The 55,464-nt window shown below is 70.9% G+C and carries 46 protein-coding genes, 1 tRNA gene and 2 pseudogenes; 22 read left to right on the top strand and 27 right to left on the bottom strand.

Annotated elements, in window-relative coordinates; genetic code table 11:
• The 18 genes and pseudogenes from ABTY98_RS28640 to ABTY98_RS28555 form a co-directional block, all read right to left on the bottom strand.
• Window positions 1-182 (bottom strand): annotated as a pseudogene (locus tag ABTY98_RS28640) (IS1380 family transposase); the annotation flags it as partial.
• Window positions 183-430: 248 nt separating this feature from the next.
• Window positions 431-2,035: an amino acid adenylation domain-containing protein gene (locus ABTY98_RS28635; protein ID WP_352223894.1), complete on the bottom strand. Its 1,605-nt coding sequence runs from the start codon at window positions 2,033-2,035 to the stop codon at window positions 431-433.
• Entirely contained in the window at window positions 2,032-2,835 is an 804-nt protein-coding gene (gene kamE / locus ABTY98_RS28630; RefSeq protein WP_352223893.1) for a lysine 5,6-aminomutase subunit beta, read from the bottom strand. The genes ABTY98_RS28635 and kamE overlap by 4 nt, the downstream gene beginning before the upstream one ends.
• Window positions 2,832-5,909, bottom strand: a complete 3,078-nt coding sequence (gene kamD / locus ABTY98_RS28625; protein ID WP_352223892.1) for a lysine 5,6-aminomutase subunit alpha — start codon at window positions 5,907-5,909, stop codon at window positions 2,832-2,834. The genes kamE and kamD overlap by 4 nt, the downstream gene beginning before the upstream one ends.
• Entirely contained in the window at window positions 5,906-7,309 is a 1,404-nt protein-coding gene (locus ABTY98_RS28620) for a KamA family radical SAM protein (protein ID WP_352223891.1), read from the bottom strand. Before ABTY98_RS28620 ends, kamD begins: the two co-directional genes overlap by 4 nt.
• A gap of 104 nt (window positions 7,310-7,413) precedes the next feature.
• Window positions 7,414-8,037: a GNAT family N-acetyltransferase gene (locus ABTY98_RS28615; protein ID WP_352223890.1), complete on the bottom strand. Its 624-nt coding sequence runs from the start codon at window positions 8,035-8,037 to the stop codon at window positions 7,414-7,416.
• Window positions 8,034-9,086, bottom strand: coding sequence for a pyridoxal phosphate-dependent aminotransferase (locus ABTY98_RS28610; RefSeq protein ID WP_352223889.1), 1,053 nt, complete (start codon window positions 9,084-9,086; stop codon window positions 8,034-8,036). Before ABTY98_RS28610 ends, ABTY98_RS28615 begins: the two co-directional genes overlap by 4 nt.
• Window positions 9,087-9,232: 146 nt before the next feature.
• Complete coding sequence (locus ABTY98_RS28605; protein WP_352223888.1) at window positions 9,233-9,661, bottom strand: cupin domain-containing protein; 429 nt, start codon at window positions 9,659-9,661, stop codon at window positions 9,233-9,235.
• A complete protein-coding gene (locus ABTY98_RS28600; protein ID WP_352223887.1) occupies window positions 9,658-11,031 on the bottom strand; it encodes an ATP-grasp domain-containing protein in 1,374 nt (457 codons plus the stop codon). Before ABTY98_RS28600 ends, ABTY98_RS28605 begins: the two co-directional genes overlap by 4 nt.
• Window positions 11,032-11,042: 11 nt before the next feature.
• Window positions 11,043-11,906, bottom strand: coding sequence for a GNAT family N-acetyltransferase (locus ABTY98_RS28595; RefSeq protein WP_352223886.1), 864 nt, complete (start codon window positions 11,904-11,906; stop codon window positions 11,043-11,045).
• Window positions 11,903-13,249 (bottom strand): MFS transporter, encoded by a 1,347-nt coding sequence (locus ABTY98_RS28590; RefSeq protein WP_352223885.1) that lies wholly within the window; start codon window positions 13,247-13,249, stop codon window positions 11,903-11,905. The genes ABTY98_RS28595 and ABTY98_RS28590 overlap by 4 nt, the downstream gene beginning before the upstream one ends.
• Window positions 13,249-14,313: a methyltransferase gene (locus tag ABTY98_RS28585; RefSeq protein WP_352223884.1), complete on the bottom strand. Its 1,065-nt coding sequence runs from the start codon at window positions 14,311-14,313 to the stop codon at window positions 13,249-13,251. The genes ABTY98_RS28590 and ABTY98_RS28585 overlap by 1 nt, the downstream gene beginning before the upstream one ends.
• 65 nt (window positions 14,314-14,378) lie before the next feature.
• Window positions 14,379-16,097, bottom strand: a complete 1,719-nt coding sequence (locus ABTY98_RS28580) for a CurL C-terminal domain-containing protein (RefSeq protein WP_352223883.1) — start codon at window positions 16,095-16,097, stop codon at window positions 14,379-14,381.
• Window positions 16,098-16,103: 6 nt separating this feature from the next.
• Entirely contained in the window at window positions 16,104-21,005 is a 4,902-nt protein-coding gene (locus ABTY98_RS28575) for a non-ribosomal peptide synthetase (protein ID WP_352223882.1), read from the bottom strand.
• The gene (locus tag ABTY98_RS28570; RefSeq protein ID WP_352223881.1) at window positions 21,002-21,310 is read right to left on the bottom strand and encodes an acyl carrier protein; all 309 of its coding nucleotides are present in this window, start codon (window positions 21,308-21,310) and stop codon (window positions 21,002-21,004) included. Before ABTY98_RS28570 ends, ABTY98_RS28575 begins: the two co-directional genes overlap by 4 nt.
• A 104-nt stretch (window positions 21,311-21,414) precedes the next feature.
• Complete coding sequence (locus tag ABTY98_RS28565; RefSeq protein ID WP_352223879.1) at window positions 21,415-22,266, bottom strand: hypothetical protein; 852 nt, start codon at window positions 22,264-22,266, stop codon at window positions 21,415-21,417.
• Window positions 22,267-22,320: 54 nt separating this feature from the next.
• The gene (locus tag ABTY98_RS28560; protein ID WP_352223878.1) at window positions 22,321-23,637 is read right to left on the bottom strand and encodes a tryptophan 2,3-dioxygenase; all 1,317 of its coding nucleotides are present in this window, start codon (window positions 23,635-23,637) and stop codon (window positions 22,321-22,323) included.
• A gap of 1,055 nt (window positions 23,638-24,692) precedes the next feature.
• The gene (locus ABTY98_RS28555; RefSeq protein ID WP_352223877.1) at window positions 24,693-27,908 is read right to left on the bottom strand and encodes an NACHT domain-containing protein; all 3,216 of its coding nucleotides are present in this window, start codon (window positions 27,906-27,908) and stop codon (window positions 24,693-24,695) included.
• An 815-nt stretch (window positions 27,909-28,723) separates the two neighbouring features.
• Here ABTY98_RS28555 and ABTY98_RS28550 point away from each other — a divergent pair.
• The 4 genes and pseudogenes from ABTY98_RS28550 (at window position 28,724) to ABTY98_RS28535 (ending at window position 30,738) form a co-directional block, all read left to right on the top strand.
• Window positions 28,724-28,930, top strand: coding sequence for a hypothetical protein (locus tag ABTY98_RS28550; protein WP_352223876.1), 207 nt, complete (start codon window positions 28,724-28,726; stop codon window positions 28,928-28,930).
• A 132-nt stretch (window positions 28,931-29,062) separates the two neighbouring features.
• A pseudogene (locus ABTY98_RS28545) lies at window positions 29,063-29,552 on the top strand (IS701 family transposase); the annotation flags it as partial.
• A gap of 156 nt (window positions 29,553-29,708) precedes the next feature.
• A complete protein-coding gene (locus tag ABTY98_RS28540; RefSeq protein WP_352223875.1) occupies window positions 29,709-30,170 on the top strand; it encodes a GntR family transcriptional regulator in 462 nt (153 codons plus the stop codon).
• A 1-nt stretch (window position 30,171) separates the two neighbouring features.
• The gene (locus tag ABTY98_RS28535) at window positions 30,172-30,738 is read left to right on the top strand and encodes an HD domain-containing protein (protein WP_352223874.1); all 567 of its coding nucleotides are present in this window, start codon (window positions 30,172-30,174) and stop codon (window positions 30,736-30,738) included.
• Here ABTY98_RS28535 and ABTY98_RS28530 read toward each other — a convergent pair.
• Together ABTY98_RS28530 and ABTY98_RS28525 are read right to left on the bottom strand one after the other, a co-directional pair.
• Window positions 30,726-31,199, bottom strand: a complete 474-nt coding sequence (locus ABTY98_RS28530; protein ID WP_352223873.1) for an NUDIX domain-containing protein — start codon at window positions 31,197-31,199, stop codon at window positions 30,726-30,728. The genes ABTY98_RS28535 and ABTY98_RS28530 overlap by 13 nt on opposite strands.
• A 2-nt stretch (window positions 31,200-31,201) precedes the next feature.
• Window positions 31,202-31,960: a helix-turn-helix domain-containing protein gene (locus ABTY98_RS28525; protein WP_352223872.1), complete on the bottom strand. Its 759-nt coding sequence runs from the start codon at window positions 31,958-31,960 to the stop codon at window positions 31,202-31,204.
• 631 nt (window positions 31,961-32,591) lie between these two features.
• Between ABTY98_RS28525 and ABTY98_RS28520 the strand changes: the two genes are divergently transcribed.
• From ABTY98_RS28520 to ABTY98_RS28450, 15 genes are all read left to right on the top strand, one after another.
• Window positions 32,592-32,774, top strand: coding sequence for a hypothetical protein (locus tag ABTY98_RS28520; protein WP_352223871.1), 183 nt, complete (start codon window positions 32,592-32,594; stop codon window positions 32,772-32,774).
• A 166-nt stretch (window positions 32,775-32,940) separates the two neighbouring features.
• Window positions 32,941-33,234, top strand: coding sequence for a hypothetical protein (locus ABTY98_RS28515; RefSeq protein WP_502994378.1), 294 nt, complete (start codon window positions 32,941-32,943; stop codon window positions 33,232-33,234).
• A complete protein-coding gene (locus ABTY98_RS28510; RefSeq protein ID WP_352223869.1) occupies window positions 33,231-33,563 on the top strand; it encodes a hypothetical protein in 333 nt (110 codons plus the stop codon). Before ABTY98_RS28515 ends, ABTY98_RS28510 begins: the two co-directional genes overlap by 4 nt.
• Window positions 33,563-33,946: an RRQRL motif-containing zinc-binding protein gene (locus ABTY98_RS28505; protein WP_352223868.1), complete on the top strand. Its 384-nt coding sequence runs from the start codon at window positions 33,563-33,565 to the stop codon at window positions 33,944-33,946. Before ABTY98_RS28510 ends, ABTY98_RS28505 begins: the two co-directional genes overlap by 1 nt.
• 5 nt (window positions 33,947-33,951) lie before the next feature.
• Entirely contained in the window at window positions 33,952-34,962 is a 1,011-nt protein-coding gene (locus ABTY98_RS28500) for a hypothetical protein (protein ID WP_352223867.1), read from the top strand.
• 193 nt (window positions 34,963-35,155) lie between these two features.
• Window positions 35,156-35,398: a hypothetical protein gene (locus ABTY98_RS28495; protein ID WP_352223866.1), complete on the top strand. Its 243-nt coding sequence runs from the start codon at window positions 35,156-35,158 to the stop codon at window positions 35,396-35,398.
• Between the two features lie 95 nt (window positions 35,399-35,493).
• Window positions 35,494-37,086, top strand: coding sequence for a hypothetical protein (locus ABTY98_RS28490; RefSeq protein WP_352223865.1), 1,593 nt, complete (start codon window positions 35,494-35,496; stop codon window positions 37,084-37,086).
• Between the two features lie 2 nt (window positions 37,087-37,088).
• Window positions 37,089-39,203, top strand: coding sequence for a P-loop NTPase family protein (locus ABTY98_RS28485; protein ID WP_352223864.1), 2,115 nt, complete (start codon window positions 37,089-37,091; stop codon window positions 39,201-39,203).
• A 212-nt stretch (window positions 39,204-39,415) separates the two neighbouring features.
• A complete protein-coding gene (locus ABTY98_RS28480) occupies window positions 39,416-39,607 on the top strand; it encodes a hypothetical protein (protein WP_352223863.1) in 192 nt (63 codons plus the stop codon).
• A gap of 19 nt (window positions 39,608-39,626) precedes the next feature.
• The gene (locus ABTY98_RS28475; RefSeq protein WP_352223862.1) at window positions 39,627-40,124 is read left to right on the top strand and encodes a hypothetical protein; all 498 of its coding nucleotides are present in this window, start codon (window positions 39,627-39,629) and stop codon (window positions 40,122-40,124) included.
• Window positions 40,125-40,283: 159 nt separating this feature from the next.
• Entirely contained in the window at window positions 40,284-41,087 is an 804-nt protein-coding gene (locus ABTY98_RS28470; RefSeq protein ID WP_352223861.1) for a deazapurine DNA modification protein DpdA family protein, read from the top strand.
• Entirely contained in the window at window positions 41,084-41,920 is an 837-nt protein-coding gene (locus ABTY98_RS28465) for a bifunctional DNA primase/polymerase (protein ID WP_352223860.1), read from the top strand. Before ABTY98_RS28470 ends, ABTY98_RS28465 begins: the two co-directional genes overlap by 4 nt.
• 2 nt (window positions 41,921-41,922) lie before the next feature.
• Window positions 41,923-43,398: an AICE element replication initiation protein gene (locus ABTY98_RS28460; RefSeq protein WP_352223859.1), complete on the top strand. Its 1,476-nt coding sequence runs from the start codon at window positions 41,923-41,925 to the stop codon at window positions 43,396-43,398.
• A 481-nt stretch (window positions 43,399-43,879) separates the two neighbouring features.
• Window positions 43,880-44,080 carry a helix-turn-helix domain-containing protein gene (locus ABTY98_RS28455; RefSeq protein ID WP_352223858.1) on the top strand — a complete coding sequence of 67 codons (201 nt, stop codon included), beginning with the start codon at window positions 43,880-43,882 and terminating at the stop codon, window positions 44,078-44,080.
• Between the two features lie 70 nt (window positions 44,081-44,150).
• Window positions 44,151-45,536, top strand: coding sequence for a tyrosine-type recombinase/integrase (locus ABTY98_RS28450; protein ID WP_352223857.1), 1,386 nt, complete (start codon window positions 44,151-44,153; stop codon window positions 45,534-45,536).
• Window positions 45,537-45,583: 47 nt separating this feature from the next.
• Here ABTY98_RS28450 and ABTY98_RS28445 read toward each other — a convergent pair.
• Window positions 45,584-45,657, bottom strand: a tRNA-Thr gene (locus ABTY98_RS28445).
• A 219-nt stretch (window positions 45,658-45,876) separates the two neighbouring features.
• On the opposite strand from ABTY98_RS28445, the gene ABTY98_RS28440 reads away from it, so the two are divergent.
• The 3 genes from ABTY98_RS28440 to ABTY98_RS28430 all read left to right on the top strand — a co-directional run bounded on the left by ABTY98_RS28440 (window position 45,877) and on the right by ABTY98_RS28430 (window position 48,518).
• The gene (locus ABTY98_RS28440) at window positions 45,877-47,013 is read left to right on the top strand and encodes an ABC transporter ATP-binding protein (RefSeq protein WP_352223856.1); all 1,137 of its coding nucleotides are present in this window, start codon (window positions 45,877-45,879) and stop codon (window positions 47,011-47,013) included.
• Between the two features lie 224 nt (window positions 47,014-47,237).
• On the top strand, window positions 47,238-47,699 hold the full coding sequence (locus ABTY98_RS28435; protein WP_352223855.1) for a hypothetical protein: 462 nt from the start codon (window positions 47,238-47,240) through the stop codon (window positions 47,697-47,699).
• Window positions 47,700-47,786: 87 nt separating this feature from the next.
• A complete protein-coding gene (locus ABTY98_RS28430; RefSeq protein ID WP_352223854.1) occupies window positions 47,787-48,518 on the top strand; it encodes a nucleotidyltransferase family protein in 732 nt (243 codons plus the stop codon).
• Between the two features lie 325 nt (window positions 48,519-48,843).
• On the opposite strand, the gene ABTY98_RS28425 is transcribed toward ABTY98_RS28430, so the two are convergent.
• The 6 genes from ABTY98_RS28425 to ABTY98_RS28400 all read right to left on the bottom strand — a co-directional run bounded on the left by ABTY98_RS28425 (window position 48,844) and on the right by ABTY98_RS28400 (window position 55,204).
• A complete protein-coding gene (locus ABTY98_RS28425; protein WP_352223853.1) occupies window positions 48,844-50,532 on the bottom strand; it encodes a DoxX family protein in 1,689 nt (562 codons plus the stop codon).
• A 150-nt stretch (window positions 50,533-50,682) separates the two neighbouring features.
• Entirely contained in the window at window positions 50,683-51,624 is a 942-nt protein-coding gene (rlmB, locus tag ABTY98_RS28420) for a 23S rRNA (guanosine(2251)-2'-O)-methyltransferase RlmB (RefSeq protein ID WP_352223852.1), read from the bottom strand.
• Window positions 51,625-51,717: 93 nt separating this feature from the next.
• Window positions 51,718-53,115, bottom strand: a complete 1,398-nt coding sequence (cysS, locus tag ABTY98_RS28415; protein ID WP_352223851.1) for a cysteine--tRNA ligase — start codon at window positions 53,113-53,115, stop codon at window positions 51,718-51,720.
• Window positions 53,116-53,219: 104 nt separating this feature from the next.
• Window positions 53,220-53,714, bottom strand: coding sequence for a 2-C-methyl-D-erythritol 2,4-cyclodiphosphate synthase (ispF, locus tag ABTY98_RS28410; RefSeq protein WP_352223850.1), 495 nt, complete (start codon window positions 53,712-53,714; stop codon window positions 53,220-53,222).
• On the bottom strand, window positions 53,704-54,456 hold the full coding sequence (ispD, locus tag ABTY98_RS28405) for a 2-C-methyl-D-erythritol 4-phosphate cytidylyltransferase (protein WP_352223849.1): 753 nt from the start codon (window positions 54,454-54,456) through the stop codon (window positions 53,704-53,706). The genes ispF and ispD overlap by 11 nt, the downstream gene beginning before the upstream one ends.
• A 265-nt stretch (window positions 54,457-54,721) precedes the next feature.
• Window positions 54,722-55,204: a CarD family transcriptional regulator gene (locus tag ABTY98_RS28400; protein WP_003953493.1), complete on the bottom strand. Its 483-nt coding sequence runs from the start codon at window positions 55,202-55,204 to the stop codon at window positions 54,722-54,724.
• Between the last annotated feature and the right edge of the window lie 260 nt (window positions 55,205-55,464).

The raw sequence follows: 55,464 nt of genomic DNA, 5'->3' as shown, positions 1-55,464 counted from the left end.
TTCGCGTCGGCGGCCGTACCGGCCCCGTTCTTCGCACCGGTCAGGTGGACCTTCTCGGCCACCAGCCGGGGCAGACCGCACCGCTCGGCCAGCCGGATCGTCGGGATGAGCCCGGCGTGCGCAATCAGGTCCGGGTCGTCGAACGCGGCGAAGAGCTCCGCGGGTCTGTGGGAGACTTTCACTTACGAGGTGCCTTGCTTCGTGGGACTGGTGTGGGCGTAGGAACTCCCATCATCCCAGGTCAGCAGGCACCTCTTCTCTTTTCATCGCCCAAAAACCGAGTATCACGCGGTGGATCCAGGTTCAGTACGTCCGGGAAATCGTCGGTACGTGGGTAACGGCCGTCCTTGCCCAAGTATTCGTCAGCGCCCAGGTATTCGTCCTTTCCCTGGTATTCGTCCCTGCCCGGCAGTCGGAGACGACGTGACGGTCACGGGTCTTCGGCGCGCGCCGGGACGGGCCCCTCGCCACGGCCGGCGGCGGGGGCGGCGGCCAGGGCGGCCCGGTCCAGCTTGCCGTGCGGGGTGAGCGGGAGCCGGTCGAGGTAGTGCAGGCGTTGCGGCAGCATATGGGCGGGCAGCCGCCGGGCGAGCGCCGCGCGCACCAGGACCGGCGGTACGGCCTCGCGGTCGGCGACCAGGTACGCGCCGAGCACCGGTGCCGGGCCGTCCTCCTCGACCAGACAGGCCGCCCCGCTCACTCCGTGCAGCGCCCGCAACTCGGCCTCGATCTCACCCAGTTCGATGCGGAAGCCGCGCAGTTTGACCTGGCCGTCCATCCGGCCCGCGTAGTACAGCAGGCCGTCGGCGTCGGCGACGGCCCAGTCACCGCTGCGATAGCGGCGGCCCGCCCCGTCCGGTGCCGCGGGGAAACGGTCGGCGGTGAGGCCGGGTCTGCCCAGGTAGCCGTGGCTGACCCCGGCGCCGCCCACCCATAGTTCACCGAGCTCACCGGGCGGCACCAACTCCCCGTTCCCGTTGCGCAGTTCGACCTCCAGATGGGCCAGTGGGCGGCCGATCGGGGTGCGTCCGGGACGGGCGTCCCGCAGGGTCTCGGGCGTGAGGGGACAGTGGGTGACGTGGACGGTGGTCTCGGTGATGCCGTACATGTTGGTGACCGCGGCGGCGGGTGCCGTGCCGGCGTCCCACCAGCGGCGGATGTCGTCAGGGACCAGCGCCTCGCCGCCGAGGACGACATGCCGCAGGGCGGGCAGCCGCGTCCCGGTCGCCGCCGCCTCGGTCACCAGGTTGCCGAACGCGGAGGGCACCTGGTTGAGCACGGTCACCCGCTCGGCCGCGAGCAGCGCCGTGAAGGCCTCCGGGTCGGCCGCGGTGTCGCGGTCGACCACCACCGCCCGGCCGCCGCACAGCAAGGCGCCCCAGATCTCCCAGACACTGAAGTCGAAGCTCCAGGAGTGGAACAGGGTCCACACGTCGTCGGCACCGGCGCCGAACAGCGGCAGGGCGGCGTCGAGCAGGGCCAGCACCTGTCCGTGTCCGATCACACAGCCCTTCGGGGCGCCGGTGGAGCCGGAGGTGTAGATGGTGTAGGCGGTGTCCGGGGGCAGGACGGGCGGTTGCGGGGCGGGCGGACGGGCGGCGAGGACGAGCGGGCCCGCCTCGGCGACCGGGGTCTCCCCCGGCCCCAACGGGCCCTCGGTCAGGACCAGTCGGGTACCGGAGTCGTCCAGCAGATAGCGCTGCCGCTCCGGCGGGTACCCGGGATCGACCGGCAGGTAGGAGGCCCCCGAGCCCAGGATGCCGAGCAGGCCGGCCAGCGCGTACCAGGACCGTCCGGCGCGCAGCGCGACGGGCTGCCCGGCAGCGACGCGCCCGCGCAGGAGGCCGCTGACGGCGTCGGCCTCCTCGGCGAGCCGGCCGTAGGTGACCGGGCCCCCCGCGTCCGTGACGGCCGTACGTCCGGGCCGCTGTGCGGCGACGGCGCGGAACCGGACGTCGAGCCGGTCCCCGGTGACCGGCGCGCCCGCCGCGGACTCGTTCACGGCCGGCCGGGGTGCTTCCCGCGTGACGCTCATACGGCGCTCCTCTGGGCCGCGGGCGGCTGGGGCGCGTCCGCTCGTCCGGAGCGTTCGGCGGTGAGGGCGTGGACGAGGTAGCTGGCGACGTCGTCGGGGGTGGTGCCGCGCCCGAAGATGCGGTCGGCGCCCAGCTCGGCCGCCATGGCCGGGTCGAAGCGGGGGCCGCCCACCACGAGCAGGGGCCTGGTGCGGCCCGCGAACGTGACGTCCAGCTCCGCGCTCAGCTCTCGTACGTTGGCCAGATGGGCGTCGCGCTGGGTGACGGCCTGGGAGACCAGGACGGCGTCGGCGCCCTCCCGTTCGGCCCGGCCGACCAGGTCGGCGACGGAGACCTGGGCGCCGAGGTTGACCACCCGCAGGGAGTGGTAGTACTCGAGCCCCTTCTGGCCGGCGAAGCCCTTGATGTTGAGGATGGCGTCGATGCCCACCGTGTGCGCGTCCGTTCCGATGCAGGCGCCGACCACGACGAGGTCACGCCCCAGCGCCGCGTGGACGGCCTCGTCCACCTCCTGCGCCGACAGCAGCGGATACTCGCGTTCCACGACATGCACCGAGTCCAGCTCCACCCGGTGCACGACCGAGCCGTAGACCACGAAGAAGCTGAACTCCGTACCGATCGGGCGGGCGTGGACGATCAGGGGGCGGTCCATGCCCATCTGCCGCGCCACCTGGAGGGCCGCGCCCTCGGCGAGCGAGCCGTGCGGCAGGGGGAGGGTGAACGAGACCTGCACCATGCCGTCGTCGGTGGTGTCCCCGTAGGGGCGGACCGCGAACCGTGTTCCGGCGGGGTCGTTCATCGCTGATCTTCTCCTTCGCTGTGGTGGTCCGGGGAGGTTTCCAGCAGTTCGATGGCCGGGTTGCGATAGCCCGCGGCGCGCTCGGCCACGCCCTCCCGGCCGCGGCCGCCGTCGACGGGGCGGCGCATCCCGCCGAAGGTGCCGGCGGCGATGGCGTCCAGCAGGCCGCGCTCGCAGATCCGCTCCAGCAGGTCGAGGGCCTCCCGCAGCACCGTCTCGGCGCGCCGGGCGATCACACCGCCGCGGGCGGGGCGGAAGTCCTCCTCCAGGGACCCGGCCGCGTTCATCACGTACCGGACGTTCTGCAGGGCCAGGTCGCGGTCGGACAGGAAGGGGGTGACGACGGCCTCGGTCATCATGCCGACGAGCAGGATGTTCTGCCGGGTCAGCGCCCCGGCCAGGTTGAAGAACCCGTTGAGCAGATAGCCGCGGAAGACGTCGCCGGTCATGTGCCGGGTCGGCGGCATCCACTTCAGCGGGGCGTCGGGGAAGAGTTCACGGGCGAGCAGCGCGTGGGCGAGCTCCATCCGGAACGAGTCGGGCAGGTCCGGGTCGATCTCGAAGGCGTGCCCGAGGCCGAGTTGGGCGTCGGCGAGGCCCGCCTCCTTGCCGAAGTACTCGTTCAGCAGCTGACTTGCCGTCACCGTGTGCGCCGCCGGCATCGCGTCGGCGGTGGTGAGGTAGTTGTCCTCGCCGGTGTTGATCACGATGCCGGCGCGGGCGTGCAGCTGCCGGGAGAATCTCTGGTCGACGAAGGTGCGTACCGGGTTGATGTCGCGGAAGAGGATGCCGTACATGGAGTCGTTGAGCATCATGTCGAGCCGTTCCAGGCCCGCCAGGACGGCGATCTCCGGCATGCACAGCCCGGACGCGTAGTTGGTGAGCCGTACGTAGCGGCCGAGTTCGGCCGACACCTCGTCGAGGGCGGCGCGCATCAGGCGGAAGTTCTCCTGGGTCGCGTAGGTGCCCGCGTAGCCCTCGCGGGTCGCGCCGTGCGGGACGTAGTCGAGCAGGGACTGGCCGGTCGAGCGGATGACCGCGATGACGTCGGCACCGCCACGGGCCGCGGCCACCGCCTGGCGTACGTCCTCGTGGATGTCGCCGGTGGCCACGATGAGGTAGATCAACGGGCCGGTGGGCTCGCCCCACCGCCGCACGAGGCGCTCGCGCTCCCGGCGCCGTGCGTCGATCACCGCGAGCCCCCCGGCCATGGCGCGCCGGGCGTCGTCCACGGCGTGCCGGGCGGCGGCCCCCTCCGGCAGCCGGAAGGAAACGTTCCGTGCGGTGGCAGCGGCGGCGAGGCCGGTCAGGTCGCGGTACGGCCCGGTGCGCAGCGCATGCCACACGGGGAGGGCGACCCCGTGCTCCAGGCCGACCTGGTCGCGCACCGCGTCCACCAGCCGGTTGGCCCAGGGGATGCCCTCGGGGTCGGCCCCGGACAGCCCCGCCAGCCGCAGCGAGGCCCGCTCCACGGCGACCGTGGTGTGCGACCGCGCCATGTCCACCACGGGCCGTCCGGCACGCACCGCCAACTCCCGAGCACGGCACACCAGTTCTGGATCAAGGCCGAGCTTCGCGGTGGCGGCGGCGGGGACGGCGGCCCCACGAACGACGGAGGGCGGCACAGTCGCGTCCACGTCACCCGCACCGGCGCGCTCCGTTCCGCCCATAGGACGCCGCTGCGTCGCGCCCGTAGAACGCCGCTCGGACTCGCCGGAAGGACGCAGCTCCGTTTCACCCGAAGGACGCCGCTCGGAGTCACCCGAAGGACGCAGCTCCGTATCGCCCGAAGGACGCCGCTCGGACTCGCCCGAAGGACGCAGCTCCGTTTCACCCGAAGGACGCCGCTCGGACTCGCCCGTACGACGCAGCTCCGTATCGCCCGAAGGACGCCGCTCGGAGTCACCCGAAGGACGCAGCTCCGTATCGCCCGAAGGACGCCGCTCGAAGTCACCCGAAGGACGCAGCTCGGACTCGCCCGAAGGGCGCCGCTCGGAGTCGCCCGTGCCGTTTCGCTCCGTGAGCCGGCGCTCGAACAGGTCGCGGACCCCGGGCTCCGTGCGCACCAGGTCGAGGGCCTGCTCGGCGTGGCCCGGCTGGTAGCCGTTGCCGATGAGCATGGTTACGTCGGCGCGCAGCCCCTCGGCGCCGAGGGCGGCCGCCGGGAACGAGGTGGCCATCGAGAAGAAGACCACGGTGCCCCCGTCCCGGGTCGCCAGTACCGCGGCGTGTTCGCAGCCGGGCGCATCGGTGCAGACCACGGTGATGTCGGCCGGCCCGCCGCACGCCGCCAGTCGCTCGCTCAGCGCGACCGCGTCGCGGGCGTCGGCCCGCAGCACCGTGCCGGCCAGTCCCGAGGCGGCGAGCGCGGCCTCCTCCGCCGCGTCCGGGACCACACCGACCAGCCGTCCGGCGCCGGCCCGGCGGGCGGCGGCGAGCGCCAGGCAGCCCGACTTGCCGGCCGCCCCCAGCACGGCCACCGACGGCGCGCCCGCACCCCGCGCGGCGTACTCCGCCACGGTGCGGGCCGTCAGCGCGGGCGCTCCGCACACGTCCAGCACGGCCAGCGCCAGTTCGTCGGGCAGGTCGGGCGGCAGGACCGCGGCCACCGAGCGCCCGAAGAGGATGGCGTGCCCGCGGGCCGGCACGCGTTCCCCCAGTCCGTCCCAGTCGCGCAGTCCGTCGGTCAGGCTCAGCGGCGTGAGCGTGAGCGAGACCAGGCTCGCCACCCGGTCGCCGGGTCCAAGGCCGAGCGGGGTGCGCGGGCCGGCCTCCGCCACCGTGCCGATCAGCATGCCGCCGGATCCGGTGACCGGGTTGTGCATCTTGCCGCGCTCGCGCACGATCCGGCACACCGCCTCGCGGATCGCGTCCCCGTCGCCGCCGTGCTCCTCGCGCAGCTGACGGTAGGAGGCGGCGTCCAGGTTGAGGTACTCCACGTCGATGCGCAGTTCGTCCTCGCGCAGCCGGGGATCGGTGTCGAGCCGGGTGGCCGCCTGCGGCAGTACCCCGGCCGGGTCGAGCACCCGGTGCAGTCCGAGCGGCGAGTGCGGTGCCGCGGCCGGCCCGGTCATCGCTCCTCCCCCGGCCGCCACTGCGCCCAGTGGGCCTGCCCGGCCTCCGGCAGGGTGTGCAGCGGGTCGTAGTAGTGGTAGGTGCGCCGCAGCGCCTGTGGGTCGTCGTGCTCGACCGAGGTGACGTAGTTCTTCGACCAGTCGGATATGCCCAGTTCACGGTCGTAGGCGTCGGCCTGGTGCACCCACCGCTTGCCGACGTAGGGGACGTCGCAGACCAGGCGGGGCGTGGCGAAGCCGGGCAGGTAGCCCATGATGGCGTGCTGGAGCCGCTGGGCCTCGGCGAGCGGCAGCCGCCAGTGCTCGGCGCCCGGCACGATGTCGCAGAGGTAGAAGTAGTACGGCATGATCTGGGCGCTGTCGAGCAGGGCGAAGCAGAGGTCCAGCAGGGCCTCGGGGGTGTGGTTGACGCCGTGCAGCAGCACACCCTGGTTGCGTACGTCGCGCAGTCCCGCGCCGAGCAGCGCCCGCGAGGCCTCGGCGACGAGCGGCGTGATCTGCTGCACGTTGTTGGCGTGGGTGTGCATCGCCAGGCCGACACCCCGCGCCGAGGCCTTCATGGCCAGCTCCGCCATGCCGTCGAGCACCTCGGGGGCCAGCCAGTGCTGGGGCAGCCCGATCAGCCCCTTGCTGGCCAGCCTGATGTCACGGACGTTGTCCAGGTCGAGCAGCCGGTCGACGAAGGAACGCAGCCGCGGCCAGGGCACGTTGGCCACATCGCCCCCGGACACGACGACGTCGCGCACCGTCGGGGTGGCCCGCAGATAGGCGATCATCCGGTCGAGGCGGTCGGCCGGCCTGAGCACGAAGCGGTACTTGTCGACCTGCGGGGTGGACGTGCCGACCAGGTCCATGCGCGTGCAGTGCCCGCAGTACTGCGGGCAGGTGGTGACGAGTTCGGCGAGCACCTTGGTCGGATAGCGGTGAGTGAGCCCCTCGACGGCCCACATCTCGGTCTCGTGCAGGGAGTCACGGGAGGCCAGCGGGTGGCTGGGCCACCTGGGGTGCCGGTCGCTGGCGACCGGCAGCATGTAGCGGCGGACGGGATCGGCGTACCAGGCGGTGGTGCCCGGAGCGGTGGCCGGGGCGATGGTGTTGAGCACCTGCGGGGTGAGCAGGATCGGCATCGTCGCGTGCTGCTGCTGGTCCGCTTCGAGATCGTCGTAGAAGGCGTCATCGAGTCCGGCGCCGGCCACCTCGCGCAGCTGCCGGACCCCCTTGACGCAGTGGGCGCGCTGCCACTGCGGGTCGCGCCACTGCGCGGGGGTGACGTGCCGCCAGGCCGGGAAGCGCCGCCAGTCGGGTTCGACGGCCTCGTGGCGTCGGTAACCGTAGGGCTGGGCGGGCGCCTCGGCCGGCGCCCGGGAGGGCGGCGCGGTCGGCGGGGGTGCGGTTGTCACGGGTGCCTCGGTTTCTCCCGGCCACTGCGGCGGGCGGGTTGCGGGCGGGGCGTCGCACGGGTACGCGGTGCGACGCCGCCGGGTCGGGTCTGGCTGACGTCCCGTCAGCGGGTGAGGGCGTACACGAGCACGCCCTCGCGGTCGGGGCGGCGGGCGAAGCCGGCGCGTTCCATGACGCGTCGGGAGGGGAGGTTGTCCGGTGTGGTCGTGGCGAGGACCGTGTCGACGCCGGGCTGGTGCAGCGCCCAGTGGGCGAGCCCGGCCAGGGCCTCGGTGGCGTAGCCCCGGCCGCGGGCGTCCGGGTGCAGGTCGAAGCCGATCTCGACGCTCCCGTCGTCCGGCGGGCCGTGGAAGCCCATCCCGCCGACGACGAGACCGTCCTCGAGGCGGACGAGGACGTACATGCCCCAGCCGGGGCGGTGGCGGCCGGCCGCGTGGGCACCGGCGAGCAGGCCCGCGGCCTCCTGGGAGCCCTCGCCGGGCGTCCCGCCGAGCCAGTCCAGGCCCGCGGGGCGGCCCTCCCGCAGGTCAGGGGCCTCGGCCGGCAGGACCTCGCGCAGCCGCAGCCGGTCCGTCTCCAGGACCGCCGTCGGGCGTTCGGCGACCTGCCGCCGGCAGGTCGGCTCGTCTCCGGACCAGCCGGTGGCCCGCCAGCCGTCGGGGAGAGCGGCGGAAGCGGGCAGTACGACGAAGCCGTCCTGCGCGTCGAGAGCGATCACATGGGTCACTGGTGCTCCTGAACGGTGCTGCGGGATACGGGTGAAGGGCCGGGGCCCTCGCCGGTGACGGGTGCCACGACGTCGAGGGCGTCGAGGAGGCGGTCGAGCTGTGCGGCGTCGCCGACGGAGATCCGCAGGTGTCCGTGCAGGCCGAAGCGGCCCGCGTCGCGGACGAGGATCCCGTGGTCGTGCTCCAGCAGTCGCTCGGCGCGGGCGGAGTCGGCGACCGGTACGGCGAGGAAGTTGGTCACCGACGGCAGCGCACGGCGGCCGCGCGCGGCGAGGTCGGCACGGAGCTGTTCCCGGGCCGCCTCGTTGCCGCGCTGCACCCGCGCCAGGTGCTCGCGGTCGGCGAGGGCGGCCACGGCCGCGGCCTGCGCGGCCCGGTTGACGCTGAACGGCATGCTGCCCTGGACCTCGCGCAGCCGGGCGACGAGGTCCGCGCTGCCCACCGCGTAGCCGATGCGGAGCCCGGCCAGGCCGTGCGCCTTGGAGAAGGTGCGCAGTGCGAGCAGGGGCGCGTCGGTGTCCAGGTAGTCGAGCACCTGGGGGGTGCCGGGCGGGGCGAAGTCCAGATAGGCCTCGTCCACCACAAGCGGCGTGCCGGTGGCGGCGGCCCGCTCGACGAGCAGGTCGAACATCGCGCGGTCCAGGGCGCCGCCAGTGGGGTTGTGCGGGTTGCACACATACCCGATGCCTGCCTCGCCCAGAGCGTCGGCCAGTGCGGCGACGCCGGGGGCCGTGCCGTCGAGCGGGACCTCCCGGCAGCCGCGGCGTACGTTCTCCAGGCAGATCCGGTAGCCGGGGAAGGTACCGGCGGTGGTCACCCCGGGGCGCTCCCAGGCGCCGAGGGACAGCGCGGTGAGCAGGACGAGTTCGTCGCTGCCGTTGGCGACGGCGACCTGTTCGGGCCGCACGCCGAGCAGGTCGGCGATGGCCCTCATGGGCATGGTGCGCGCGGGGTCGGGATAGGTGCCGGTGCCGTCGACGGCCTCGTGGGCGGCCCGCAGGGCGTGCGGGCTGGGGCCGTAGGGGCTCTCGCTGAGGTGCAGGCGCACGGGCGGGGCGGGCGGGGCTTGCGGGACTGGCGGGGCCTGCGGGACTGGCGGGGCATGTTGGACAGGGGGGGTCTGCGGGACTGGCGGGGTCTGCGCGACAGGCGCGACAGGCGCGACAGGCGGGGCCTGCGGGACAGGCGGGGCGGTCATCGGTCACCGCCGAGCAGGAGGCCGAAGCAGTAGCTGCCGGGCTCCGCCTCCAGGGTGAGGAAGCGGTGTTCGGCTCCGGCGGGGACGCGCAGCAGGGCCGGTGAGGTCAGCTCGTGCCGTTCGCCGTCCACCATGACCTCGATACGGGCGCTGCCGGGGTTGGGTGAGACGAGGAAGTAGACCTCGTCGACCTCGTGGCGGTGCGGGTCGGCGACCGGCCTGCCCACCAGGTGGGCGATGGGTCCGCCGGCCAGCTCGACGGGGACGCCGCCGAACATGTCGGCGGTCAGGTAGAAGGGGGCCGGCTCGTGGTGCCCCGCCACCGGCAGGAACTGCGGGATGTCGGTGCGGATCTCGGCACAGGCCGTACGCGGGGCCTCGGTCGGCGTCTCCGTCGGCGTCTCGGTCGGCGTCTCGGTGGTCATCGGGGGGCCTTTCGTCCGTCGAGGGTGTCGAGGGTGGTGAGGGGGCCGTACGCGGCCAGGTCGCGGGCGGCCACGGTCCGCACGTCCGGTGCGCCGGGGGCGTCGGGGGCGTCGGGGGCGTCGGGGGCGTCGGCGAAGGTGTAGGTGAGGGTTTCGAGGGCCCGGTCCAGAACGGCGACCATGGCGGCGTGGTCGTCCGCCGTGCCCCACAGCACGGCCAACTCGCCGGTGCCGACGCCGGGTTCGAGCCGGGTGCCGGGCAGCACCCGGGTCTCGTAGCCAGCCACGCCGGGCAGGGCGAGCGCCTCGGCGACGCCGTGCACGCCGGTGAGCAGACCGCCCTCGACGGGCGTCGGCACGGCACGGGCGTACACCACCCGGTCCTCGGGCGCGCCGGAGTCCGGGGCGGGGCCGCCCAGGGCCAGCCCGGCGGCCAGGGCAACCGGATCCAGTCCCCCGGCCAGTCGGCCCAGGCCGCTCTGGAAGCCGCCCAGCCTGCCGTTGACCTCGATCAGCCGTGGGCCGGCCGGGGTCAGTTTCACCTCGGTGTGGGTGATCCCGGTGCGCACGCCGAGCGCCTCTACGGCGCGGGCGGCGAGGTCGAGCACGGCCTTCCGCACGTCCGCGGCGAGCGGGGCCGGCCAGAAGTGCCCGACCTCGCGGAAGGGCGGCGCCAGCGGGAACTTGCCGGTGACCGCCCAGTGCGTGACCCGGCCGGCCACGACGGCGCTCTCCACGGAGACGTGGTCGCCGAACGGTCCTTGGCCGGCCCCCGCCAGGTACTCCTCCAGCACCAGGGCGTCCTCGCCGCCTTCGGCCGCCGGGGCCGACAGCAGGCCCTCGGCCAGGGCGGCGCCGGCGGCCGCGTCCCGCACCAGGTGGGTGCTGCGGCTGCCCTCGCCGCGCACCGGCTTGAGGACAGCGGGCAGGCCCACGGCGGCGAGCGCGGGAGCCCAGTCCGCCGGGGTGCGCAGCAGCCGGGAGCGCACCGGGTCCACACCCCGCTCACGCAGCCTGCGCCGCTGCTCGTACTTGTCGGTCAGCAGCCGCACGGTGTCCGCGTCGTGGAAGGTCAGCCCGAGCCGTGCGGCGAGTCCCGCCGTCGCGGCCAGCCTGCGCTCGCTGTAGGTGAGCAGGGCGCTCGGGCGGTGCCCGCGCAGACGGTCGGCCGCGGCGTCCAGGCCGTCCTCGCCGTCGCCGTCGAGGGGGACGACGGGGGCCAGGTCGGCCAGGAGCGGGGCGACCTGCTCGGTGTGCGGGGAGCGGCACACGACGAGGACGACCTCGCCGAGCGGTTCGAGACGGTCCACGATGTCGGCGGGCGCGACGGAGCCGAAGTCGTAGACGACGGCGATGACGGGACGTGGCATGGCCGGTTTCCTCAGAGGTCGGCGTGGTCGGGATCGGGCGCGTGTCCGACCCCGGAGAGCACGGCGGCCAACACGGTCGCCGCCGGGGCAGGCGCCGCCGGGGCAGGCGCCGCCGGACCGGGCACCGCTGGGGCGGTCGTCGACGCAACGGCCGCCGCCGGGGCGGTGCCGGCGGTGTCGGCGCCGCTGGCGGTGTCGGCGCCGAACATGGCCAGCGCCGGTTCCAGGCCGCTGATCTCGGCGGGAATGCGGCGGGCGGCCTCCCAGTCGTCGCGGCCGAGCCGGTACCGGTCGCTGATCACACGCTGCCCGCGCACGGCGTTGACCTGCGTCCCGTCGTGGGAGAAGCCGAACTTGCGGCACACGGCCTGCGAGGCGGCGTTCCCCCGCCGCACCACGGAGAACGCGTCCTGCGCGCCGAGACCGCTGAAGGCGAGCTCCAGGACGGCGGCGCGGGCGTGGCCGCCCAGGCCCAGCCCCTGGTGGCGCAGGCCGAGCCAGGACGTCAGCAGCACCTCGCGGGTCACCGCGAAGTCGCGGGCGCCCAGCGACTGTGAGCCCACGACCTCGCCGTCGTGCACCACGACCAGATACAGAGTCCAGTCCTCAGGACGCCAGTTGGCCATGGCGTTCCAGTGGCGCTGCAGGACACGACGGGCGACGGTGGCGGCGTCGCCGTCGGTCCACTGCGAGAAGAACGGCATGAAGCCGGGCGCGTGCACGCCCTCGGCACCGAGGCCGGCGAGGGCGTCGAGGTCCTGCGGGGTCGGCCAGCGCAGCTCGACGAGCGGGGTGCGCACGGTGATGCCGCTCAGCGGCCAGTTGTCCATCGGGGGTGCCTCCTTGGGCTGCGGCGAGGTGCGGAGGGCGGTCATGCGACGGCGACGGGTGCGGAGTCGGGGCCACCCGCGCCCCCGGATCCGGAGGCGGCTTCGGCGCCCTCCGCGTCGGGCCGGCCCGCGAGATCGGGCAGGTCGGCGCCGGTGGGCAGGGTCCGGCGGAGCGCCGTTCCCACCAGGGCGACGGCCGCGGAGACGGCGACCAGCGAGACGACCAGGGGCAGGCCGTCGGCGAACGGCAGCGTGGCGCCGGCCAGCAGGGGGCCGGCCACCGAGCCGACGGACACGGCGACGGACAGCATGGCGTTGACCCGGCCCCGGGTCCGCTCGTCGGCGAGGTCGTTGAGCAAGGCGGTGACCACCGGAAAGACCAGGGCCTCCCCCACCGACAGCAGCAGGACACCGGCCATCGCGGTGACCGTGGCGGCCGTGCCGTGCTGCCGTCCGGCGAGCAGGACCAGGGCCCAGGCCGCCGCCCACAGGGCGCCGGTGGCGGACAGCACGGTGCTGCGCCGGACGCGCTGGACACGCTCGCCGAGGAGGACCTGGGTGAGTACGGCGACGACGATGTTCACGGCGAAGGTGCCCGACAGCCCCTCCGGCCCGACGGCGCCGTGTGCGGTGAGGTAGCCGGGCAGCCCGGACTTGAGCTGCCCGTACGACACCAGCGAACACAGGGTCAGGGCGGCCAGCAGCACGACGGCCGTCCGCTGTCCGAGCACCTCGCGGTAGCCCACCGGGCCGTGCCCCGACTCGGCGCCGGCGCCGGAAGGCCGGGCCCGGTCCAGCCTCGGCAGCAACAGGAGCAGCGCGGCACCGGCGGCCACGAACGTGCATCCGTCGGCCACGTAGAGGGCCGCGAACCGGGCGGCGCGAGAGCCCGGACCCGAGGCGGCGATCGCTCCGCCCACGAGAACACCGAGTCCGGTCATCGCGTTGAACACGGCGTAGTCGGCGGAGAAGGCGAGCCCGCGTTCCCGGGCCGTCGCGGCACCCGCGTACAGGTACCGCAGGACGGTGCCCACTCCGCTGATGCCGAGCCCGTACACCACCGCGGCGGTCAGCGCGACGGGCGCAGACGTGGCGAAGGCGTACAGGCCGGTGCCGGCGCCCGCCACGCACATCACGAGCGTGACGACGGTACGTGGCGCGAGCCGGTCGAGGACCGCACCCCAGGCCAGCCCACCGACGACCGCGGTGGCCGCCTGAACGGCCAGGGTCGCGGCCGGGATCCAGGAGGCCAGGCCGCGCACCTGGCCCAGGTAGATCCACAGGAAGGGCAGGACCAGGCCGCCGCCGAAGGAGTTGACCGCGTTGACGGCGAGTACGGCCCGGGTGCGCGGGGAGAACTCGCGGACGGCCGCGAAGGGGTTGGCCATCACCGTGCCTCCAGGACGTACAGCCACGAGTGCGGGGTGCCGAAGGGGACCGTGCGCACCGGGTGGAGTCCGGCGCCCGCGAAGAGCTCCTCGTAGGTCTCCCTGGTGTGCAGCGGTACGCCCATCAGCGCGTGGGCGAGTTCGTAGCCGAGGGAGAACACCGGCAGCGTGGCGGAGCCCTCGGCGTCCGGGCGCAGCATGGTGTCGGCGAGCACGAAGGTCCGGGCCGCCGGGAACGCCTCGCGCAGCCGGGTGAACAGGTGCGGCCGGGTCGCGGGGTCGGCGAGCAGGTCGTGCAGCAGGAAGAAGCTCATCACGGTGTCCACCTCGGCGATGGCGTCGCGGTGGGCCTCGCGGTGGCACACGTCGAGGACGTCCGCCTGCACCGCCCGCACCCGGTCGGCCAGGCCGGCCTCGGCGATGGTGCGCCGGCCCAGCTCGGTGGCCGGACCGCTGATGTCCAGGCCCAGGCCGCGGGTGCCGGGACGGGAGCCGACGATCCGGGTGACCCGGGCCGAGATGCCGCTGCCCAGGTCGGCGAGGGTGTGGAAGTCGATGCCGTCGAGGACGTCGTCGAGGGTGCCGGACATGAAGGAGCGGTCGTTCTGGCCCGAGCCGAGTGCGACCATCGCCTCGTCACGCAGCACGTCGGCGCCGAACTCGGCCTCGCCGGTGGCCAGTCGGGCGGCCCGGGAGAAGACGTCGCTGTAGCCGCCGACGGCCCAGGTGAAGTAACCGCGCATACGGATCGTCTCGCGCCCGGCGTCGGTGAGGACGGCGGTGTCGCCGCCGTCCTCCAGCCGCAGCCAGCCGCACACGGCGGCGGCCCGCAGGACCTCGCGGACGATCCGCTCGCGGACCGCGGGCCCGGCGTCGCGGACGAAGTCCGCCACGTCCAGCCGGGGTTGGACGGTCAGGCGGTCCCAGACCCCCAGCCGGTCCAGGGCGTTCACGACGGTGGCGGCGACATAGCCGTTGAACGCCTGGTCGACGCCGATCGGGGCGGGGGCGGCCCCGTACCAGTCGGCGGGCAGGGCGGTGGGCGGGGTGTGCAGGAGTGTCATCGCGATTCCGATCTACGGGAGTTCGGGACGGGTGGGGGCGGGTGCGCGCCGGTTTCCTGGCGCGATCAGACGGACGCGTGCTCGGGCACGGGGCCCGGGCCGGTCACAGACTCGGAAGCCGGTGCGTGCCCGGCCTCGACGGCGGGTGTGCCCTGCGACTCGACGGCCGGCGTCAGCGACGACCCGACGACGGCCGCGCGCCGCGACTCGACGGCCGGTTCGGGTTCGGGCCCGACGACGGGTGCGTCCTGCGGCTCGACTGCCGGTCCGTGCCGCGACTCGACGGCCGATCCGCGTTCGGCTTCGACGGCCGGTTCGGGTTCGGGCCCGACGGCGGGTGTGCCCTGCGGCTCGACTGCCGGTGCCTGCCACGCCTCGACGACCTCCGCGCGCCGCGACTCGACGGCCGGTTCCGGTTCGGGGACCTCGGCTCCGACTAGTCCCACGAGTTCGTCCAGCAACTGCTGGGGGTCGGCCGCGGCGGTCAGTGGTTCGTAGACCGCCAGGGACACGGCCCAGTGGGCCGGGCCGCTCTGGACGCAGCAGCGCACCAGCGGTGCGTCGCGCAGGCGGAGGGGCTGCCTGGCGGCGTCCCGCACCGTCTGCCGCAGTTGGTGCGGGACGCCGTCGGGGGCGGGGACGAGATGGTGGGGACGGGCGGCCGGGGCGGGCAGGGTGCGGGCCTGCCAGCGGCCACCCGGTTCGCTGAAGACGGTGCGCAGGGCCGGGTGCCGGCGCTGCAGTTCGGCGAAGGCGGCGGCCAGCGCGTCGGGGGGCGGCGGCGGGCCGGGCAGAGCCGCCGCGGCGGCCACCGTGTGGTCGCCGGACGAGCCCTGCCGGACCATGTCGTAGAAGAGCCAGCGCTGTTCGTACGGGGTGAGCGGGCGCGTGGCGGTCGAGCCGGCCGGGCCTGCGCCGCCCGGGTCGCGGCGGCGGAAGGGATGGCCGGGGAGCCGGACGCGACGGCCCGGCCGGCCCAGGGTGGTGTCGACGTCGAAGCCGAGGCGCCACAGTTCGGCCAGCAGCCGTGAGCAGGAAGCGCCGTCCGCCGGGTCGAGGACGAGCTCGCCCGGTGTGTCCGGCCGGCCCACCCCGATCCGTACCACTGGCGCGTCAGGGTACGGCACGGCCCGGTCGGCATCGGCGTCGGCGACCGGAAGCGACGCGCCCGCGGCAGCTGGAAGCAACGCGTCCACGGCGGCCGGAAGCGACACGCCCGCGGCGGCGGCCCGCAGCGCCTCGGACAGCGGGACCTCACTACGCATCGCCGCGGCGGCCAGGGCACCCAGCCCCTCACCGCGCACCGCGCGGAACGCCACCCGGCGGGCCCGCAGCCAGGCCGCCACGCCGTACTGCACGGCCACGGTCCGGGCCGCGTCCGTGTCGGCGTCGCCGCCGTCCCGGCACGTGTCCGCGGCCAGGCGCAGGGCGTCGGCCACCTCGGGCAGGTCCACTGCGGCCGTACGACACGGCGATCCGTCGAGGACCAGTACGGGTCCGTCCCCGGCTGTCCGCGCCGGGCAGGTGCCGTCGGCGGACCGCTCGCGCAGCAGCCGGACGAGGTCGTCGGTGCGGTCGGCCACCACGGCGTCCCGGCAGGAGAAGCGTTCCCGGCCGGTCTGCAGGGTGAGGGCGACGTCGTCGGGGCCGGTGCCGGGCGCCTGCTCCAGATGCGCGGCCAGGCGGCGGCGCAGCTCGGCCAGGGACTCGGGGTCGCGGGCGGACAGGGCCAGCACGCGGGGCAGGTCCGCGAGCGTCGTCGGTGGGGTCAGGGGGTCGGCCACGGCCGGTCACACCCTTTCTGGCTGCGGGACGGGGGCTGCCGCCGACGCGGCACGGTGCTGCTGCACCACCACATGGGCGTTGGTGCCGCCGACGCCGAAGGAGCTGACGCCGGCCGTACGCGGCCGGCCCGTCTCCTCGGTCCAGGGGCGGCCCTGGTCCAGCAGGGCCAGCCGGCCGTCCGCGGCGGTCAGTTCGTCGATGGGCTCGCCCACGTTGGGCGTCGCGGGCAGGTGCCCGTGGTGCACGGCGAGTACGGCCTTGATGAGTCCGGCGATGCCGGCGGCGGTGTTGCAGTGCCCCACCGACGCCTTGACCGAGCCCACCGCCACGGGCGGGCCGTCCGGCCCCAGGGCGTCGGCCAGGGCGGTGGCCTCGATGGCGTCGCCGAGGCGGGTTCCGGTGCCGTGGGCCTCGACATAGCCGATGTCGGCGCCGCTGACGCCGGCCGCGGAGAGGGCCTCCCGGATGACCCGGGACTGGCCGTCCACGCCGGGTGCGGAGTAACCGATGCGGGCTCGCCCGTCGTTGTTGACGGCGCTGCCCCGGATCACGGCGTACACCGGGTCGCCGTCGCGTTCGGCGTCGGCGAGGCGGCGCAGCAGCACGGCCCCGGCGCCGAACCCGCCCACGGTTCCGGAGGCGCGCCGGTCGAAGGGCCGGCAGAGGCCGTCGTCTGCGTAGAGGAAGCCGGGGCGGTAGCGGTAGCTGCCGTCGGAGGCCGGGTCGAGTGACACAGCGCCGGCCAGGGCGTAGTCGCTGCTGCCGGTCAGCAGGCTCCGGCAGGCGAGGTGGACCGCGTACAGGCCCGTGGAGCAGGCGGTGTCCAGGAGCAGGGCCTCGCCCCACAGGTCGTGCAGATACGCGAACCGGGAGGCGACGAAGGTGGGGTCGGTGTGGACGACGTCGTCCACCCGGGCCTCGGGGTCGGTGTCGAGAACCTTGGCGCAGCCGGTGTACAGGCTGGTGCGGGAGGCGATCTCGGACAGCCGCACGGAGGCGTCCTCCACGGCCGACCACAGCACCTCGTGCAGCACGCCCTGCTGGGGATCGCCGTCGCGCAGGTCGTCCGCGCCGAAGCCGAGGAAGTCGGCGTCGTAGCGGGCGCCTTCGGCGATCATGCCCCAGCGGGCCACCCGCCGCTGCCCGCCGGGCAGTTCGGTGATCAGCGGGCCGGGCCCCTCGGCGAAGCAGTCCCGCCCGCCGCGCAGGTTGTCCCAGAAGGCGTCCAGGTCCGCGGCGCCGGCGAACCGGGCGGCCATCCCGACGACGGCTATGGCGTCCTCCCTGGCCTCGGGCCGGTGCCGTCCGGCGGGGTGCGCGGCGGCCGCGGACCGTTGCCGTCCGACGGAGGGCGCGGCGGCCGCGGGCGGGGCGGCGCCGTCACCGCCGAGCAGCCGTGTCTGGGCGCGCACCGTGGTGTGGCGCAGCAGGTCGCCGATGGACGGCTTGGTCCCGGTGGCACGGCGCAGCACGGCCTGGAGCCGGACCAGCAGGAGCGAGTGCCCGCCGACGTCGAAGAAATTGTCGTCGGGACCGAAGGCGCGCTCACCCAGCACCTCGCGCCACGCGTCGTGCACCGCGCGGTACAGGTCCGGGCCGCCGGCCGGGTTGTGCTCCCGGGGCGCGGACTCCGATGCGGCCGGAGCAGGCGCGGGGGCGGGAGCGGCCGGAGCGTCGTCCTCCGGACGTGGCAGCCGCCGTCGGTCGATCTTCCCGTTGGCGGTCAGCGGAAGTTCGTCGAGGACGACCAGGTGCGAGGGCACGGCGAAGGCCGGCAGGCAGGCCCGCAGGTGGCGCATGACCTCCGGATGGGCACCGGGGCGGCCGAGCACCGCGTAACCGACGATCTCCTTCTCGTCCCGGTCGTTACGGCGGCTGGTGACGAAGGCGGCGGTCACGTCGGCGTGGGCGCGCAGCGCGGACTCGACCTCGCCCAGTTCGACCCGCTGGCTCCTGATCTTGATCTGGTTGTCGGCCCGCCCGATGAACTCGAGCTGCCCGTCCGCGGTCCGGCGCACCCGGTCCCCGGTGCGGTAGAGCCGGCCGCCCGGCTCGGTGGTGAACGGGTCGGTCACGAACCGCTCGGCCGTACGGACCGGGTCGCCGAGGTACCCGAGCGCCACGCCCGTTCCGCCGAGGACCAGCTCCCCGGGCATGTACGGCGGCGCCGGGACCAGGGTCCCCTCGAAGACGACGTACGCGGTGGTGCCCGGCACCGGTGCGCCGATGGGCAGGGTGCGGGCCGCCTCGGGCACTTCCTCGACGGGGCACCACGTGGAGGTGAAGGAGTTCTCCGTGGGGCCGTAGCTGTGCAGCAGGGTGCCCGGCCGGGCCCAGCGCAGCGCCTTGCGCAGATGCGGTACGGAGACGAGCTCGCCGCCGAAGTACACCCGGCGCAGCGTCTGGAGCAGGTCGGGCGCGTCCTCGATGATGCGGTTGAGCAGTGGTGTGGTGACCAGCAGCGTGGTGACACCGAGGTCGCGGACGGCGGTGCGCAGAGCGGGCGGGTCGAGGACGAGTTCCTTGTCCAGCACGGCCAGGCGGGCTCCGTGCGTCAGGGCGCCCCAGATCTCGTATGTGGCGCCGTCGAAGTTGAGCGGCGACAGGTGCGAGACGGTGTCGTCGGGGCCGAGCGGCAGGAAGTCCGGCCGGTGCATGAGCCGCAGCACACCGCCGTGGTGCAGCAGGACGCCCTTGGGCCGGCCGGTGGAGCCGGAGGTGTACAGCACGTTGAACGCGCTGTCCGGCCGCAGCTCGACGGCGGGCGGCAGCGTCGGCAGCGCGCCGGCGGCACGGTCGATGTCCTGCGGGCTGTGCACGGGCAGGCCGTCCGGTGCCCGGCCGGTCTCGGGCGCCTCGGCGATCAGCAGCCGGGGCCGGGCGTCGTCGAGGACGAGCCGGAGCCGGGCGTCGGGATAGCCGGGGTCGAGCGGCAGATAGGCCGCCCCGGCCATGGCGGCGGCCAGCATCGCCGTGACGGTGTGCGGGCCGGGCCGCAGCAGCAGCGCCACCAGGTCGCCCTCGCGGACGCCGCCTTCACTCCTGAGCCAGTGCGCCTGCCGAGCCGCGGCCTCGACCAGGGCGCGGTAGGTGAGAGTCCGCTCACCGTGCACGACGGCCACGGCACCGGGATCATGCCGGGCGGCCCGCAGTACCAGTTCAGGCACGCTGGAGGCGGCTACGACGCTGTCCTCGGGGGCTGCCACGGGGCCGCTCTCGGGAGCTGCCACCGGGCCGCTCTCGGGGACTGCCACAGGGCCGCTCTCGGGGACTACGTCCGCGCCGCCACCGGCGACCACACCCGGGCCGCTCTCGGGGACCACGCCCGTACCGCCACCGGCGACCACACCCGAGCCGCTCTCGGGCACCACACCCGCGCCACCACCGGCGACCACACCCGAGCCGCTCTCGGGCACCACACCCGCGCCACCACCGGCGACCACACCCGAGCCGCTCTCAGGCACCACACCCGCGCCACCCTCGCGGGCCGCTTCCGCGCCCTCCGCTCCAGGCGCGTCGGCCCCGAGTCCGCAGCCGTCCTGCGCGGAGCCTGTCGCCGTGGCGGGTGCCGGGGCGGCCGCAAGTCCGGCCAGCAGGTCCCGGCAGCGGACGCCGGGGCGTTCGACGGCGGCGAGCAGCCCTTCCAGCTGATGGACCATCAGATCGGCCGAGGCCTCCGCGTACAGGGCCGTGTCGTAGTCGATCCGCAGGACCAGCCGGTCCGGGTACTCCAGCGCGGCCACGGCGAGGTCGTACTTGGCCGACGCGGTGTCGAGATGCAGCATGCGGACCGTGGCACCGGGCACCTCCTGGGCGGCCTCGGTACGGGGCTGGTGCAGGAACACCGACGTGTACGCCGGTGCCGTGCCCGGGGCCGGGGGCCCGACGGCGGCCAGTGCCTCCATCGAGTCCAGCACCTGCTCGCCGAGGCGCCCCGCGTGGTCACCGAACTCCTCGTCGGCAAGGGCACGGCTACGGATCGGCAGGACCCGGGTGAACAGGCCCACGGCGTCCTCGGTGCCCGGCTCGTCCCGCCCGGCGAACGGCATGCCGAGGACACCGTCCCACTCGCCGGACCACCCGTGCAGCAGCAGGCTCCAGGCGGCCAGTAGCACGGTCGCGGGTGTGACGCCGTGCCGGACGGCGATGCTCCGCACGGCGTCGAGCCGTTCGGCGGGAAGGGTGCGCTCCACCGCTCCCGCGGCCCCCCGCAGCCGGTCGTCCGCGCGCACCAGGTCGGGCAGCGGCCCGAGCGTGACGGGCTCGTCCGCGAGCAGGTCCTGCCAGTACGCGGCCGGCGCGGACCCGGACTCTCCGTCGGCCGACGGCGGCGCCGGCGTGACGCGTGCCTGTACCTGTGCCTGTGCCTGTACCTGTGCCTGTGCCTGCGCCACGGGGGCGGGGACAGTGCACGGCGCACCGGAGGTACGGGCGCGGTAGGCGGCGAGCACATCCGCCGCGACGACCTCCATGGTCCGGCCGTCGGCCACCATGTGATGCACCGTCAGCACCACCAGGGCGCCGTCGTCGTACTCCAGCACCTCGGCACGCAGCAGGGGCGCCGTGCCCGGGTCCAGGGGACGCTGTGCCGCCCGGACGGCTTCCTGCCGCGCACCGTCCGCACGGCAGGACCCGGCCCGCCGGGGCGACATGCCCAGCGGGGGCGGCTCCGCCGGTTCCGGGAGGAACCGCAGCTCCCCGTCCTCGCTGTCGAACCGGCCGGCCAGCGCGGGCCGCCGGGCCAGCAGGTCGCCGAGCGCCAGGCGCAGCACCGCCGTGTCCAGGGCACCGACGAACTCCAGGGCCACCGGCACGTTGTAGCGGCCGGACTCCGGCTCGCAGCGGTCGGCGAGCCAGATCTCCGTCTGGGCGGCCGACACCGGCAGCCCGGGGATCCGGGCGGTCACGGGCGCTTCTCCCCGGCCACGCCGGACGCTCCCACCACGACGGCCTCTTCAGGGACCGGGTCGGCCGCGAGGGCCTCGGCCAGCCCGCGGACCGTGGGGTTGCGGAACAGCAGCCGCACCGGTATCCGTCGGCCCAGCGCGGCGCCGAGGTCCCTGACGGCCTGCAGAGCGCTCAGGGAATGGCCGCCGACCTGGAAGAAGTGGTCCTCGTCGGTGAATTCGTCGTGGCCGAGCGCCTCGGCCCAGGCCTGGTGCACCAGTGCGCCGAGTTCACCGGCGCCGCGTGCTGCGGATTCGGTCGCCATAACGGCAGTCGTGTCCTTCCGTCGTTGGTCCTGGCCGCGTCGGCGGGGCCCGGGCGGGGGCCGCCGTCCGTCCATCAGGCGGATGCGGTTCGGGCGGATACTGCTCAGGCGGATGTCTGCTCGTCGGGTACGAACGCCCGGTAGGTTTCATCCACGGAGTCCCAGAGCCTGGGGAAGAGGCTGCGCTCGGCCATCGCGCGGACGCCCGCGGTCGACTCGCCGCGCAGACTCTTGGGCAGGCCCTCCCGGTTCTTCCTGCTGCTCGGCGGCGGCGCGGTCTCGGGGTGACCGCCGAGCTGGGACCACACCATGCGCAGGTGATGGTGCTTCCACGCGGCGACGGCGGCGTCCAGCCGGAGCAATGCCTGCCGCACCAGGGCCAGGTCGGGGGCCCGGTCCTCACGGGACGGCGAGGTCCCGCGGGCCTGCGCGGCGATGAGCCGCCGCATGTCGAGGCCCTCACGGCTGACGGCGGCCGCCGTCTCCTCCCACAGCGCCACGGCCGCGCGGCGCAGGTTACGGGCCCCGGGCGAGTCGAGTCCGGTGGTGTTCTCCGGGAACGTCTCCCGCATCAGCAGCAGGTTCTGCTGCGGCAGGAAGTCCTGGAGCACCTGGACCGCACGGACGGGTACGTCGCCCATGGCGGCCGCGCGTTCCAGGAGCCCGGCGGCGAGGAGGTAGTCGCGCTCGCGCAGCGCGGCGGCGGCGCGGCGCATCTCGTAGTGCATCTCGCACCAGGCGTACTCGGTGATCAGATGCACCGTCTGGAAAAGCCGTTGGTCCGGGTGGACGAGGGCGTCCTCCGGCAGCAGCGCCGAGAGAGCGGCGGTGAGCCGGGTGTCCTGCTCGTAGTTGCTGCCGCGGTCGTACTCGTAGACGAAGAGGCGGTTGCTCTCCTCGGGGTTCATCACCCGGCGGGGTGCTCCCGGCCTCCCGGTCTGGGCTCGCTTGCTCATCGTGGTGGTGCCTCCTGGCGGGGTGTTCCGGCGGGCTCGGGGCGGCTCGCCGGGTCAGCTCACGAGGGCGCCGTGCCGGTCCGCGGCGGGGAACAGCCGGTTGCCCAGGACCTCCGCCAGGTAGGGCACGCCCTCGGTGTATCCGGTGCCGGTGCGCTCGCCGATCATCCGTACGGCCAGGCGGTAGTGGGTCTGCTTCCAGCGCTGGTGCGTCGACTCCAGCCGGTCGGCCGCCGCCCTGAGCGCGGCGTCGCCGGCGGCGTCCAGACGGTGCTCGGCGATCAGGTCGTGCCAGGTCCCCTGGACGGTGGGCTGTCCGCCGACGACTCGCTCACGTACCTCGGGCACGGAGGTGTAGGCGGGCGAGGCGAGCCGGGCCAGGTGCGGGGTGGAGCACAGCGACTCGAAGGTCTTGTAGCCGGCGGACTGGATGGCGCTCGCCCCTTCGGTGAACTCCCTGAAGGTACGGAAGGCTTCGGGCCGCATGGTCGCCAGCAGGGAGAAGAGGGGCAGGGATTCCTTGAGGGTGTCGGCCACCGTGCCGACGTGGTCGGCGGCCTCCTGCGGCCGGTCGTCGGCGAGCCGCCGCACCGCCGTGGCCAGGGCGGCCGACATGAAGGTGAACGTCGTCTCGAAGGACTGCAGGGTGCGCAGGAACAGGTACTCGTCGTGCAGGACACACACCGGCTGGATGCTCGCCGAGAGCACCAGCGCCTGGTGCGGCGTGGCCGCCCGCAGGACGTCCGCGGCCAGCGGTCCGCCGGGGGTGCGTCCCGGTACGGCGGCCACCGCCGCGGCGTCCACGGTTCCGGGGGGCAGCACCCGCAGGGCGGCGGGCTCCATCACCCGTACCGCCAACCGCGTCCGCTTCCCCACCAGTTCGGGCTGCGGAGGCATGCCGTGCGGGTCGGCCGGGGTGTCGCTCAGCGCCTGCTGCTCGAAGCGGATCAGGTCGGCGAGCAGAAGCAGCAGCATCTCGTCGCGTGCGCGGCGTGCCTCGTGCCAGTCGGCAGGAGCGGGCGGGGCCAGCAGTGAAAGGGCGGTGTAACTGGGGTAGTCGTAGCGGCTGTCGTGTTTGTCGAGGACGACGTCGAGGAATTCACGCAGAGTGGCAGGGCTGTCGTCTGGCCTGGCCGGGAACGGCTGTTTCGACCGGGCGGTGAGGACATCGCGGATCTCGGCGAGCCGGTCCAGCAGTTCGGCGGACAGGAAGTGCTTGCCCACCGACCGCAGGTGGCCGAGAACGGCGGCGTAGGGGAATTCGGCCGCCTCGCCGGCGACCGCCCAGGTGTCCAACTGCTCGAGGACTGCGGCGACGGCCGGGGGTGTGACCGGCGGAAGGACCTGCAGAGCGGTTTCCGTGGAACTCATTGGGAAATCCAGGACGTCAATATGCGGCGTGCTTTCATCACCTGTTGCCAGAGGATGCGAGCGGGCATGGATGAGCCTTCTCTCGGTGACGACCGGCAGGGATCGGAGCCGTATGACGACGGCCGTTCGGGCTTCCGCGGCATTTCGCCTTTCGTCACGGAACCGACCGCATCACGCTTCCGACGGAAATACTCCGCCGCTCGACCGAAACTCCCAAGTCACCGGTATCCGGTCACTCCCACCCGGTCACGAGACCACGTGACTTGACCACACCACACAAAGAAAAAGGAACTGACCCCACCCGAGGAACCACAACCGCCTGCGACCTGCCGCTGCTGGAGGTGTCTCCACATGACCGGCTCGGCGTGTGGCTCGGCCTCGGATCGTGCGGCAGTCGGGGACGGAGAACCACGGGGTCACACCGTCGCCGCCGGCGAGCGTGCCTCGCCGGCGGTCACCAGGCTTGTCCAGTTCGGCTTCCGCCCCGGCCCGCGGCGCCGGGGCTCGCGGTGCGCTCTCGCCCGGCTCTCGGCTCTGAAGGGCGAAAGACCTCTGGTGGAGGAAGCGCCGGCGGACTCCTCGGCACCCTCGCCGGGATTCACCGCCCTTGCGGCGACCAGCCCGCGGAGTTTCGACCGCAGTCGAAACTACGAGCTCACGGGGCCCGCGGACTGGTCACCCATGGCCATCGAGCCCCCTGTCGGATTCGAACCGACGGCCTACGCATTACAAGTTGTCCGATCTTGGTCCGGGGGTGTCCACAGTCGTCCGCCGGAGGTGGATGACCCCTGGTCAGCCGCACGCTCCGATCACGACAGACGGCAGCAGACGTCACCGGACTCCGGGCAGATTGAGACCATGACTGAGACCGCCACAGGCGTAGATCCGCTGACGCAACCAAGGCCGACGAGTCTTCAGCGGCTCCGGCCAGCCGATCGAGTGGGCAGATTTACAGACCGCACGTTGCAGCCTATCGATCTGAGGTTTCTACCCACCGAGGTCTTTCTGCCGCTCGGGTAGCCCACAGGTGCAGGAGAGGTTGAATGCGACTGCGCTCAACTTAGGCCTCGCCGAACTTGTTCAGCAAACCGCCGGAAATTGGCATCTTGATCGCCAAGGGCAAGATCGAGTGCCGTGTGCGTCTCGGAGGTCTCGGGCTCTGAAAGTGCCAGGATGCGTAGCGCAGCACGTCTAACTTCTTGACGCCCCGTGCCTGTGGAACTACCGCTGTCGCCGCGAGCGAGTTCCACCAACAGGACGTGATAGTCGGTGTCCTCCAACAACCGCTCGGCCAAGCCCTTCAAGGCCTCGAGGCGTACTTCCTCATACCGGTCACCACGAGCAAGGCCGAACAGCAGGGTGCCGACTTCACCATCCTCCGGCCACCGCTCGACCAACACCCTCAACGCATCAAGACGCACGTCCACATCCCGGTCACCACGAGCAAGGCCGAACAGCAGGGTGCGGACTTCACCATCCTCCGGCCACCGCTCGACCAACACCCTCAACGCATCAAGACGCACCTCCACATCCCGGTCACCACGAGCAAGGCCGAACAGCAGGATGCGGACTTCACCATCCTCCGGCCACCGCTCGACCAACACCTCCAGCGCATCAAGACGCACCTCCACATTCCGGTCACCACGAGCAAGGCCGAACAGCAGGATGCGGACTTCACCATCCTCCGGCCACCGCTCGACCAACACCCTCAACGCATCAAGACGCACTCCGCCGTCCCCGTCACCACGAGCAAGGCCGAACAGCAGGGTGCCGACTTCACCATCCTCCGGCCACCGCTCGACCAACACCCTCAACGCATCAAGACGCACCTCCTCATCCCGGTCACCACGAGCAAGGCCGAACAGCAGGGTGCCGACTTCACCATCCTCCGGCCACCGCTCGACCAACACCCTCAACGCGCCACGACGCTCGTACCTCGCTGAGTCGCTGCTCCGGGCAATATCGAGCAGTAGCCGGCGGGCTTCACCGTCGTCCGGCCACCGCTCGACCAACACCCTCAATGCATCAAGACGCACTCCGCCGTCCCCGTCACCACGAACAAGACCGAGCAGCAAAACGCGGACTTCCTCATCTGCTGGCCACCGCTCGACCAACATCTGAAGCGCTATAGAAGGCGGGAAACCATCTGAGTCGCTGCTCCGGGCAACGTTGAACAACAGAGCACGGACATCTTCATGATCCGGCCAATGCTCGACCAACGCCGCAAGGGCTGTACGACGCAAGAATGTTGGCACACCATGACTCCAGAAGATATCCACCAGCAAAGTGCGAATCTCGCCAGTATCCGACCATTGCTCGGCCGCCAACTTCAATACATCTATGCGAAGGGCGTAGTCGTCGCCGCTCCGAGCAGTATCAAATACTAGAGAACGAAGTGCGTCGTCCTCCGGCCATTTCTCGATCAACACCTTCACTGCACCGCGGCGGAGGGTCCTTTCCGAATCGCCGTTCCGAGCGGTATCAAATAGTAGAGAATGGACTTCGTCGTCCTCTGGCCACCGTTCGGCCAGCAACTCAAGGAAACGAAGCTGCGCGTGCGGTTCTTCGTCGTTGCAAGCCAAATCAAACAACAAAGCACGGATCTCATCATCTGCCGGCCACCGTTCGGCGAGCGCAGAAGCGAAAACTCCTCGATCGTAAGGGTGGTGCGAGATGGAAGCGAGACGCCGAAGTTCATCGCGGTCTGGATGCAATCTGCACACTATGTGAGGGGTGTCGACGCTCGGAGAGAACTGCCCACGAGTTCGGAACCAGGCCAAAAACGGTTCGCGCCCAGCCCAGTATGAACTGAATGACTCAATGGCGGGATATGCGGCCACCAGGACATTTTCCGCCAGGGAGTTCAGAAATATCGTAGCGGCCCGGATGGCTCGCACACTCTGATTCTTCAGCAACCCGATTTTAGGAACTTCGGCAAGGGCGCGAATGGCGAGGACCAGCAGAGAAGCATCTGCACGGATACGCCGAACATCGTGAGCAGAAATCAAGCGATCGATAGCATCCGCAGCGTCGACGGGTTCAAGCTGACTAATGAGAAGCAGGAGCACTTCATGCCAAGCCGGGTCGCTTGCATGAGGAACGATGACATCATCTAGAAGCTCCTGAGGGGTCCATGCTCTCGCCCGGGTGTACCGGGTGTGTATATCCGCAGCGGCGAGGTGCTCAAGGAAAGCTCGATGGACGAACCCATATACCTCACCGCCATAACGAGCAAGAATGAAGTTTCTTTCGCGTAGCTGTGAAAGTAGGGCACGTGCACCATTCCTAGCCGGAGCGGGCGGAAGGCCGTAGTCCTGCAGATGGCTGCACAACAACTTCTCAAGGTCTTGCCCGTGGATATGGTTACCAGCTATGCCAGCCGCACCATCCTGCATCGCGCGGGCCAGCATCATCAGCACCTCGCCCCGGTCCAGGCCATCAAGGACGTCCTTAATGGCCTGGGGCAGGTCCGCTTGCAAGTGCTTAGCTTGCTGATCCCATTGGGCGGTAAGGACCGTGACGGCTTGGCGGTATACACCGAGACGATCTTTGGGTAGGGGCTGGCGGCGCCCTACAATGGCCAGGATAGTCAAGAGCAGCGGATTTCCTGATAGCTCTCTGACTGGACGCGAATCGCGCACGGCGTTCTGCAACCGCTCAGCCAGTTGAGAAGCCAGTTCGGCGTCCCCAGGGCTAGAGAGGCTGTACCAGCGCCTAGTGAAAGTCGCGATTTGGTCTCGATTGAGATCTTGCAACATGTAATGGGCGAAACCGGCCCCGTCGAGAACGTGGCGCTTGTAACCAATGAGTCGAGAAGTCACCACAACGCGGGCCGAAGGCCATCGAGCAGCAAACCCGGCAATCTGCTCGGAGGTAGCTTGGCGGAGTTTGGGATCAAAAACCTCATCAAGGCCATCGAAGACAACAACAGCGCGACCGGTACGGAGCAGGTTCTGTAGAATCGCTGGCGGCACAGACAGACCAGCTTGAATTTGACGGTGCGCAAGGAACTCTTCGAAGGTCCGGTGGATCCATTGAGCATCGGCATATTGTCGCAATTCGACAATTACGCCCACTCTATTTTTCAGGCCCTTGCGACTACTACCGCGAGGCCGTGGGGCAGCCAAGGAGAGAGCCAGGTACTTGGCCAGTGTGGACTTACCGGCACCAGGATCGCCTAGAATCACGGTCTTGGGCGCATTTTCTTCGTCGAGTACCTGCAGGACGTTACGCACCGGGCGCTGAGCGTAGGCGTCCTGCAGTCGCTTCAAGGACTCTATGGCACCGCTCGGTAGATGGTCAGGGTTTGGCAACTCGTCTGATTCCACCAAGCGCCGAACCAGTTCGCGTGGCAACTCTACGGGCGGGGGATCAGCACGCACTCCCGGCTCAACAAAGACCTCCCGCAGCCGAATCGCGGGATGGCGGCCCTGGTCATCGAGCGGCAGCAGAACCTCTAGGTCCAAGTGCCCCCACGCCTCTCGGACACGCTGCTCGTACGCTGCGAGAGCCGCCTCAGTCTGTTGCGGACTCGGCTCCTGATGCTTGGAGGAATCCGACGCAGCGTGCTCCAAAGCCCTTACCAAGGAGGTGTGTTCGGCCTTCCAGGTGCTCAAGTCATAGAGGTGGACGGCTGCGGGAGCCTGCACGTTACGCGCGTGAAGTTGGCAGGCCTGAACGTAGGCGAGCAATACTTCCCAGTCAGGTGCCTTAGCTGTGCCTCCTGACAGAATCCGACTTACCGCGTTAGCGGTCAGATGGCGTCCCCCGCTCGCCTTACGCGCTAGGTGCGCGGACGCCGTCACGATGTCAGCATTTTTGGCGCCTGAGGCATCTCGCAGATCCCGAAGGCGGCGTGCGAAGGCCTCGCGTGCCGCTTCGACCGAGTTGTACTCGCCGCTCTTGGTCACCGTCTGTCCCCCAGGCCCTCTACGTACCGTGTTGTACCCACGCGGCACCTCAGGTTAGGCCCCAACCTGCAGTGATGGCAGGCAAATCCCAATCACTCACGCTTCTATGACCGCAGGACATGGCTCGCCGCACGCTTAGCGGCACAACCTCACCGCTACTCACTGGGAGCCAGCCCATGACCACTGCACTCGCCACCTTCGTGACCACACTCGGTCCCATCGGGGTCCTTGCCATGGCGGTCTTCCTACTGCTCTTCGTTGGCGTTGTCCTGCCAGCGGTCTGGTCCCGCCATGCCTACCGTCGCTCGGCTGCCCAGCAGATCCTGACTGCCCTCATCGACGCTCTCTTCCGCGCACTGCGCCGTCTGTGGCCACTACGTTGACCACAGACCGTCGCATATCTAGGTGCACTAGTACTCCAGCAGAACTTTGACGTTTTCCCTGGTCAGGGGCGGCTTGGGTGAGTGTAGGGGGCTGATTGGCGGCCCGTGTTCTCTTTCCCGGGCCGCCCCTCGGCCGAATACGTCGGACACCACACCCCCGACCGCCTCCAGCGGCTCCTCAATGGCGCCCGCTGGAACGCCGACGAGCTCCGCGACGACCTCCAGCACTATGTAGCCGAACGGCTCGGCGAGCCCGACGGCATCCTCATCCTCGACGACACCGGCTTCCTCAAGAAGGGCACCACCTCGGCCGGAGTCCAGCGCCAGTACTCCGGCACCGCCGGCCGCACCGAGAACTGCCAGGTCGGCGTTTTCGCCGCCTACGCCACCACACGCGGACGCGCCCTGGTGGACCGCGAGTTGTATCTGCCCAAGTCCTGGACCGACGACCGCGACCGCTGCCGCGCCGCCCACATCCCTGACGAGCGGGTCTTCGCCACCAAGCCCGACCTGGCCAGGGTCATGGTGCTGCGGGCGATCAACCTCACCGCTGCCGATCGCGTGGGTGACCGCGGACGCCGCCTACGGCCAGGAGTGGCGGCTGCGCCGCATGCTGAGGGAAGGTTCTACTGCTCGTGCAGCGTCGGTTTTCAAGACCGCGACTCGGGCGCGCTTCATTCGTCCCCGCGCATGAGCGGGGCCGTCCGGTCCCCTCCGCAGCGGTCGCGAGCCGTGGGATTCTTGGGGGTGACGACGGGCCAACGGAGAGGGAGAGCGAGTGTCGCAGCAGGCCAGCCCTCGGGGAACCTTCCTGAAGATTGCCGACTCAGTGAAGGTGCTGATCGAGGGCGACCCGGAGATGACAGAGCTGCCTTCCCTGACTGAGGTCATGCGCGAACACGGCGTCTCACGCGGCGTTGCCATCCGCGCGTACGGGGTACTGCGGCAGGAAGGCTTGGCCGAACCTGCGCCAGGCGAGCGGTGGCGCGTCGTGCGCTCGGGTGATCGAGTCGACCGGCGCCCGCTCGATCAGCGGATTGCCGACATCATCACGGCTGACGGACTCGAGGTAGGGGAAGCGTTCCCGAGTGCTTCCGCACTCGCCGAACGGTTCGGGGTCTCCCGTCCCACGGTGACCAAGGCTCTGGAGAAGCTGGAGACCGCCGGCGTGCTGGCGGGGGGAGGACAGGGCAGGGTGCGGACGGTCCGCGCCGTGCCGACGCGAGAGGAGCGTTCGTAGCTTGCCGACGTTGACGGAGTGGGCCTATCCCCTGGCTGAATCCCTGCTCGCCGAGCCGCTACCGCGGCGGTGGAAGCACTGCCTAGGGGTCGCTGAGAGGGCACGTACGATCGCTCTTGTTCTTGGCCAGGACGCGGATCTGGTGGAGGCCGCGGCAGTACTGCACGACATCGGCTATGCGCCGGACCTGGCCAAGACGGGCTTTCACCCGCTGGACGGCGCCCGCTACCTCCGGGACGTGGCCGACGCCGACGAACGTGTCGTCAACCTGGTCGCCCACCACTCCTGCGCCTGGCTGGAGGCGGAAGCGCGCGGCCTGCGTGAGGAACTGGAGGGCGAGTTCCCACGCGAGAGCGCGCACCTGAACGACGCGCTCTGCTACTGCGACATGAACACCACGCCGGACGGCACACCCACGAACCCGATCGACCGGATCAACGAGATCGCTGGACGCTACGGGCCCGACAGCCTGATCGGAAAGTTCATTCGCCGCGCGGAGCCCGAGATCCACGCGTGTACGTCCCGCGTCCTCGAACGTGTCGCCACCGCCAAGCGTCAGCCGATGTAGGGAGCGGTGCGCTTTCGGTCCATGGCGTGCTCGATGCGGAGCCGCATGGTGGGATGGACGTCCAGCTCCCGCAGGTCCGTGGGGTCAACCCAACGGACCTGCGTCGTCTCAGTACTCGTACGCAGCTCGCCACCGACGGGCCGTGCGCGGAAGCAGATGCTGAACTGCTGCCGGACTTCGCCATCGTCGTACTGCATGACGTGCCCAGGGTCTGTGTAGATCCCGGACATGTCGACGACTTCGGCCTTGATGCCCGTCTCTTCCCAGACCTCACGGACGACCGTGTCACTAATGGACTCGCCCACGTCGTGGCCACCACCGGGTAGTGCCCAACGTCCGTTGTCGGATCGCTGGATCATGAGCACCTGTCCCGCATCGTTCTGGACGAACGCCACGACCGAGGGAACGACGGAGTTGGCCCGCGGGGCGTCCGGATCGTGCAGGTAGTCGATGCGTCCCATGTTCAAGCTCCCGTGATGTCGCGTTCGGTTACTGGCCTGGCGCCTTCCCAGGTCTGTTGAACGCTATTGGCAAAGGTGTCGAACAGACCACCGCCAGGGAGCCGCCGCAGGTGGAACACAGGCGCCATGTAGGCACCAATGCCGTACACGTGCGTGTTGGCCAACATCTCGTTGTCAGCACGGTAGATCGAGTTGTAGAGCACCGTGTCATGCAGGCGGAAGGCAATCTCGCGGTGGCTGGTGAACAGCGGGCGGTAGTTGACCAGCGCGTTGCGGATCTTGCCGTCCATGATGCGGTGCCCTTCGTCGATGCCGCGTCGGATGACGGCTTCGCACTCGGGATCACCCATGAGCACTCGGATGCGCACGCCGCTCTCCGCCTTTTTCTTCAGCGTCGAGAAGAAGAGAGGGTCCTCTGCCAGGTAGATGCCAGCGTACACAAGGATGTCTATGCACTCCGTGGCGCGCTCACACATCTCGCGCCAGAGGTCTGACGGCACCGTGTGGCGATGCGGGTAGGCGGTAACGATCTCGGCCTTCGTCAGGACCGATGCACTCTCGGCATTGCGATCGTCGTCCCAGAGCGTCGTCACGTCGACCTTGAGAGCTGCCGCCGTTGCGTACTGGTGTCGCCGGTAGGGCGCCTTGCCTTGCGTGATCCAGCGCTCAACGGTCTTTGGGTTGACCTTGATCTCCTCAGCGAGGCTCTGAATGGTCATGCCTCGCGCCAAGAGGGCCGATCTCAACCGCTCGTTGGACATCTTCCCCCTCCGTTGGACATCTAGGGAGCTCTTGACGGTAGCGAGCTCAACCAGAGCTGTCTACGTGTGCGGTGACCAACTCCCCTGACCTCGAGCGATTCTGATTGTGCGCCAAGAAGTCCCGGTGCAATCAACAACGGGTTCCGTGGCGGTACTTGACGGCCCCCCATGCGATACCTGTAAAACAGGTACTGTAACCACAACCAAGACCCCGCCGGGCCCGCTTACACGCGGCCCGCGCGGCAGGGGAGACGTCAAAGTCCGTCGTCTTCACGGATCGATCGGTGTCATCGGCTAAGCCGCTGGTCTGACCCTCGGGCGTAGACCCAGGGACCGGATCGGCGGGGATCCCGGTGGTTGGGCTGCACCCGGCCCATGACAGGTAGCCATTCCAGGGAGATCGGCTCAGCGAGTGACGACTGAGCGACGCGGTGACCACGTGCCGACCAAGCGAAGGGAGCAAGGCGCGTACGGAGCCGCGAGAGACAGTGGCGGGCTTTCCCGTCACTCGTCATGCGGGCAGGGCACCGGCCATCGCGTCAGCGCCCTGCCCGTTTGATGAGGAATCAGTGCGGTCCCCACGGGGCGCAACCCGGGGGACCGCGGCCAGGCACCTGATGTGGAGGCACCTGTGGTCACCAGTCTGACAGAGGCGGAGCGGGACGAACTGTCCCGGAAGAACGGCGACGCGAACAAGCGCAGCGAGGACAACGCGCGTGCCCGGGGGGGGCCGTTGATGGCCGGCTCGGAGCACGAGAAGGCGAAGCCGCCGCTGCCGGTGCGCCCGCCCCGTCCCCACCCGCGCGCGGTCTGACCGGCCGCTGAATTCAACCGCCCCGATGGTCGTAGGCCGGGTTCAACTCCCGGCCGGGGCACTGTGGCCCACCGCGCTCGCGGTGGTCGCCGCCCCCGCCGGGCCGACCGCCCTCGACTTCCCCGCGGTCCCCGGCCTCTTCCTTCCCTTCGAGCTGGGAGCTCCCATGCGCTCTTTCGTGTCCGGCCACCGGGCCGACGACCCACAGGATTTCCTCGAACTCGCCCTCGGCACCCCGGTTGAACTGTGGCTCGGGGCCGAAGGCGAGAGCGACGAGGAACGCACGGCCCGTCTGGACGCGGCCCGCGACATCCTGACCCACCCCGACTACGCGAGCCTGCCGGACGACCTGATCCGGCTGGCCGCGCAGGCGGTCGACAACCACCCGGAGCTGTTCAACGTGGTCCCGCTGGCCCGTCCCGCCCGCCGCCGTCCGGTGCGCCGGGGGGCCGCGGCATGAGCGAGAGCCTGACTCTGGACGACCTGTCCATGGCACTACGGGCGTTACGCCTGCTCGCCGCGGACTTCGGCCACCTGCCGGCACCCATGCTGGACGTGTCCACCATCTTCCCGGACCGGCTGAGGCTGTCTTTCCACTACGGCCTGGCCGACTTTGAGTCCTGGCGTGAAGCGCTGGGCATCGCCCCGGACGCTGTGGAGCACGGTACGCAGGGTGCGGGCGGTGGGACGCGCGTGCTCAAGGCGTCTATCGAGTACGCGGGTGCGGTGCTGGAGTTGGTGGCCTACGCCGACGTCGTCGCCCCGGCACAGGCCGGAGTGGCGGCCTGATGTCCGCGGCGTGGGGCAAGTGCTACGACCCGACCGACGCCCGGTACGGGGTGCCCACCTATCCGTGGAGGCTGGCACCGTCCGGGCTGGCGACGCGCCGGCAGCTGCGGGCCCGCGGCCTGCGCCCCGGGGGCCAACCGGTAGCGGCGCAGACCATGCGCATGAACCGGCGCACCGGCACTCCGAGGGTGGCCTACCTCTACCACGTCGACCGGGCGCTTCCGGTGCGGCCGATGACCTCCCGCAAGTGGGGTGCGCTCGCGCTGGCCATGCTCGCCCGCCGCACGTGCCCGAAGTGCCAGATCACCTACAGCTACTGCATGCCCCGCTCGCTCGGGATGTGCGTGCTGTGCGCCTACCCCGACGATCACGGAACGGAGTGAAGAACATGGAAACCAAGCACGTAGTACGGCGGGCGGCTCACTGGAGTCTGCCGGTCGCGCTGACCGGCATGTCGCTGGGCTGGACCGTCTACGCCGTGGGAGAGATCCTCTCCCGCCAGGCCCCGCCCGCGCTCGCCATGACGGTGGCCGGCATCTACGACGCGGTATGGCTGTACGCGTTGGCCATGGAGACCGCGCACCGTCGCCAGGGTTCCAAGGGGACTCTTCCGGCTGTGCTGGGCTGGGTGTTCCTGGTGACGTCGGTCGGTGTGCTGTTCACCCACGGCCTGATGTACGCCACCTTGGCCGTCGCCGTCATCGGCGCGGTCGTCCCGGCCGCCGCGAAAGCCACGCTCATCATGGCGGTGGAACGGGAGTCCACCCGGATCTCCACTGGGGCGCAGCAGCAGATTGACGCGGTGCGCAGTGCGACGCGGGATCAGGTGGCCATCGGCCGGGCCGTCACCCGCGCCAAGGCCGACCGGCACACGACGGCGGCCGTGCTGGAGCGTGAGGAGCGCAAGGCCCGTGGCCAGGCGCAGAAGGTGCGCCACGAGGCAGCCGAGGAACTGACCAAGCTCGCCGCCAAGCACCCGATGGACGACGTTCCCCAGGAGGTCCCGGCGCTGTTCTCGGACGATGATCTGGCCCGGGTGCTTGGGCAGTGGACACAGGAGGGCGTGTCCCCGGCTGTGTCCCCCGTGTCCCCGCAGGTCGACCCCGTGTCCCCGGCTGGTGAACTTTCCGCTCCGCATGATGCGGGACACACCCCGGTCGACCTGACCGGGCTTGCTGAGGTGGCGGCCGTGGCCGGCGTCGAGACGCCCGAGCCGGGTGAGCCGCTGACCGAGGAACAGCTCACGGTCGTTCTGCGGTGGCTGCGTCACTCCGACAACCCCCCGCTGTCCTACCGCAAGGCCCTGGCCGCATACCGCGCAGCAGGGTTCTCCGCGAAGGAAGAGCGGGTGCGCAAGGCGTACGCCGCGCTGATCGACGCGGAAGACGCACAGCCCTAACTGAGCGTCCGGCACACATCAATGAAGGCCAGCCCACGGCAATTGGGCTGGCCTTCGTTGCGACTGCCGGAGCAGTCGACCGCACCAGTGAAGCAGACCTGGTGAGCCCCGGCGAGCGGCACCTTCGCAGACCCGTAGGGCAGACCCGGCGAGCGACACCGTCCACTCTCACCGACACGTAGGAGTCTCGACCGTGACCACGCAGACCGCCCCCGCCGCCGACAACTCCGCGCAGGCGCGGGGCACGCATCACTGGATCATCACGCTGGAGATGCCGGGCCGGTTCTCCATGACGCAGGAGGGCACCGTCACGCCCTCGCCCGGCAGCACCCGGCAGGACGTCTACCGCTTCATCTACCAGTCCGTGACCGAGCAGGACGCCAACCTGCGTGGTGCCTCGGTCGGTTACTTCGTCCTGGAGCCCAACCAGCTCTGACCAGCCCTTCCCCGCAACGCGAAGGCCCGGACGCGCGCTTTGGACGGCAAGGCGTCCGGGCCTTTGCCCTACTCCGCAAAAGGAGTGCTCACAGCATGACGGAACTCACCACTGAGCCGGTAGCCGTCCAGGCCGCCCTCACCACCCCGTCCCCACCGCCCGACACCGCGCCCGCACCCGCGCCGGACGGGAAGGAGGTGGAGCACACGCCCGGCGGCTGGCCGGTCGTCCCGCTCGCCCTGACCGGGGCGAACAGCACGATCGGCATGGTCGCCGCCGCATCCCTGGCCGGCGGCCCAATTGCCGCGGCCATCGCCGCAACCGGCATGGTCGTCCTCGGCACCGTCGCCGCCACCCGCTCCCGCACCCCCAACCCCCGCCGCGCCGCCCGCCGGAACGCGGCCCGCACCGCCGGCCGCACCGCGGCCCGCAGCGCGGGCCTGCGCCACGCCAGCACCGGCGGAACGGGCAGGAGCGGGAATGGTCCGGCCGGCTCCCGCACCGGCCGCAAGGGCGGCACGTCAGGCAGCGTGCCGGGCCAGCACCGCCGCAGCACCGGCCCGGCCGCCCGCCACAACAGCGCCGGCGTCGCCGTGGGTGGGAAGACCCGCAACACGACCGGCCGCGACGGTTCCCAACGTGCGCCGGGCACCGCGAACGGCAAGGCCGCGGGCCGGATCCGGCAGATACGGGCCCTGCGTGCCGCGCAGCAGCAGGCAGGCGGATCGCGGGCCGGGCAGCGGGCGCAGACCACCGCGGCCCGCCGCGCGGTCGCCGACGCCCGCCGCAACACCAACACCCCCGCAAGCAGGACCCGTTCGAGCAAGCGGCCCGGTCTGACCGGCCGCCTTGCCGGCACCACCGCCCGCAAGGCCCGTGCCGCGCGGGATGCGGCCGTCGCCAAGCAGCGCGCGAAGCGTGACGCCAAGAACGCTGGTGCGGTGGCCGCGCAGCGCGCCCAGGTCCGCAAGGCCCCTGCTCGCAAGGCCGCGCGTCAGGCCTTGCGAAGGTCCGCGGCTCGATTCCACGGGCGGCGCCTGCTGGCCGCCCTGCTCGCCCTGCCGGTCGGCCTGCTCGGGATGCTCACCACCCCGTTCGGCCGGAAGTTCCATATCCCGGCCCTGATGCACCCCGGCCGCCGCCTCTTCCGCCGGCTCCTGCTGACAGCCGCTGAACAGCGCGCGGAGCGCGACGAAACCACCCGTCACACCCAGCGCGAGCAGGAGGCCGCCGCCGACGCGCAGGCCACACAAGACGGCACCGAGGGCATCGCCGACAACGTCGAACGGCCCGCCGCCATGGTCCCCACCCCCAGCACATCCCAGGTCAGTGGAGGAGAGCACGTGACCGGATTCCGGTTCGAAGAGGCCGCTTCCGAGATGGAAGACGCCGCCAACGCCTACCAGCCCGAGAACGCCATGGAGATCCTCGCCATGGTCGAAGGGCTCCCGGCCGCGCTGACCTGCGTGGCCAACGTGATGAAGATTCTCGCGGAGCGCTCCGACAACGAGTTCCCGCTAGAGAAGGAAGTCGCCAACGGCTTCAACGACATCTTCGGCGCGCTGATGAGCGCCGTCGCGGTCGCCGAGGACATGGGCCCGCTGTTCCGGCAGGTCCACGAGCAGGACATCTCCCGTCACGAGGACCCCCGCAACGGACACGAGGCAGAGAAGGGCTGGAACGTCTGACGATGAGCAGCACCGCCACCGCAAAACAGCAGAGTGGCCCGGTGCTGGACTGGGCAGCCGGTCACGGACCCGTGACCGGCGCCCTGTCCGCGACCACCGGAGCCTTCGCCATCGCCACCACCGGCGCCGCCACCCACATGCCCCCCGGCTGGGCCCTCGCAGTCGGCGCCGCCGGAGCCCTCGGGCACACCGTCGTCGGCCTGCGCGTACGCAACGCCGGCCGCACCCTGGCCACCCGCGCCGCGTCCTGGCTCGTGGGCGCCGGATGGACCACCTGGGCCATGACCCACGGCCCCCTGACCTGGGCCGCCCTCGGCTCCCTGGCCACCATCGGCGTCGGCATCGGCGCCGCCGCCCGCTCCACCGCCCTGTTCGAAGAGGCCCGGGAAGAGGAAGCCATCGCCACGGAGCAGCGGCAGATCGCTGCGGAGTTGTCCGCGGAGCGCCGTGCGATCGCCGCGGAATGGGTCGACCGCATCCAGCGGGTGTGCTCCCTGACCGTGCGCGTGCTCGGGGTGGAGATGTGGCCCACCGGGACCGGGTTCTCCATCGACGCCGAACTCCCGCCCGGCGGCACCACCTACACAAAAATCGCCTCCGAGTCCGCCCGCCTGTCCGCAGACGCACGCCTCCCCCACGGCTGCACCGCCGTCGCCTCCCCCGGCATCCACCAGGGCCGGGTCATCATCGACGTGACCACCGTCAACGTCCTGGAAGAAGAGCGCACCTACCCCACCGACTACGGCCCGCTGTCCGTACACACGGGCATCCCGTGGGGCTACCGCACCAACGCACAGAACATCCTCACCTACCTGCGCGAACAGTGCGCCCTGGTCGTCGGCCCCACCGGATCCGGCAAGACCAACATGGTCCACGCGATCCTCGCCGGCTTCGCCCGCGCCGAAGACGTGCTCACGTGGGTGATCGACCTCAACGCCGGCAGCGCGGGCCTGCCCTGGGTGCTGCCCACGCTCAACGGGCAGATCGACACCGGGGACGGCAAGCCGGTACGGCCGGGGGTCGACTGGCTCGCCGGGACGTTCGATGAGGCCATGCTGATGCTGGAAACCGCGGTCCGGGTCGCCAAGCAGCGGAAGATGGGCTACCAGGACCTGCTGGCCAAAGCCAACACCGACCTCCTGCCCATCAGCCCGCGGATTCCCCAGATCATGCTGGTCATCGATGAGGGCGCGGAGATCCTGGCCAGCCCGGACCGGCAGATGCGCAAGCTCGCGGAGAAGATCCTCGAAGTCATCCGGATCGCCCGCGCCATGGGCCTGCGCACCGTCCTGACCGCCCTCGGAGCAACCGGCAGCGTGCTGGGCAACCTGATGATCCGCCGGGAAGCCAAGGTGCGCGTCGCGCTGACTGGGGGTGAGACCGAGGGCATGGACTTGAGCAAGATGTTCCCCGGCACCCGTGGCCTGCGTGTCGACCAAGCCCCTTACAAGGGCGCCGGGTTCATGGGCACCCCGGAGTCCGCGGCCGGACTGTTCAAAGCGTGGCGGATCCTGCCCAATCAGATCCGCGACATCATCGCCGCCACCTCCGACCGGCACCCCGTCCTCGATGACGTGTCCGCGAAGGCCGCCGGCCCGGCCTACGCCCGACGCTGGGACGCGGAGCGCACCGCATGGATGCGCGACCACACCCCCGACAACGACACCGACGCCGGGGCGTACGGGCCGGCGTCGGGACTGAACCTGTCCGCGCTCGACGGTCAGGGGGCGGAACGGGTGTCGCCGGAAGACGAGATGCTGGCCCGCTTCCGGGCGGAGATCGATGCCGAGTTCGGCACCGCGCCCGACCCGCACACCCTGACCGAGCAGGCCCCGCCGGCTGTCTCGGGTGGGCTGAATCTGTCGGCGCTGCGGGGCGAGCAGGACAACTCGGCTCAACAGGCCGCGCTCGCCCTGCTGCTCGCCGCCGGCACCGAGGGCACCGGTGCGTCCGCGATCGCCCGCGCCCTCGCGGATGAGTTCGGCACGACCCGTCAGACAGTCGTCGGCTGGCTCAAGACATGGGTGAGCGACGGCACCGCCGTCCGCGTCGGGGAGGGCACCAAGGCCCGCTACGTCCACCACCGGCACACCCCCGAACAGCCTCCCGAAGACTGATCACTTGTCGCCTGTCGTCCTGCTGAAAACATATGCCGCCACTGCCGCCCTGAGGGCTCGGAAACGGCTTGTGACCTGGGATGCGACAAGCGACAAGACAAGACAAGCGACAAGCCGCACGACAAGACAGACGACAAGCAACGCGACAAGCCACCACGCGGGCAGCACCCGGCAAGCGGGTGCTGCCCGCCCTCGTTTCCGGGAGGCCGCTCGTGATCGTTTCCCTGTCCGCCGTCGCACTCTTCGGGGTGCTGGCCTTCGTCCTGCTGCGCGGCCGCTACCTCGGACCGTTCAGCGCACTCGTGCTCTTCCTGTTCGGCTTCTTCACCGCCGGCACCGGCGCCGCCGGACCCGTCCGCGCCATGTGCCTCGCGCTCGCCGACGCCGCCCGCCACCTCACCTGACCCGCCAGGAGCTCCCGCCATGCCCGAGTACGACCACAGTGCGGCCTGGCAGCCGCGGATGACCGACGACGAAGCCACCGCCGAAGCCCGCCGCATCATCGCCGACGCCTACCAGCCCGCCCCCGAGACACCGACCGCGTACCGCGACACCAGCCCGCTGCCCGCCTACGGCGACACGCCCCCCGTGCTCCAGCCGGACCGGCGGATCGTGCCCGCGTGGGCCGCCGGGACCGCCGTCGCCGGCATCGGCGTCGGGGCCGCGTTCGTCGGCGTCGGCTGCGGCCTCTGGCTCGCCTGCCAGGGATTTGCTGCCGTCTCCCTCACGTCCGTCCTGTTCGTCACCCTCCCCATCGCCGCCGTCGCTGGTGTCTTCACCGCCATCGGGACCGCCCTGCGTTCCCTCAAGGGCGTCCACACCGAGCACCACCACCACTACCGGGGACCGGTCCGGCAGGAGAACACCACCACCAAGTCGTACGGGGTCGTCGCCCGTACCCGCAACGAACACCACGGCTGACAACGCCAAAGGCGGCCCCCTCTCGCCAAAGACCGGGCCGCCCTTGCCAACCAGTCACCCATCAAGGAACTGGAGACATCCAGCATGACCCAACCCACCGACATCCGGCGAGCCTTACCGCCCGCCCCACACGGCCCCGCGTTGGGAGCTCCCGGCGCGATGCGGTTCTACCTGACCACGCACAAGCGGCACTGGGTGAAGCTCACCGACGTGCCGCTGTTCCTGAAGTCCGAGCACTTCGCGGCCGCCGCGAAGCTCTACCCCGCTCTTGGGCCGTACGCGGTCGACTCCGGCGGCTTCTCGGAGCTCAAGGACAAGGGAACCTGGACCCGCTCGCCCCGCCAGTACGTCAATGACCTGCGCCGCATCTGGGAATGCGTCGGCCCCTACGACTGGGCAGCCCCGCAGGACTGGATGTGCGAGGAAGCCATCATCAAGGGCGGCTGGTTCGGTGGACTGTACTTCGTCGGCACCCACCTGAGCGTGGAAGAGCACCAGCACCGGACCGTGGCCAACTTCCTGGAACTGCGCTCGCTCGCCCCCGACCTGCGCATCGCCCCCGTCATCCAAGGCAACACGGTGCCGGCCTACGAGCGGTGCGTGGAACTCTACGAGCGGGCCGGCGTCGACCTACGGGCCGAACCCGTCGTCGGACTGGGGTCGGTGTGCCGGTTGCAGTCCACCCGCCAGGGCGCCGCGATCGTCACCGCCATGGCCGCGCACGGCTTCAACCTGCACGGCTTCGGCTTCAAAATCCTCGGCCTGGAACGCGTCGGTCACCTGCTGGCTTCCGCGGACTCCGCTGCCTGGAGCACGCACGCACGCCACCGGCCTCCGCTGCCCGGCCACACACACAAGAACTGCGCGAACTGCATCGACTACGCCCTGAAGTGGCGCCAGCGCGTCATCCGCGCCATCCCCACCCAGCAACAGTTGATGCTCACCGACCGGAGTGCAGCATGAACGACCACCTGAGCACCGCTCTCCGCCTCGCGGCCAGCGGCCTGCCCCCGCTTCCTCTGCGCAAGGGAAAGGTGCCGTTCGGTAACTGCCCGGCCTGTGCGCGAAACGGCTGTGGTGGCCGACCGAACATGAAGACCCCCGGCCCCTGCATCTGCCCGCAGCCGTGCCACGGCTGGGCCGCAGCCACCACCAACCCGCACGTCCTCACCTCCCCCGCGTGGGCGCCGGCATGGCGGCAAGCGGCGACCGTTGCCTATCACCCTGGCGGCGCCGGCCTTACCGTGGTCGACCTGGACGACCCCGCCGCCGTCCAGTGGGCCCGCGCCACCCTGCCTGCCACCCGGACCGTGCCCACGACGCGTGGCGAACACTGGATCTACCGGGGCACCATGCCGTCATCGAACGCGGTCCGGCCCGGCGTCGACATCAAGTCCCTTATGGCCTACGCCCGTTGGCTCGGTCCTGGCAACGGCGCCACAGCTGCTCTCCCGCACGCTGTGCGAGCCCTGGCAGTAAAGCCGGCCGCAACTCGCAGGGCGCCACAGACCCTCACAGTGCCCGTGCCGGACGGGCAGGGGGAGTGCCGACACCGCACACCCACCTACCTCGATCGTGGCATCGCCATGGCTGAGCAGCGCATCACCGAGGCCCGCAGCGCGGTCCACGCGACCGTATATCGCACGTTCCTCGCGGTGCTGTCGACCCATGGCCGGTGCGGCTGCCTCACCGACGCTCATGTCGCGCGGCTGTTCACCGCCGCGCAGACCAAGGGCGAAACCCCCCGGCACTGCACCGACGCGTGGACCAACGCCCGCACCGCACTGGGGATGTAGCCATGTCCGAGGACGACAAGACTCCCGCCCGCCAGATCATCACCGACTACGCACAAGCGCACTTCCGGTACTTCCGCACCATCGACGGCACCGTTTACGCGCAGCGCAACGGACACCCCGTCGCCCGCCCGATCCGCTCCCAGGGCACGACCGGGAGCCACCGGCAGGAACTCATGGTCGGCCTCTTCAAGGACGGCATCGGCGTGTTCAACGGCACGGCACTCAAGGAGGCACTGGACTTGATCGAAGCACTCGCCCTGACCGAGGACGTACAGCCCACCCACATCCGCGTCGCCCCGGGGTTCGACGGTGCGACCTGGCTCGACCTGGGCCGCACCGACGGCAAGTCCGTCCGCATCCACCCCACCGGCTGGGACATCCTCACCCCCGACCCGCAGGAAGTCTGCTGGCGGCGCACCCAGCTCACCGGCGAACTCCCCCTGCCCGCCCGGGACACCGACGGCAAGGGCATCGACCTCCTGCTCAGGCTCTGCAACTTCGCCAGCGCCGAGACCGAGTGCCTGGCCCTCGCCTGGCTCATCGGCTGCCTGGAACCGTCCGTGCCCGTCCCCGCACCCTTCCTCACCGGCCCTCAAGGCGCGGGCAAATCCACCGGCGGCCGGATGCTAGTACGGATCATCGAAGGGATGAGCGGCGACCTGCGCCGAGCACCGAAGGACGAGGAAAACATGATCACGGCCGTCGCCGCCGGATGGGTCACCGCCCTGGACAACCTCTCCCACCTGCCCCCGGACCTGTCCGACCTCATGTGCTGCATCGTCACCGGAGCCGAGAGCATCAAACGCGCGCTCTTCACCGACGGCGACGTCGTCCGCTCCCGCTACCGGCGCCCCATGCTCCTGACCGGCATCGACGTCGGCGTCATCCGCCCCGACCTCGCCGAACGCCTCCTCCCGCTCCGCCTCGTGCGGCCCCGAGTACGGCGCACCGAAGCGGAACTGTGGGCCGAATACGCGGAGATCCTGCCGGTCGTCCTCGGCTCCCTGCTGGACCTGACGGTGAAGGTGCGGGCCGCCGAAGCGGACACCCCCACCGACCTGCGGATGGCCGACTTCGCGCACCTGTGCGCGCAGCTCGACACGGCTACCGGATTCGGAGCTCTCGCCGCGTACCGGGCCAGCCTCGATGACCTCAACGACGACGTCATCGAAGGAGACCTGCTGGCTCAGACGGTTCTGCAGCACGCCGCCGGACTCGACCCGGGCGCGGAAGTCCGCATGACCTCATCGGAATGGCTCCACTGCCTCACCAGCCTCTACAGCGGCGAGGAATGCCGTCCCCTGCCCAAGGGCTGGCCCACCACCGGCAAAGTCCTCTCCGACCGCCTCAAACGCCTTCAGCCCACCCTCGCCGCCCGCGGCGTCCTCATCGACTGGGGCCGCACCAGCTCCGCCCGCTACATCGAAATGACCCGCCCCCCGCTCACACCCCCGAACCAGCAAGAAGCGGCGTTCTGACCTGCGCCGCCCGATGCCGCACCGAACAAGCAAGAGGAGCACCCCGCCCCGCGAGGCACCCCGCCCCGCGAGGCGTGCTCCTCTTGCTGTTCCGGCGGCACGCCGCCGTTGCACAAGCCGGCCGCGCAGCGGCTCCTTCTTCACGTCCTGAGCCGCGCACCACCACAGACACCACCCCGCCTCTTTCCTAAGAGAAGAGACGCTGCGTCACCCACGTCACCAGCCACACGAAACCGACCCCTGACCAGCGGCAACAGCGATGACGCAGACAGCCAAAACCTGCGTCATCACACGTCACCCGTGTCACGCGTGACAGAGCCCCGCGCCGCCCTGTGACACGCCCCGCGATGCCCGCGTCATCACATAAGCGCAGGTCAGAACCGCAAATGACGTGCGTGACGTGATGACGCAGAAATCCGCGCCTCGGACAGACGCAGGCTCCTGAGAAGCCCCACCACGAGCACCCGAGGAGTACGCCCCGATGAGTACCCCCGTACTGGTCCCTGCCCAGTTGCTCTACACCCCGGAGGAAGCCGCCAAGGTTCTCCGCTTCGGACGCTCCACCGTGTACGAGCTGATGGCCGCCGGCGAGCTGAAGTACGTGAAGCGCGGCCGGTCCCGCCGCATCCGATGGGACGTGCTTGAGGCCTACGCGAACAGCCTCGACCTGCTCCCCAACTGAATCCCGCTTTCGCTTCACCCGAAGCCGCCCCGGACACGTTCCGGGGCGGCTTCCTGCATGGAGGAGTGCATTGAGCACCCGCAACGCGAACATGGAGTCGTCCATCTACGAGGGCAGCGACGGCTGGTGGCACGGCCGCGTGACCATGGGCGTCAAGGACGACGGCAGCCCCGACCGACGCCACCGCCGCGCCCGGACGGAAACCGAGGTCAAGCGCAAGGTCCGCGAGCTGGAAGACCTGCGCGACAAGGGACGTGCGCCCAAGGCCGGCCGCAAGCCGACCGTGGAACAGTGGATGACCACCTACCTCACCGACATCGCGTCCCTGAAACTCAAGCCACGCTCTCTGGACGACTACTGGTCCAAGACCAGGAACGACATCATTCCCGGCGTCGGAAAGCACCGAATCGACAAGCTCCAGCCGGAACACCTGGAGCGGATGTACCGCGTCATGCTCAACGAAGGGCACGCCCCCTCGCATGTGCTCAAGGTGCATCGCATCCTGTCGCGGGCCCTGAAAATCGCTCTGCGCCGCCGTCTGATCGTCGAGAACGTGGCCACTCTCGTAGACCCGCCTACGGTCGACGAGACCGAGGCGAATCCGTTCACGAAGGAAGAGGCCAAGGCCTTTCTGAAGGCTGCCGCAAAGCGGCCCTCCTTCATGCGGTGGTGCGTTGGTGTCGGCATGGGCTTCCGGCAGGGCGAGACCCTGGGACTTCGCTGGCCGTACGTGGACTTCGAGAACGAGCTGTTCCATCCGAAGTGGCAGCTTCAGCGGCTCACTTGGCGCCACGGCTGCGGTGACCCTCACATGTGCGGCGACCGGTTCCACCGGTTCAACCCCTGCCCGGCGGACTGCACGACGCACAGGGGCTACAAGCGCGGCTGCCCCAAGCCGTGTCCGAAGGACTGCACGAGGCACGCCCGCACGTGCCCCGACCGGAAAGACGGCGGGCTGGTCTTCACCCGCCCCAAGACAAAGAAGAGCCAGAATCCCGTTCCTATCCCTCCCCCGTTCATCCCCTACCTGATCGAGCACAAAGCCCATCAAGAACAAATGCGCGCGGCGGCCGGAGAACTGTGGGAGGAACACCGCGTCGTCTTTTCACGCCCCGACGGACGCCCCATCGACCCGCATCAGGACTGGGAGGAGTTCAAGGAACTTCTGAAGGAAGCGGGAATCGACGACCGGCGCCTGTACGACGGCAGCCGCCACACCGCCGGCACGATCCTGAACGAACTCGGGGTCGACATGCCCACGATCATGGAGATCCTGCGACACACCCAGATCAGCCAGACCCGCCGCTACGTGAAGGGTCGGTCCCACCTGTCGAAGGACGCCATGCGTCGCATGGGAGACGCGTTCATGCCTGGCCCGGAACCCGCGACTGAGACCACAACTGAGACCGCAGACAGTCGCGCGGCCCTTCGTCGGCGCCGACGCCGAGTGCTCTGAATGAGGAAATCCCAGGTCAGACACGGTCTGGCCTGGGAACTCAAGAGAGCCCCCTGTCGGATTCGAACCGACGACCTACGCATTACAAGTGCGTTGCTCTGGCCAGCTGAGCTAAGGAGGCCTGCACGCGGGCGTGCCGCTCACGTGCCAGTGCAGTGTACCCAGCTCCCAGGCGGTCCCCGTCGAAAATTTCCGCGAAGTTCACAGGCCTCCAGGTACTGACATACGGGGTGAACGCCGGGTACCGTCCTGAGCCAGTTCACTCGCGTGGACTACACCACCACCTTCCTACAACGGATCGTCCGGCACGTTCCTGCCGGTAGAAGGGGGCCTCTGAGCCATGGCCACTGTCACGTTCGACAAGGCGACCCGGATCTACCCGGGGTCCACCAAGCCCGCCGTCGACGGCCTCGACATCGCGATCGAGGACGGCGAGTTCCTCGTCCTGGTCGGCCCGTCGGGCTGCGGCAAGTCCACCTCCCTGCGGATGCTCGCGGGCCTGGAGGACGTCAACGCAGGCGCCATCCGTATCGGCGACCGCGACGTCACGCACCTGCCGCCCAAGGACCGGGACATCGCCATGGTGTTCCAGAACTACGCCCTGTACCCGCACATGACCGTCGCCGACAACATGGGCTTCGCGCTCAAGATCGCCGGCGTCAACAAGGCGGAGATCCGGCAGAAGGTCGAGGAGGCCGCGAAGATCCTCGACCTCACCGAGTACCTGGACCGCAAGCCGAAGGCCCTCTCCGGTGGTCAGCGCCAGCGTGTCGCGATGGGCCGCGCCATCGTCCGTGAGCCGCAGGTCTTCCTCATGGACGAGCCGCTGTCCAACCTGGACGCCAAGCTCCGTGTCTCGACCCGTACGCAGATCGCGTCCCTCCAGCGCCGCCTGGGCATCACCACCGTCTACGTCACCCACGACCAGGTCGAGGCCATGACGATGGGCGACCGGGTCGCCGTCCTCAAGGACGGTCTGCTCCAGCAGGTCGACTCCCCGCGCAACATGTACGACCGTCCGGCCAACCTCTTCGTCGCCGGCTTCATCGGCTCCCCCGCCATGAACCTGGTCGAGGTCCCGATCACCGACGGCGGTGTGAAGTTCGGCAACAGCGTGGTCCCGGTCAACCGTGAGGCGCTCCAGGCCGCCACCGACAAGGGTGACCGCACCGTGACCGTCGGTGTGCGTCCCGAGCACTTCGACATCGTCGAGCACAACGGCGAGGCCGCGTCCGCCCTCTCCAAGGACAGCGAGGACGCCCCGGCGGGTCTCGCGGTCTCCGTGAACGTCGTCGAGGAGCTCGGCGCCGACGGCTACGTCTACGGCAGCGCCAAGGTCGGCGACGACCTCAAGGACCTGGTCGTCCGCGTCAGCGGCCGCGCCGTCCCGGAGAAGGGCGCCACGCTGCACGTCGTGCCGCGGCCGGGCGAGACCCACGTGTTCTCGACGTCCACGGGTGAGCGTCTCTCCGACTGAGCGATCAAACCGAGAAACCTCTGACCAGGGTGAACTTCGCCAGGTTGACGAAGAGGGCCCCGCAGCCTGCTGCGGGGCCCTTTCCGTTGCCCCGATTTACCCCGGCAAGCGGGTGATTTTCGAGCAGCGTGCGTCAACCCCGTACCCGGAACAGGGCGCTTCTCCGTCCCTCGAACCGGTGACTAAATGTCGCCAAATCATTACCGCACGCTACCCTCACACGCGTGAAGCACTCCACCACCCCTCAGACGCGACGCGGCCATCGGGGCGGCCCTGCCCGCCGTATCGGCCGCACTCTCGCCCTCGTCCTGCCCGTCGTCCTGGTGCTCTCCGGGACCCTCGCCGTCACCCGCGTCAACTGGACGGGAAGCCCACGGAACTCGGTGCTCACCGCGACCGACGTGACCGACGCCGCCGTCTCCTCCAAGGCCACTACCCGGGCCCCACAGGACGTGCTGCGCGACCAGCTGATGAGCGAGCTCCAGGACAAGAACCCGGGCCAGGTCCTCACCCACCTCCAGCAGGCGGTCAACGGCCACCCGTCGCTGGCCCGGCACTGCTCGTCCATCGCCCGCGCGCTGGGCCGGGCCGCGGTGCGCATCTACGGCGCCTCGCGCGCCCAGTCGTACGCCCGCCCCGTCTGCGACACGTCCTTCGCGTCCGGCGTCCTGGCCGCACACAGCTGAACACGGGTCGGTAAGACAGGTAACGGGACGTTAAGGGCCCCCTTGCGGCGGGAGGCCGACCCCGGGGCGCGTCGTACAGTTCGGGGCATGACCCATCCGAACGCCGCGTTGCGCCCCACTCAAGCCGTGGTCCTGGCCGGTGGCCAGGGCTCACGGCTTCGTCCGTACACCGACGACCGGCCCAAGCCGATGGTCGAGATCCCGGGTACGGGCACGCCGATCATCGGCCACCAGCTGACCTGGCTCGCCGAGGAGGGCGTCACGGACGTGGTGGTCTCCTGCGGCCACCTCGCCGAGGTCCTGCAGAAGTGGCTGGACTCGGCCGACCTCCCGGTCTCGGTCACGACGGTCGTCGAGAGCGAGCCGCTGGGCCGCGGCGGCGGCCTCAAGTACGCGGCCGCGCATCTGCCGCACACCGACCGGCCCTGGTACGCCACGAACGGCGACATCTGGACGCGGTTCTCGCTGCGCGACATGGCCGACTTCCACACGGAGCGGGACGCGGTGGCGACGCTCGCGCTGGCCCGGCCGCGGATCCCCTGGGGCGCGGTGAAGACGGACGGCTTCGGGCACATCACGGACTTCATCGAGGCGCCGCCGTCGACGTTCGAGATCAACGCGGGTGTGTACGTCTTCTCCCCCGAGTTCGCCAAGATGCTTCCCGAGCGGGGAGACCACGAACGGACGACGTTCCCGCACCTCGCCCGGAGCCGGCAGCTGGCCGGGTTCACGATTCCGCAGGGGGCGTACTGGCGGGCGATCGACACGGCGAAAGACCTGACGGAGGCGGCGAAGGAACTGGCGGCGCTCGGTCGCTGAGCCGCGCCGAACCGCGCCGAGCGCGCCGGGCCGAGCCGAACCGGGCCGAGCCGGGCCGAGCCGGGCCGAACCGCGCCGAACCGCGCCGAGCGCGCCGGGCCGCGCCGAGCCGAGCCAGGCCGAGCCAGGCCGCGCCGAGCCAGGCCGAGCCGAGCCAGGCCGAGCCGAGCCAGGCCGAACCGAGCCAGGCCGAACCGAGCCGGGCTTTCGGCTGCGGGTCCGTCGTGGCTTGTCGCGCAGTTCCCGGCGCCCGCCCCTTTGGGGCGCGTTGAGGCCCCGCACCTTTTGCAGGTGCGGGGCCTCAACCGTTTGCGTCGGCGTACTACTAGCCCAGCAGGCCGCCCACCAAGCCCGGCTGACCCGAGGACGTCGAGCCGCCGCCGCCGCTGCTTCCGCTGCCGGTGCCCGTGCCGCCCGTCGGGGACGAGCCGCCGGTCGTGGTGCCGCCGGACGTGGGTCCCGCAGTCGTCGGCGCGGGAGCGGTGTGCTGGGGCGGGGCCTGGCCCGTCGTGCCCTGGGTCTGGCTTGGGGTCGTGGTGGCGCCGCCCGTGGTGCGGCCGGCGCCCGGGGTCGTCGCCGCCCCGGAGGGGCTGGCGCCGGCCGTGGCACCCCCGGAGGGGGACGCGGGAGCCGACGGGGTCTTCGCATGGTGCTTGGCCGTCTCGCCGGGCAGCGGGGAGCCGGGGAGGTTGTTGCGGGGGGCCTCGCCGGGGCCGGGGACGACCACGCGGCTGGAGTCGCGGACCGCGCCGCCCAGGAGGGAGCCGACGAGGAGGGTGAGGCCGATGGTGACCGCCGTGATCAGGGCGCCGCGGCGCAGTACGTAGCTGCGCAGCTCCCAGATGTCGGAGTGCGGGCCGAGGCGCCGCCAGGCGCTGCCCGCGAGGCGGCCGTCGACGGAGTAGACGGGGGCGCCGGCGATGATCAGCGGGGACCAGGCGGCGAGATAGATGATGTCGGGGGCGTCGTACGCCGGGACGGTCTTCCAGCTGACGGTGACGATGAGCGCGGCGGAGAGCAGGGCGCCGACGACCGCGGCCACCCGCTGCCAGCAGCCGAGCACGGTCAGGACGCCGACGATCACCTGGAAGAAGGCGATGACCAGGCCGGAGCCGACCGGATGCTGGAGGGCGAACTGGCGCAGCGGCTCGGCGACGTCCCAGGGGTGCAGCGTGTTGAGCCAGGTGACCATGGAGCCGCGCTTGCCGCCGTCGAAGTAGACGGGGTCGCACAGCTTGCCCATGCCGGCGTAGATGGAGATGAAGCCGAGGAAGATCCGCAACGGGAGCAGGACCACGCCGAGGTTCATCCGGCGGCCGGGGTAATAGGCGTGCCGGGCCGGGTCGTCGGCGTGCCGCCTGGTCGACGGCGGTTCCTCGAAGTCCTCGAACTCGTCGTCGGCGTAGGACGGTTCGCCGTAGGGCGAATCGTCGTAGGGCGAATCGTCGTAGGCAGGTTCGTCGTAGGCGCTGCCCGAGGTCCGCATGGGCGGCAGCAGCCGGGTCTCGCCCGAGGCGGGGGAGCGCGGATGGCCGACCATCGGGGTCTCTACGGTCTGTTCGAGCTCGCCGTAGCCGTCGTCGACGCGCGGGATGACCTGGGTCGCGCCGGCCGGTTCGGCACGCTCCTCGCCGTGCCGGACGCTGCCGCCGCGGACGGCCTGGAGCAGCCGGTGGGCTCCGGTGTCGTCCGGCGCGGACTTGCCGCTCCAGACGACCGGGCGGCGACGGCCGGGCGCCGCCCCCGCTCTGCCCGCCGTGCCGAGGACCGGGATGCGCGCGGTGTCCTCGGTGGCGCTCAGGTGCCGTGCGACCCGGGGGGATTGGGTACGCCGTGTCGATACGCCCAACTGCACGCGGAAACTCGCGTGGTTGACGATGACCTGCGCCGGATCGCTCGGCACCTTCACCATGCTCAGCGCGGGAGCGTCGTCGGGCCCGGAAGTGAATCCGGAGCGGAACCCCGGCGAGCGGTCCCCCGTGGGTGTGCGGGGTGTTCTGGTGTCCACACTCATCTAACCGAGTGACGTGGAGTTAGGACACTGCTTTGACCGCCCCGAAGTGTCCGGACCCCGTCAAGGATGGGCAGGACGCCGGAATTACCCCGCACGGGTGAGGTTGCGGACGTTTGTTCAGCACCGGCGGCGCGCCGCCTCGTACCGCCGTCAGGCCCGTCGGCGAGCCACCTCGTACAGCACGATCCCGGCCGCCACACCGGCGTTGAGCGACTCGGCGCCACCCGGCATCGGGATCCGCACCCGGAAGTCGCAGGTCTCGCCGACCAGCCGGGACAGGCCCTTGCCCTCGCTGCCCACGACGATGACGACGGGCCCGGAGAGCGCCTCCAGGTCACCGATCTCGTGCTCGCCGTCGGCGGCCAGACCGACGACCACGATGCCGGCCTTCCGGTACGACTCCAGGGCCCGGGTGAGGTTCGTGGCGCGCGCCACCGGCGTACGGGCCGCCGCACCGGCCGACGTCTTCCAGGCGCCCGCCGTCATACCGGCCGCGCGCCGCTCGGGTACGACCACGCCATGACCGCCGAAGGCGGAGACGGAGCGGACGACCGCGCCGAGGTTGCGCGGGTCGGTGACCCCGTCCAGGGCGACGATCAGCGGGTCCTCGCCGTCGTCGTACGCGGCCTGCGCCAGGTCCTCGGGGTGCGCGTACTCGTACGGCGGGACCTGGAGGACCAGGCCCTGGTGGTTGAGGCCGTTCGTCATACGGTCCAGCTCGGGGCGCGGCGCCTCCATGAGGTTGATGCCACCGCGCTCGGCGGCGAGCTGGAGGGCCTCGCGGACGCGCTCGTCGTTGTCGATGAACTGCTGGACATAGAGGGTGGACGCCGGGACGCCCTCACGCAGCGCCTCGACGACCGGGTTACGGCCGACGACCAGCTCGGAGGTGCCCTTGCCCCCCCGGCCCCGCAGCGCGGGACGGCGCAGCGTCTGCTTCGCCTTGGCGCCCGCGATGCGGTTCTTCTTGTGTCCCTTGCGCATCTCGGCGGGCGGGGTCGGCCCCTTGCCCTCCAGGCCCCGGCGCCGCTGGCCGCCACTGCCGACCTGCGCGCCCTTCTTGCCGGACATGCGGCGGTTGTTGGCTGCCATCAGTTACTCGTCTCCATGGACTGTGTCGTACATACGTCTTATGCAGTGTGCCGCCCGGGGGCCGGGCGGCACAGTCGATCTTGGTGGGTCCGGCTACGACCTGAGGGTCCAGCGCGGGCCCTGCGGGCTGTCCTCGATGGCCAGGCCGGACTGGTTCAGCTGGTCGCGGATGGCGTCGGCGGTGGCCCAGTCCTTGCGGCCGCGGGCGGACTCACGCTGGTCGAGGACCAGTCGTACGAGGCTGTCGACGACCCCGTGAAGGTCCTCGCCCTTCTCGGCCGCACCGGACCAGTGTGCTTCGAGCGGGTCCAGACCGAGGACGCCGAGCATCGCACGCACCTCGGCGAGCCGGGCGACGGCGGCTTCCTTGTCGTCGGCTGCCAGCGCGCTGTTGCCCTGCCGGACGGTGGTGTGCACGACGGCCAGCGCCTGCGGGACGCCCAGGTCGTCGTCCATCGCCTCGGCGAAGGCCGGCGGGACCTCGGGCGAGGGCTCCACCGCTCCCCCGGCCAGCTCCACCACACGCTGCACAAAGCCCTCGATCCGCGCGAACGCCGCCTCGGCCTCGCGCAGCGACTCCTCGCTGTACTCGATCATCGAGCGGTAGTGCGGGGTGCCGAGGTAGTAGCGGAGCACGATCGGGCTCCACGCCTTGACCATCTCGGAGACGAGGACCGAGTTCCCGAGGGACTTCGACATCTTCTCGCCGCTCATGGTGACCCAGGCGTTGTGCACCCAGTACTGGGCGAAGTCGTCGCCGTAGGCCTTGGCCTGGGCGATCTCGTTCTCGTGGTGCGGGAAGATCAGGTCGAGGCCGCCGCCGTGGATGTCGAAGGCCTCGCCGAGGTACTTGTGGGCCATCGCCGAGCACTCCAGGTGCCAGCCGGGCCGGCCGCGGCCCCACGGCGTCTCCCAGCTGGGCTCGCCCGGCTTCACGGCCTTCCACAGCGCGAAGTCCCGCTGGTCCCGCTTGCCGGTCTCGCCCTCGCCCTCCGGCTGGCGGAGGTTGTCCAGCTCCTGGTTGGAGAGCTGGAGGTAGTCCGGGTAGGAGCGCACGTCGAAGTAGACGTTGCCGTCGGCCTCGTACGCGTGCCCCCGCTCGATCAGTCCGCGCATCATCTCGATCATCTCCGGTACGTGCCCGGTCGCGCGGGGCTCGTACGTCGGCGGGAGGCAGCCGAGCGCGGTGTAACCGTCGTTGAACGCGCGCTCGTTCTCGTAGCCGATCGCCCACCAGGGACGGCCCTGGTCGGCGGACTTGGCGATGATCTTGTCGTCGATGTCCGTGACGTTCCGGATGAACGTCACGGAATAGCCGCGGTATTCGAACCAGCGGCGCATGATGTCGAAGTTGAGGCCGGAACGGATATGGCCGATGTGCGGTGCCGCCTGCACGGTGGCACCACAGAGGTAGATCGAGACACAGCCCGGGGCGAGCGGGGCGAAGTCACGGATCTGCCGGGCGTTGGTGTCGTACAGGCGAATGGTCACGAGACAAGGGTAGTGGGCCGACGGCAGTGGGTGGCACCGGTTGTGGAGGGCCGTCGCCGGGTGCCGGTGCACCGCGGCCGGCCGCGCCCCTCAGGTGGGACCGCTCACCCTTGTTTGACCACCAGGGCCGTCGCCACCGCCATAAGGCCCTCGCCCCTGCCCGGGAACCCCAGCCCGTCCGTCGTGGCCCCCGACACGGAAACCGGAGCCCCCGCCGCCGCCGACAGGAGCTTCTCCGCCTCGTCGCGGCGCTTGCCGATCTTCGGGCGCGCTCCTACGACCTGCACCGCGACGTTCCCGATCACGAATCCGGCGTCGCGGACGATCCGGGCCGCCTCCGTCAGCAGGGTCACGCCCGAAGCGCCGGACCATTCCGGGCGCCCGGTGCCGAAGTGCTGCCCGAGGTCCCCCAGGCCCGCCGCCGAGAACAGCGCGTTGCACGCCGCGTGCGCGACGACGTCCGCGTCCGAGTGACCGGCCAGGCCCGGGCCCTCGCCCTCCCACTTCAGGCCCGCGCACCACAGTTCGCGGCCCTCCTCGAAGGCGTGGATGTCGGTGCCGACACCCACCCGCGGAAGCAGCGGCAGCTCAGAAGCCATCGTTGAGCCTCCTGCGGGCCAGGACCGCCTCGGCGAGGACCAGGTCGAGGGGGCGGGTGACCTTGAAGGCCTCCTCGTGGCCGGGGACGACCACGACCTGTTCGCCGAGCTGTTCGACCATGCTGGCGTCGTCGGTGACGTTGTCGGTGACCGTCTCATGCGCGCGGACCAGCGTCGTACGGTCGAAGCCCTGGGGGGTCTGGACCGCGCGCAGGCGGGCGCGCTGCGGGGTGGCGACGACCGGCTCGGGGTCACCCTGGACCGTCGCCGGCTCGACCTCCTTGACCGTGTCGGCGAGCGGAAGGGCGGGGACGACCGCGGGGGCGCCGTCGCGGACCGCCTGGATCACGGCGTCGACCGTGTCGACGGGGACCAGCGGGCGGGCCGCGTCGTGGACGAGGACGATGTCGTAGTCGGGGGGCAGCGCGTCCAGGCCGAGCTTGACCGACTCCTGTCGGGAGTCGCCGCCGGGGACGACGAGGAAGTCGGTGCGCTCGGGCAGCGCGTGCGCGTCGAGGAGGGACTTGACCTCGGGCGCGCCGTCGGACGGGGCCACGACGACGACCAGGGAGACCGCGCGGGAGGCGGCCAGTGCGCGCACGGCGTGGATGAGCATGGGCGTGCCGTTCAGCGCGCGAAGCGCCTTGGGGGCGCCCGGACCGAGCCGCACGCCCCGGCCGGCGGCGGGAATCACGGCGGCGGTACGCAGTTCCGTACGCGAAGAACGCGAATCGTCAGACATCGGTTCCTGTCAGGTTTGTGTGCGGGCCTGGCGTGGGTATGGCCTGGGAAGTGCCGGGCGCGACGCCTTGACCGGACCCTTCCGTGACACTGGTCGAGCCAGCAGCCCGGGCCCGGCACGCCTAGTATCGGGGGTTTCCGCCGGGGGCGGGTTTCCGAATGCGCGTTCCGGGCACGGACATGCCGCAGCGCCCGGCGACAGGTGTGTGTCATCGGGCACCGCGGCATTCAGTGTGCGGAGTTTCAGCGTGCCGAGCTGGACCGCGTCAGGACGCGAGGACCTCGTCGAGCAGGGCCTCGGCCTTGTCCTCGTTTGTGTTCTCCGCGAGGGCGAGCTCGCTCACCAGGATCTGGCGGGCCTTGGCGAGCATGCGCTTCTCACCGGCGGAGAGTCCGCGCTCGCGCTCACGACGCCACAGGTCACGCACGACTTCCGCGACCTTGATGACATCGCCGGAGGCGAGCTTCTCCAGGTTTGCCTTGTATCGACGGGACCAGTTCGTGGGCTCCTCGGCGTACGGCGCGCGCAGCACCTCGAAGACCCGGTCCAGCCCGTCCTGACCGACCACATCACGCACGCCGACGAACTCCGCATTGTCCGCTGGCACACGTACCGTCAGGTCACCCTGGGCGACCTTCAGCACCAAGTAGGTCTTGTCCACGCCTTTGATCTGGCGAGTTTCGATGGCCTCGATCAGCGCGGCCCCGTGATGGGGATAGACCACGGTGTCGCCAACCTTGAACGTCATGTGACAGGTACCCCTTCCGTGGCTATCCAGGGTAACACGGAAACCGGCGGTTCTGAATGGCGTTTTCGCAGGTCAGGGCATATCTCGGGGCTTGACAACAGCAACAGGAACGTGCTTCGCGAGCCGTCCGGAAGCAGGTATTCGCAGGTCGGAGCGGCTCTCGGGCGAGAGGAAACGCGTACGCTACACACCTCCGGACGCGCGCCCAAGTGGCCGAACGTCCACATTTGTCCGGTTCCAAGCGTACGACTTCCGCTACT

The sequence above is a fragment of the Streptomyces sp. NPDC096040 genome (assembly GCF_040303265.1).
Lineage (GTDB): Bacteria > Actinomycetota > Actinomycetes > Streptomycetales > Streptomycetaceae > Streptomyces.
The sequence above is the reverse complement of the archived record's forward strand: the minus strand, read 5'-3'. Positions and strand labels throughout refer to the sequence as shown.

What these genes read in the sequence shown, in the direction of transcription:
- ABTY98_RS28590 (WP_352223885.1), bottom strand. Translation starts at nt 13,249, where the DNA reads ATGGCCAACCCCTTCGCGGCCGTCCGCGAGTTCTCCCCGCGCACCCGG.
- ABTY98_RS28515 (WP_502994378.1), top strand. Translation starts at nt 32,941, where the DNA reads ATGCGCTCTTTCGTGTCCGGCCACCGGGCCGACGACCCACAGGATTTC.
- ABTY98_RS28475 (WP_352223862.1), top strand. Translation starts at nt 39,627, where the DNA reads ATGCCCGAGTACGACCACAGTGCGGCCTGGCAGCCGCGGATGACCGAC.
- ABTY98_RS28570 (WP_352223881.1), bottom strand. Translation starts at nt 21,310, where the DNA reads ATGGCGACCGAATCCGCAGCACGCGGCGCCGGTGAACTCGGCGCACTG.
- ABTY98_RS28460 (WP_352223859.1), top strand. Translation starts at nt 41,923, where the DNA reads ATGTCCGAGGACGACAAGACTCCCGCCCGCCAGATCATCACCGACTAC.
- ABTY98_RS28605 (WP_352223888.1), bottom strand. Translation starts at nt 9,661, where the DNA reads ATGACCACCGAGACGCCGACCGAGACGCCGACGGAGACGCCGACCGAG.
- ABTY98_RS28635 (WP_352223894.1), bottom strand. Translation starts at nt 2,035, where the DNA reads ATGAGCGTCACGCGGGAAGCACCCCGGCCGGCCGTGAACGAGTCCGCG.
- rlmB (WP_352223852.1), bottom strand. Translation starts at nt 51,624, where the DNA reads ATGGCAGCCAACAACCGCCGCATGTCCGGCAAGAAGGGCGCGCAGGTC.
- ABTY98_RS28585 (WP_352223884.1), bottom strand. Translation starts at nt 14,313, where the DNA reads ATGACACTCCTGCACACCCCGCCCACCGCCCTGCCCGCCGACTGGTAC.
- ABTY98_RS28595 (WP_352223886.1), bottom strand. Translation starts at nt 11,906, where the DNA reads ATGACCGCCCTCCGCACCTCGCCGCAGCCCAAGGAGGCACCCCCGATG.
- ispD (WP_352223849.1), bottom strand. Translation starts at nt 54,456, where the DNA reads ATGTCTGACGATTCGCGTTCTTCGCGTACGGAACTGCGTACCGCCGCC.
- ABTY98_RS28430 (WP_352223854.1), top strand. Translation starts at nt 47,787, where the DNA reads ATGACCCATCCGAACGCCGCGTTGCGCCCCACTCAAGCCGTGGTCCTG.
- kamE (WP_352223893.1), bottom strand. Translation starts at nt 2,835, where the DNA reads ATGAACGACCCCGCCGGAACACGGTTCGCGGTCCGCCCCTACGGGGAC.
- ABTY98_RS28600 (WP_352223887.1), bottom strand. Translation starts at nt 11,031, where the DNA reads ATGCCACGTCCCGTCATCGCCGTCGTCTACGACTTCGGCTCCGTCGCG.
- ABTY98_RS28550 (WP_352223876.1), top strand. Translation starts at nt 28,724, where the DNA reads ATGACCACTGCACTCGCCACCTTCGTGACCACACTCGGTCCCATCGGG.
- ABTY98_RS28565 (WP_352223879.1), bottom strand. Translation starts at nt 22,266, where the DNA reads ATGAGCAAGCGAGCCCAGACCGGGAGGCCGGGAGCACCCCGCCGGGTG.
- kamD (WP_352223892.1), bottom strand. Translation starts at nt 5,909, where the DNA reads ATGACCGGGCCGGCCGCGGCACCGCACTCGCCGCTCGGACTGCACCGG.
- ABTY98_RS28455 (WP_352223858.1), top strand. Translation starts at nt 43,880, where the DNA reads ATGAGTACCCCCGTACTGGTCCCTGCCCAGTTGCTCTACACCCCGGAG.
- ABTY98_RS28500 (WP_352223867.1), top strand. Translation starts at nt 33,952, where the DNA reads ATGGAAACCAAGCACGTAGTACGGCGGGCGGCTCACTGGAGTCTGCCG.
- ABTY98_RS28530 (WP_352223873.1), bottom strand. Translation starts at nt 31,199, where the DNA reads ATGGGACGCATCGACTACCTGCACGATCCGGACGCCCCGCGGGCCAAC.
- ABTY98_RS28440 (WP_352223856.1), top strand. Translation starts at nt 45,877, where the DNA reads ATGGCCACTGTCACGTTCGACAAGGCGACCCGGATCTACCCGGGGTCC.
- ABTY98_RS28510 (WP_352223869.1), top strand. Translation starts at nt 33,231, where the DNA reads ATGAGCGAGAGCCTGACTCTGGACGACCTGTCCATGGCACTACGGGCG.
- ABTY98_RS28485 (WP_352223864.1), top strand. Translation starts at nt 37,089, where the DNA reads ATGAGCAGCACCGCCACCGCAAAACAGCAGAGTGGCCCGGTGCTGGAC.
- ABTY98_RS28470 (WP_352223861.1), top strand. Translation starts at nt 40,284, where the DNA reads ATGCGGTTCTACCTGACCACGCACAAGCGGCACTGGGTGAAGCTCACC.
- ABTY98_RS28465 (WP_352223860.1), top strand. Translation starts at nt 41,084, where the DNA reads ATGAACGACCACCTGAGCACCGCTCTCCGCCTCGCGGCCAGCGGCCTG.
- ABTY98_RS28425 (WP_352223853.1), bottom strand. Translation starts at nt 50,532, where the DNA reads ATGAGTGTGGACACCAGAACACCCCGCACACCCACGGGGGACCGCTCG.
- ABTY98_RS28560 (WP_352223878.1), bottom strand. Translation starts at nt 23,637, where the DNA reads ATGAGTTCCACGGAAACCGCTCTGCAGGTCCTTCCGCCGGTCACACCC.
- ABTY98_RS28505 (WP_352223868.1), top strand. Translation starts at nt 33,563, where the DNA reads ATGTCCGCGGCGTGGGGCAAGTGCTACGACCCGACCGACGCCCGGTAC.
- ispF (WP_352223850.1), bottom strand. Translation starts at nt 53,714, where the DNA reads ATGGCTTCTGAGCTGCCGCTGCTTCCGCGGGTGGGTGTCGGCACCGAC.
- ABTY98_RS28525 (WP_352223872.1), bottom strand. Translation starts at nt 31,960, where the DNA reads ATGTCCAACGAGCGGTTGAGATCGGCCCTCTTGGCGCGAGGCATGACC.
- ABTY98_RS28400 (WP_003953493.1), bottom strand. Translation starts at nt 55,204, where the DNA reads ATGACGTTCAAGGTTGGCGACACCGTGGTCTATCCCCATCACGGGGCC.
- ABTY98_RS28490 (WP_352223865.1), top strand. Translation starts at nt 35,494, where the DNA reads ATGACGGAACTCACCACTGAGCCGGTAGCCGTCCAGGCCGCCCTCACC.